This is a genomic window from Sphingomonas sp. Leaf30 (assembly GCF_001422525.1).
Classification (GTDB): domain Bacteria; phylum Pseudomonadota; class Alphaproteobacteria; order Sphingomonadales; family Sphingomonadaceae; genus Sphingomonas; species Sphingomonas aerolata.
Genome location: NZ_LMKZ01000001.1, coordinates 520,965 through 576,363, shown reverse-complemented (window position 1 = coordinate 576,363; position 55,399 = coordinate 520,965). Strand labels below are relative to the sequence as shown.

Sequence of the window (55,399 nt, the reverse complement as noted above, 5' to 3'; positions counted from 1 at the left end):
ATTCGACGTCGGGGCAGCTGACGCGGATGATGTCGACGCCCGCCTCTTCGCAGCGGCGGATCTGGTCGACCGTCGCCTTGATGTCGTCGGTCGGCGTGTTGGTCATCGTCTGCACGGTGACGGGCGCATCGCCGCCGACGGGGACGTTGCCGACCATGATCTGGCGGCTCGTACGGCGGGTGATATCGCGCCAGGGACGAAGGGACATGAAGATTCCTCGTGGGTTCACCGCCGTATATAGCGGCTGGACGCGGCGAGCGAAACAACGCTGGCACATGCCGCCGCACGGCCATAGGTTGCCGCATCTCAGCGGAGCCCGATCGATGACCCTGTCCCTCTACGATGCGACGATCCCCTCCAACCTCCAGGTCCTGCGCGCGCTCGACGCGCTGCTCGACAAGGCGGAAGCCTTCGCCGCCCAGCGCGGGATCGACCCCGCCACGCTGATCGACGCGAAGCTCGCCGACGACATGCTCCCCTTCGGCTATCAGGTGAAGTCGTGCGTCGCGCATTCGGCGGGCGGCGTGCAGGGCGTCCGCGACGGCGTCTTCTCCCCCGACCGCAGCGCCTGGCCGACCGATTTCGCTGGGCTCCACGCCGCGGTGCAGGGCGCGATCGCGACGCTCGAGGCCTATGACCCGGCCGAGTTCGACACGCTGGCCACCGCCGCGACGAAGTTCGAATTCGGCAGCTATGTCATGCCCTTCACCGGCGCCAACTTCCTTTTGTCCTTCTCGCAGCCCAATTTCTACTTCCACGCCAGTATCGCCTACGCGATCCTGCGCGCCCAGGGCGTCCCGCTCGGCAAACGCGACTTCCTCGGCGTCCCCCGCATGGCCGCCTGACCGGGCCGGGCCGGGCGGGCCCGCGCCGGTGTGACGGGGCAGCGCGTGCTTGCAGCCCCGTCACCCGCCGCCTAGGGCGCTGCGATGACCCGGCATTACGGCATGGACTGGCTGCGGATCGGCGCCTTCGCCCTGCTGATCCTTTACCATATCGCGATGGTCTTCGTGCCGTGGAACTTCCATGTGAAGTCGCTGCATGTCGAGGACTGGGTCCGGCTGCCGATGCTCGCCACCAATGCGTGGCGGCTGACGTTGCTGTTCGTCGTCTCGGGCTATGCCAGCCGCGCGCTGCTCCGCCGGTCGAGCGGCCCGGTCCGCTTCTTCGCGACGCGCTGCTACCGGCTGCTCGTACCGCTCGCCTTCGGCATCCTCGTCATCGTCCCCCCGCAACCCTGGGTCGAACTCGTCACCCGGCACGGCTATGCGGGCAGCTACTGGACCTTCTGGACGCACGACGCCTTCCGCTTCGCCCCGCTCGACGGGCTCTGGCTCCCGGCGTGGAACCACCTCTGGTTCGTCGTCTATCTCTTTGTCTACACGACGGTCCTGACGCTAGGCGTTGCGCTGGTCCGGGGCCCGCGCAGCCTGCGCAGCCACCAGAATGTCCGCAGCCGCGGCGCGCAGCGGCTCTTCGACCGCGTCTTCGGCGGCTGGCTGGTGCTGCTCCTCCCGCTCGCCTGGCTCATCTTCGTCCATGGCTGGTGGTTCCAGATGGCGGCCGAGAGCCAGGCGCTGCTCGGCGACTGGATCGCGCACATCACCTATTTCCCCGCCTTCCTGTTCGGCTTCGGCCTCGCGCGCTCCGAACCCGCGATCGCCGCGATCGCGCGGCTGTGGAAGGTCGGCGCCGGCCTCGCGCTCCTCGGCTATGCGACGATCCTCGGCATAGAGCTCGGCTGGCCCGCCGGGGTTGCGAAGCCGCACTGGCTCTATACCGCCTACGGCATCGCGCATGCCCTTGAACAATGGGGCGGAATCGTCGCGCTGATCGGGCTCGCCGAACGCCATCTCAACCGCGACCATCGCTGGCGGCCGATGCTGACCGAGGCGGTGTTCCCCTTCTACCTGATCCACCAGACGATCATCGTCCTCGTCATGTACGCGCTGCTCCCCGCCGGCCTTCCCGGCTGGGCGGAGTTCGCGGTGCTGCTGGTCGCGACCGTCGCCGGCTGCTTCGCCTTCTACCGGATCGGCCGCAGGGTCGCGCCCTTGCGCCCGCTGATCGGGCTGCGTCTCCACCTTCGTCCCACCCCGCCAACCTTGTGAAAGCCCCCATGCCCCAACCCAACTGGACCCTCGTCATCCACGGCGGCGCGGGCAAGCTCGACCGCGAGATGCTCTCCGCCGAGCAAGATTCGGGCGCGCGCGCCGGCCTGTCTCGCGCGCTCGACGCCGGCTCCGCGGTGCTTTCGGGCGGCGGCGCCGCGCTCGACGCGGTCGAGGCGGCGGTCCGCGTGCTCGAGGATGATCCGCACTTCAATTCGGGCCGCGGCGCGGTCTTCACGCATGAGGGCGGGATCGAGCTCGACGCCGCGATCATGGACGGCCGCACGCGCGCCGCGGGCGCCGTCGCCGCCGCCACCGCGACTCGCAGCCCGGTCGGCCTCGCGCGCGCGATCCTCGACGACGGCCGCCACGTCTTTCTCGCAAGTACGGGCGCCGACGCGTTTTCGCGCGAGCACGGCCTCGAACAGGCGGATCAGGACTGGTTCGCCACCGACGAGCGCCGCCGCCAGTTCGCCGAGCTTCAGGCGAGCGGCGACATGTTCGACGTCGACATGAAATACGGCACCGTCGGCGCGGTCGCCTGCGACACGCACGGCCATGTCGCCGCCGCCACCTCGACCGGCGGCGTCACCGGCAAGCGCTGGGGCCGGATCGGTGATTCGCCCGTCATTGGTGCTGGCACCTTCGCCGACGATCGTGCCTGCGCGGTGTCGTGCACCGGCTCGGGCGAGTTCTTCCTGCGCGTCGGCGTCGGGCATGAGATCGCCGCGCGCGTCCGCCTGACCGGCGAACCGCTCCAGGCCGCGACCGAGGCGGTCCTCGCCGAAGTCCGCGCGCTCGGCGGCACCGGCGGCGCGATCGTCGTCGCCCCCGATGGCAGCATGGCCTGGTCGTTCACCACGCCGGGCATGTACCGCGGTACCGCATCCGCAAAGGGCGCGCGCAGCGTCGCCATCTACGCTAGTGAGCAGCCATGATTCGCAAGCCCCTGACCGCGCTCGGCCTGCTCGCCGCGACCGCGCTGACCGCCGCCCCCGCCACCGCTTATTGGGAATATGGGCATGAGACGGTCGCGCAGATCGCCTATGCCAATGTCGCGCCGCGCACGAAGGTCGCGATCCGCCGCATCCTCGCGCAGCAGGCGCTGCTCGACACCCCCGAATGCCCCGCCGGCACGATCGAACAGGCAAGCGTCTGGGCGGACTGCATAAAGCCGCTCAAGACAGCCGACGGCAAGTCGCGCTTCGGCTTCGCCTACAGCTGGCATTACCAGAATGTCGATGTCTGCGCGCCGTTCGACCTGACGCCTGCCTGCAAGGACGGCGACTGCGTTTCCGCGCAGATCGACCGCGACGTGAGACTGCTCCGCGACCGCAAGACCTCGCCGCACGACCGCGTCCAGGCGCTCGCCTTCCTCATCCACTTCGTCGGCGACCTCCACCAGCCGCTCCACGCGGGCGATCGCCATGACAAGGGCGGCAACGACGTGAAGACCGATTACGGCATCTACGCCCCCGCCCGGCTCAATCTCCACTCGGTCTGGGACGGCACGCTCGCCGAGCGCGCAATCTCCGCGCCCCCCTCGCTCGTCCGCCGCTACCCCGCCGCCGAACGCGCGCGCATCGCCGCGGGCACCGTCGCCGACTGGAGCCGCGAAAGCTGGCAGGTCGCGCACGACGTCACCTATGCCTCCGCGCTCGGCAGCGACGCCTGCGCCCCCGTCCCCCCGCGCGTGAAACTCGACGAAGCCACGATCGCCCGCATCGCCCCCGTCTCCCGCGAAGAAGTCCGCAAAGGCGGCCTCCGCCTGGCAAAACTCCTAGACAAAGCCCTGACCTAAAACCCCTCTCCCCCCGGGGGAGAGGGAGGGGCCCATGCGCCCTTGCGCATGGGAGGGTGAGGGCACGAGGCTGGAAGACTCGCCCCCAAGCCCCCGCCGTCATTCCCGCGAAGGCGGGAACCCAGACCGGCTACCCTCGCGAGTAGACCCGACCGTCAGTCCGTCTGGATCCCCGCCTCCGCGGGGATGACGAAGGACGGGGCAAGGCTCCTCACGAGCCCGCCCCCAGTCCTCAGTTCAGCACGATCGTGACCGCCCGGCGATTCTCCGCCCAGGCCGCATCGTCCGACCCCTGCGCCACCGGCCGCTCCGAGCCATAGCTGATCGTCGTCATCCGCGACGCCGACACGCCGCGTGCCGCGAGGTAGTTCTTCGCCGAATTGGCCCGCCGGTCGCCCAGCGCCAGGTTATACTCACGCGTCCCGCGCTCGTCGCAATGCCCCTCGATCGTGATCCGGACATTGGGGTTGCGCGCCAGCCACTCGGCCTGGCTGTCGAGGATCGCGCGCGCGGTCGGATCGATATCGTACATGTCGAGCGCGAAATTGACCGTGTTGCTCTGTACCGAGCGGCGGAAATCGGCGTCCGACCCGGGCACGATCGCGCCGTTGGCGCCGCCATTGGCCAGCCCGCCGGTCGGGTCGACGCCCGCCGACGAATCGACGGGGGCGGGCGGCAGGGTCTCGGGGCGCTTCTTGGCGCAGCCCGCGACGGCGATCAGCGCGGTCGCGCACAGCAGCGTTGTCGTAAACTTGGCCATCACATCTTCTCCCGTGGTCGGAACATATTCCAACATAGATTACATAATCGGTCTAGGGCCGCAGCGGGCCCCAGGCTGGATCCGACCCGTCGAGCGGGGTCGGAATCTTGCGCTCGTTGACGCCCGTCAGGTCGACGGACCACAGGTCCGCCTTGCCGCCGCCGCCGCGTCCCGAGCGGAAGAAGTTGATCACGCGGCCGTTCGGCGACCAGCTCGGCCCCTCGTCCTGCCAGTCGTTGGTCAGCAGCTTCTCGCCCCCGCCGCTCGGGCTCATGATCCCGATCCGGAACCCCCCGCCGAGCTTGGTGAACGCGATCAGGTCGCCGCGCGGGCTCCATACCGGCGTCGCATAGCGCCCGCCGCCAAAGCTGATCCGCTGCTGGTTCGATCCGTCGGCGTTCATGACATAGATCTGCTGCCCGCCCGACCGGTCGCTCTCGAACACGATTTTCGATCCGTCGGGCGAATAGCTGCCGCCGGTATCGATGCCGGGCGAATTGGTCAGCCGCTGCGGCGCGCCGCCCTGGCTCGACACGCGGTACACGTCGGTATTGCCGCCCTGCGCCATCGAGAACAGGATGTTGCGGCCATCGGGCGAGAAGCGCGGCGCAAAGGTCAGGCTGGCATTCTGCACCACCAGCCGCTGCCGCCCGGTGCCGATGTCATAGACATAGATCGCAGGCCGGTTGTTCACATAGCTCATATACACGATCGACTGCTGGTTCGGCGCGAAGCGCGGCGTCAGCACGATCGACTGGCCGTTGGTCAGAAACCGGTGGTTGGCACCATCCTGGTCCATGATCGCCAGCCGCTTGATCCGGCGGTTTTTGGGTCCGGTTTCCGAGACATAGACGACGCGACTGTCGAAATAGGCGCCCTCGCCGGTCAGTCGCGTATAGACCATGTCCGCGCATTTATGCCCGGCACGCCGCCAGTCGGACGGCGGCACGACGAACCCCTGCCGGGTCAGCTCGGCGCGCGACGACACGTCGTACAGATAGCAGCCGACGGTCAGGTTCCCGTCGCCATTCGCGCGGATGAAGCCCTGCACCAGCGCCTGCGCACCCGTGCTGCCCCAGTAATCGAACCCCGGTGCGGTAACCTCGGGAAAGCCGATCGCGCGCAGCTGCCCGGGGGCGAGCGGCGTGAACAGACCCGAATTGCGCAAGTCGTTGGTGACGATCTCGGCCAGTTGCCGGCCGAGCACGTCGGTCGACCCCGCCGGCGTCGACACCACCGCGGACGTCGGCATCACCGGCACCGCGATCGGCATCGGCGCGGAGATCCCGCCCGTCACGTCGACCACCAGCCCGCCGGACTGATCCTCCGCCGCCGCCGGCGTGCCCGCCTGCGGAACGGGCGCCGGCGCATCCTGCGCACTGGCCGCACCGCCGGCAACGAGTGCCATCAACCCGACCGAAGCAAGCACCGCCCTCACCCCAGACCCCACCCCGGCGAAGGCCGGGGCCCAGCTGGGGGACGCTCCCGCAAGCACGGTGCGCGCCGTTACGAAAACCTCTCCACCTGGGCCCCGGCCTTCGCCGGGGAGGAGGCTGGAGATCATGGCGGGCCGGCGGGGGGACAGCGATCGGAACATAACGGACATCCTCATCCGGGAAGCTTGTAACGCAGGCTGAAATTGCTCCAGCCATTCTGCACGTCATACAGGTCGTCGGGCAAACCGCGCAGCGGCGAACAGCCCGTGAAGGTCGCGATCGCGAGATCGTCGACGCGGTCGACATAGCGGCGATTCTCGTCGTCGACGCCCGCATGCCCGGTGATCGTCGGCCGCGACTTCAGCGTCCCGTCGCGGTTGAGCTTCAGGTTGATCGTCACGCGGATCCGCTCCGCGCCCGGCCCCGGCGTCACCTGCCGGTTCGCGCAGGGCTGCACCTGCCGCAGGATCGCCGAGCCGATATTGGCCGCCGCCTGCGCGCCGAGCTTGGCCGCCTTGGGCGCTTCCGACTTGCTCGGCGACGGATCCGCCGACAGGCCTTTCAGGAAATTATCGCCCAGCCGCGAGCCCCGCGGCCGCGCCGCCTTCGCGTCCGCAGTCGATCCGCTGCCCTTGGTTGCCGAAGGCTTGGCGGGCTTTGCCGAGGACGCCGCACTCTTGGCGGGCGCCGCGTTCGACTTGGCCGCGCTCTTCGCCGGTGCCGCCTTGGCAGGCGATGGCTTGGCCGCCGGTTTCGCGGGCGCAGGCTTGGATTTCGCCGGGCTCGGCTTGGCCGGCGCAGGCTTGGCCGCCGGCTTCGGGACTGGCGCAGGCTTCGCCACCGGCTTGGGCGGCGCGGGCCTGGGCTTGGCCACCGGCTTGGGCTCGGGCTTCGGCTCGGGCTTGGGCGCCGGTTTGGGGGGCGCAGGTTTGGGCGCAGGCTTGGGTGGGGCCGGCTGCGGCGCAGGCGGCACCGGATCCGGCTGCGGCGCGGGCTCGGCCTCCTGCGGCGCGGGCGGTGCCGCATCCTCGGGCGTGCCCTCGTCGGGCGCGACCGATTCGGCGGGCGTCTCCGCCGATTGCGGCGCGGTCGCCTCAAGCGCCACGTCGGGCACCAGGCTGATGTCGATCGGCTGCTGGACGGGCTTGGGCGGCTCGGGCGTGTCGAGAAACCCGACCGACAACAGCGCGAACAGCACGACATGCCCGACCAGCGCGACGCCGAACCCGATCTTTTCGGAGCGATCCATCACCAAGGGCCCATCACCGCCGCGACATCAGTTGGGGGTGCCCTCGACCGTCACCAGCGCGACGCGGTTCAGCCCGGCGCGGTTGAGCTCGCCCATCACGCGCATCACCCGGCCGTAGTCGAGCTTGCGGTCCGCGCGCAACAGCACCTGCGGCTCGTTGCCGACCGCCCGGCTCGCCGCGATCGAGGCGAGCCGCACCGGCAGCGCGTCCTCGCCGATCTGGTCCTGGTCGATGAACACCGCACCCGTCGCATCCATCGAGATCTCGACGGGTTTCTGCTCCTGGTCCAGGGCCTTGGCACGCGCATCGGGCAGGTTCACCGGCACGCCCGCGGTCATCAGCGGTGCGGTCACCATGAAGATGATCAGCAGCACCAGCATCACGTCGACCATCGGCGTGACGTTGATGTCCGCCATCGGCGCGCGCCTTCCGCGACCGCGACCCGAAGGAAGGTTCATCGCCATCTACGCGCCTCCCGTGCGCAGCACCGGCCGGCCGCTCATCGCGCGCCGTCCAGCTGCCGCGACAGCGTCGCGTGGAAGCCGTCGGCGAAGCGGTTGAGGCTCGCCTCGATCCGGTTGATGCCGTGGCTGAAGCGGTTGTACGCGATCACCGCCGGGATGGCCGCGAACAGGCCGATCGCGGTCGCGAACAGCGCTTCCGCGATTCCCGGCGCGACGACCGCGAGCGAGGTGTTCTGCGCCGCCGCGATGCTCGTGAAGCTGCGCATGATGCCCCAGACGGTGCCGAACAGTCCGACGAACGGCGCCACCGATCCGACCGTCGCCAGCACGTTCAGCCGGTCCGACAGCGTGTCGATCTCGTGCGCGACCGCCGCGCCCATCGTCGTGGCGAGCCGCTCGCGCGTCCCGGCCTTGTCGATCGTGCCGCCCGCGGTCGACCGCCGCCACTCGGTCACCCCGGCCGCGAACACGCGCGCCGACGGCAGGTCGGTCTCGCTCTCGGCCTTGTAGAACACGTCGATGTCCTCGGCCTTCCAGAAGTCGCGCTCGAACCGCACCAGTCCCTTGCGCGTCTTGCCCAGCCGCCGCCAGAACGCGACGATCAGCGCCCAGGTCCAGACGCTGGCGAGCAGCAGCCCGATCATCACGCCCTTCACGACCAGATCGGCCTGTAGGAACAAGTGGATCGGCGACAATGTCGCGCTATCCATAGTCAGAACCGGATTCATGCTTCCCCCTGCCAGACAAGGCGTTCGTAGATGTTAGTCCATGCGCGCGGCTGGCGACGCGGCCGGCCGTTGGGGGCGATCAGCGCCGCCACCACGTCCGCCTCGGCCAAGACAAGCCCGCCGCACATGACTCGTTGATGAATGGCGACGCTGGCCGCGCGGACCTGCGTGATCCGTGAGACGATCACCAGCGCATCGTCGAGCCGCGCGGGCGCGGCATAGCGGATGGCGAGGCTTGCGATCGCATAGGAGCCCTCGCCCGCCTCGAACGCCGCGCGCTGGTCGATCCCGCCGACGCGCAGCATGTCCGACCGCGCGCGCTCCAAGTAGCGAAGGTAATTGGCATGATAGACGACGCCCGACAGGTCGGTGTCCTCGAAGTACACGCGCAGCGCGAACCGGTGCTCGCGCCCCGCAAAGCGCCCTCCCGCCGGTTGATCCTGCTCTGCGTCAGCCATTCCGGGGGCTGTTAACCCAAGCATCGCCGCGAAGAAAGCATTCGCGTCGCCCGGCCCGCGGTTTCGCACCCGCGCAGGCGGATACGCCTCGTCTTATTGCAGGACGCCCGGATCGACCTGCAGCTGCGGACGCGGCGCGGCGGGAAGCGGCGGCTGCGTGACGGGCCGGAGCTGCGCCTGCAACCCCGGCGTGGCGGGCGCGGCGGACGGCAGCGGTGCCACGCCGGAACCGCCGACCGGCACAGCGCCGTTGCTCGCAAAGATCACGCGCTGTGCCGGAAGCGGCTGCACCGCGGTGCCGCGCCAGGCGTCGAACGCACGGTAGAAATCGGTGAAGGGCTGCTCCAGCATCGGCAGCCGCGTCGCCGCAAAGCTCGCCAGCATCGGCCCCGGCACGCTCGCGCCCTCCGCCAGCACGCGCCCCGCCGCCTGACAGAACGCATCGCGCGACGGCGACTGCGAGAAGAAATTGTACAGCCGCGTCATCGAATCGTCGTAGCGATCCTGCCAGTCGCCGCCGCCCGCGCGATATTCCGCAGAATAGGTCGCCTCGGCCTTGGCCAGCACCGGCTTCTGCGCGGCAAGCATCGCGTTGTAGCCCGCGACGATCACCGCCTCGTCAGGTCCGCGGCACGCCAGCGCTGCGACGTTCAGCGCGGCGCGCAGGTGCCAGATCTTCGCGGATTCGGTCAGGTTGCGGTTCGGCGTCGGATAGGTACCGTCGGCGAGCACCGCGGGGATCTTCATCCCTGGAAACGCACCCTTGGGCAGCGGGGCCGCGACCGGCACCGGCGCGACCGGCGCCGGTGCGGGCGCCGCGACCTCGACCGGCTTCCGCGCGCACCCGGCGAGCAGGGCTGCGGTCACCGCAATCATCGCAAACTGACGCTTCATCGACTCAAGTCCTCGCTGTCCCCCGACCGAGACAGACCTGCCGCGATAAGGTTAACAGGGTATAAAACGCGTACGCGACTGCAACCCTAATGCGACGAACGGCACGATCGCAGCGTGTTAGGCCGGCGAAGGATCAGGCCGCGCGCGCCTCGAGCGCCGCCGCGGCCTGTGCCATCAGCTCGGCGATGATGTCCGCGACCGGCTCTTCCTTGGTGACCATGCCGACCGACTGGCCCGCCATCACCGACCCATGCTCGACATCGCCGTCGACTACCGCGCGGCGCAGCGCGCCTGCCCAGTAATGTTCGATCTGCAACTGCGCCTCGCCCATCGCCACGCGCCCCTCGTCGAGATGCCCCGCAACCTCGCGCTGCTTGGCCGAGAACAGCTCGCCCGCCGCATTCTTCAGCGCGCGGACCGGAATGACGGGAAGCCGCGCGTCGAGCTGGACGCTGGCGATCGCATCGCGCGCCGAGGCGCGGATGAACGCCTTCTTGAAATTGGCATGCGCGATCGATTCGGTCCCGCAGACGAACCGCGTGCCGAGCTGGACGCCCGCCGCCCCCATGTCGAGATAGCCCGCAATCGCCTCGCCGCGACCGATCCCACCCGCGACGAACACCGGCACCAGCTCGGCGATCTCGGGCAGCATCTCCTGCGCCAACACGCTCGTCGACACCGGGCCGATATGCCCGCCAGCCTCCATGCCCTCGATCACCAGCGCATCGACGCCGCTGCGGATCAGCTTCTTGGCCAGCGCCAGCGTCGGCGCGAAACAGATGACCTTGGCGCCGCCCGCCTTGATCGCCTCGAGGCTGCCCTTGGGCGGCAATCCGCCCGCCAGGACGACATGGCCGACCTTGTGCCGCGTGCACACCGCGATCAGCTCGACCAGGTCGGGATGCATCGTGATCAGGTTCACGCCGAACGGCTTGTCGGTCATCGCCTGAGTCGCGGCGATCTCGGCATCGAGCAACGCGGGCGTCATCGCGCCGCACGCGATCACTCCGAACCCGCCCGCATTCGAAATTGCGGAGACGAGGTTGCGCTCGCTCACCCACGACATCGCCCCGCCAAGGATCGCGACCTCGGACCCGAGGAATGCGGCGCCGCGCGCCATGCGACGCTGAAGCCGGTCGCTGCCGATGGTCATTACAAAACTCCCGTTCGTGGCGAGCGAAGTCGAGAAACCCCGCGCAGTATCCGTGACATATTTCCCGACAATGCTCGAAACGAACGGACGGTGTCCGTCAAGCCGCATCCTCGGCATCAAGCCCGTAAGCCGTATGCAGCACACGCACCGCCAGCTCGGTATAATCCTCTTCGATCAGCACGCTGACCTTGATCTCCGACGTCGCGATCGCCTGGATGTTGATGCCGCGCTCGCCGAGCGTGGTGAACATCGTCGAGGCGACGCCCGCATGGCTGCGCATCCCGACGCCGACCACGGACACCTTGGCGACGCGCGTGTCGTGGACCAGGCTCGCGAAACCGATCGCGTCCTTCGCCTTGTCGAGCACGTCGAGCGTCCGCGCCAGATCCGCCGAGGGCACGGTGAACGTCACGTCGGTCGACCCGGTCGAATGCGCGACGTTCTGGACGATCATGTCGACGTTGATCCCCGCATCGGCGAGCGGCGCGAAGATCGCCGCGACCGATCCCGGGCGATCGCTGACCTGCGTCAGCGTGATCTTCGCCTCGTTCTTGTCATGCGCGATGCCGGTGATGAGCTGGCGTTCCATATCGTCGATTTCCTCTTCGCCCACGATCAGCGTGCCGCGGTGTCCGTCACTGGTATCGCCATCCTCGAACGAGGACAGCACGCGCACGCGCACATTCTCTTTCATTGCCAGGCCCACCGACCGCGTCTGCAGCACCTTGGCGCCGACGCTGGCGAGTTCCAGCATCTCCTCATACGTCACCTTGCCGAGCTTGCGCGCACGCGGCACGATCCTCGGATCGGTCGTGTAGACGCCGTCGACATCGGTATAGATGTCGCAGCGATCGGCCTTCATCGCCGCCGCCATCGCGACCGCCGACGTGTCCGACCCGCCGCGTCCCAGCGTGGTGACGCGCTGGCCTTCCGCCACGCCCTGGAACCCCGGGATCACCGCGACGACGCCGTCCGCCAGACTCGCATCGAGCGCGACCGTGTCGATCTCGCCGATCCGGGCCGAGCCATGCGCGTCCGACGTGTTGATCGGCAGCTGCCACCCCAGCCACGACCGCGCCTTGCATCCCGCGGCCTGGAGCGCGATCGCGAGCAGCCCGCTCGTGATCTGCTCGCCCGCCGAGACGACGACGTCATATTCCTTCGCATCGTACAGCGACGACGCCTCGCGACAGAAGCCGACCAGCCGGTCGGTCTCGCCCGCCATTGCAGAGACGACGACCGCGACCTCGTTGCCCGCATCGACCTCGCGCTTCACGCGCGCCGCGACGTTGCGGATACGTTCGATCCCGGCCATCGACGTCCCGCCGAATTTCATCACGATACGGGCCATGGGCAGCGTAAATCCCTTTGGGTCGAAGCGGCGGCCCTGATAGGTAGCGCGCATGATACTGGCAAGTGACCGCAACGAAAGCGCAACAATCGATCCCCGGGAGGCCGCGCATTTCGGCACGATGGCGGCCGACTGGTGGAACCCCAAGGGCTCATCCGCGCCGCTCCACCAGCTCAATCCGCCCCGCCTGCGCTACATCCGCGACCGGGTCGACACGCACTGGCACGGTGACGGCACGGGCTTCACCCCGCTCGCCGGCCGGACCGCGCTCGACGTCGGCTGCGGCGCGGGGCTGCTCTGCGAACCGCTCGCGCGGCTCGGCGCCAGCGTGACCGGGATCGACGCCGCGCCCGAAAATATCGCAGCGGCAGAAATACATGCGGCGCAGAGCGGGCTCGCGATCGACTATCGCGCAAGCGGCGTCGAAGGGCTCGACGGCCAGTTCGACCTCGTCACCAGCCTCGAGGTGATCGAGCATGTCAGCGACCCTGCCGGCTTTGTCCGCGGCCTCGCGCGCGTACTGGCCGACAATGGCCTCCTGATCCTGTCGACCCCCAACCGCACGCCGCTGTCGCGGCTCGCGATGATCACGATCGCGGAAGGCACCGGCCGCATCCCGCGCGGCACGCACGACTGGAACAAGTTCCTCACCCCCGAAGAACTGACCGCACTGCTGCGCGACGCCGGCCTCCACGTCGTCCACACGCAAGGCCTCGGCTTCTCGCCGGCGACCGGCTTCACGCTCAGCGATTCGACCAGCCTCGACTATTTCCTGACCGCAGTAAAAGCCTGACCCTTGCCCCGCCCGGCACCACCCCGGCGGGCACGACCAACCCAGTCGGCAAAACCACCCCGGCGGGCGCTACCATCTCAGCAGGCGCTACCACCCCGGCGAAGGCCGGGGCCCAGTTGGGAAAGCCTGAGTAACGGAACGCGACCCTCAGCCATGACCGTCCCCCAACTGGGCCCCGGCCTCCGCCGGGGTGGAACCAAAGACTGCCGGGGTGGAACCAAAGACTGCCGGGGTGGAACCAAATAATGGAGCATAGCCCTCGCCACCCCTGTTCACCCGCGAAGGCGGGTGTCCAGTCTGGGCACCCGCCTTCGCGGGTGAACATCCTGTGGCTGACAGCCCTGGCGACGCTCTACATCGCGCTCGCCCTCCTCCGCCCCGTCGACCACGACGAAAGCCAGTATGTCGCTGCGGCCGTCCTCACCGCGCACGGCCTGCTCCCCTATCGCGACTTCGCCTATCTCCAGACCCCGCTCCAGCCCTTCCTCCTCGCACCTGTAGCGCTGATCGCCGGCGCCTGGACCTGGCCCGCGCTCCGCCTCACCAACGCGCTGCTCGGCCTCGCGAGCGTCGCGTTCGTCCACGCCGCTGCGCGCCGCACCGGCGCCGGCCCCGTTACCGCACGCCTCTGCGCCGCCTTGTTCGCGACCACCGACATCCTGCTCTTCAGCATCGGCACTGCGCGCAACGATGCGCTTCCCGCCGCCTGCCTCGCCGCCGCGCTCTGGCTGATCCTCCGCGAAGACCGGACCCGCGCCGGCGCGCTGACAATCGGCCTTCTGCTCGCCGCCGCGGTCGCCGCGAAGATCTCCTACGCCTTCCCCGCCGCCGCCTATGGCCTCTACGCGCTGGTCCATCCCCGCCACCGCGTCTGGCTGGTCGCGCTCGGCGCGCTCCCGGTCGTCGCGTTGGTCGGCTGGACCTTCGCGCTGTCGTCCGAAGGCTTCCTGTTCGGCACGCTGCATTTTCCCGCCCAGGCGCCCGCGGAATATTACGCGGCACGGCCCTGGAAGCTGTCTCTTGCCGCCAAGGCGCTCGATACGCTGAAGTTCCTCGCGCTCGGTGCCGCGCTTCCCGCCCTCGTCCTCGTCGCGCGCGCCGCGATCCGTCGTCGTCGCGTCACCCTGCCCGACCTGCTCGTCCTCGCCGGGCTGGTCGCCGCGCTGCTCCCGGTGCCGACCTGGCGGCAATATCTGCTGCCGATGCTGCCTCCGCTGTTCGTCGCGCTCGCCGCCGTCTGGACCGCGCAGCCGCCGACCCGCGCAACCACCCGGATCATGACGGTCTTCGCGCTGCTCGGCCTCGCGCCCACGCTCTCAGCGCTCGTCGAGCCAGGCCGCCTTTCGCTCGTCACCGCCATGCGCGAAGCCGCCACGCTGAGACGGACGCTCGACGCGCGCCGGATCACCGGCCCGATCGTCACGCTGTCGCCGCAGATCCTGCCCGCCGTCGGCCGCCTGCCCGATCCCCGCTTCGCCGCCGGCCCCTTCTACTTCCGCAGCCGCACCCTGCTCGACCCCGCGGCCGAGGCCCGGCTCCACCTCGTCGCGCGCGATCGCCTGCGCCTCGCCCCCGGCACCGTCATCCTCACCGGTGGCGAATCCGCCGCGACCGCGGGCGATTCGCAACTCGACGCCGCGCTCGAAAAAGCGGCATCCGGACCGGTCGCCGTCCCCGGCACCCGCTTCCGGCTGTCGGTCACGCCGCCAGCCGCCCCCGTCGCGCCGCGATCAGCCCGGCATAATAATCCACCAGTTCCACCGCATGCGCATGATCCGAGCGGACCTGCGCCGACGCCACGACCGCCGCGCGCCTGAGCATCCCGCGGTCGCGCGCGAACAGCCGCGCGATCGCCGCCGCCGCCGCGGTCGCATCGCGCGCGGTATAGAGCTCGCTGGCATGCCGGTCCGCAATCTCGGCGCACCCGCCCGTATCGGGCACGATCAGCGGCAGCCCCGACGCCATCGCCTCCGACGCGACCAGCCCGAACGGCTCGGCCTCCGACCCGTGGATCAGCGCGTCGCAGCTCGCCATGATCGCGGCCAGCCGCTCGCGGTCATAGACCGGCGCGAACATCCGGATATGCGGCGATCCGCCGATCCGCCGTGCGATCGCCTTGCTCTGGCTGCCCGTGCCGAACAGGATCAGCCCGATCGGCAGGTCGGTACCCGCGCGCGCGACCGCGTCGACGACCAGCGGCCAGCGCTTCTCGCCGTGATGCCGGCCCAGCCCGATCAGCAGCATCGCGTCCGCGGGCAACCCGCATTGCTGCAACAGCCGCCCCCGCAGCGCTTCGTCGCGCAGGCGTGGCGAGAAATGACCGCGCTCGATCCCCAGCGGCATCGCCGCGTCGATCCGCACGCCGCGCGCGCGCAAGCGTTTCTCCAGCGCGGGTCCGTTGGTGACGACCGTATCGAACCGCGTCAGGAACCGGTTCATGTACCGGCTGTACCAGCCGAACGCGCGCTCGATCCGGTCGTGGCTGGCAAACCCTGCGAACCAGCGCTGCGCATAGGCGGCGATATTGTCGTTGTGCATGAAGAAGGATTTCAGCGCGCGCTGCTGCCCGTCGGGCCCCGTCCAGTCGCCGACGAACCATGCGGGCCGCCACGGCGAACAGCATTCGACCACATCCGGATCGAGGTCGTCGAGCACCCGGTGGATCGCCGCACGGTCCCAGAACAGCCCGTAATTGCGGTCGAACGGCATCCCCGGCGACTTGAGGTAGATCACGCGCCCGCCACCCGGCCGCTCCTCGACGCGGTCCTCGCGGCCCGGCGCGACGACGATCAGCTCGTGCCCCAGATCGGCAAGGATCCCCATCTTCCGATCGATATAGGTGCGCACCCCACCGCCCGTCGGCGAGTAGAATTCGTTGACGTCGACGATCCGCATCTCAGCCCGCCCGCCCCCTCACTTGCCGTCCAGCGGGCCGAACCCGCCCAGCCCGCGCAGATATTGCGCGCGGATCGTGACATGCGTGAGTCCGGGCCCGACCTCGACGATCGCCTGGTCGACCTTGGGTCGCGATCGGCCGAGCCGGTCGCCCTTCACGAAGCCCGCGCCGTCCGACCAGACACTGAACTTGGCCCGGCCGTCACGGTCATGCGTGAACAGCAGCGCGTAGCGGCCCGGGTGCGGCATGCGGATGCACAAGGCAGTCGGACCGGTCGCGGGGGCCGGCACGCTGATCCGGCGAAACGTCTTGCCCGCCGCGATCAGGTCGCGGTCGCCGCGCAGGAAATCGGCCTCGTCGGGCGGATAGAGCTCGAGCATCAGATTGCCCTTGCGATCCTTCAGTCCGACGATCGTCGCCGCGATCGCCGGCCCTTCGTCACGCTCGCACGCCTGCGCGTCGCTCCCGAGCATCGGCTCCTGGACTGCCACCCGACCGCCGGCCCATGCCGGGGCGGCGCCCGCGATCAGCCCCGCCAGCATCATCCCCGCCCCAAGCAATCGGTTCACGCACGCGTCCTCATCGCGATCGCATGCCCGCTGAATATGACAATCAGAATGACGTGGACGAGCAGCGTCAGCGCGGCGGTGAACGCGACGAGCTCGGACAGCGCCTGGTCCTGCCCGATCAGCAGGATCGCGAAATTGGCGAACAGCAGGTCCTTGTTCGGCACCAACGGCAGCCGCGACACCAGCAGCCGCCCCGCCGCGAGGAACAGCCACATCGCGATCGACACGCCGGGCAGCGCGAAATGCCAGGCGAGCGCGATCAACAGCGATCCGCACATCAGCCGGATGCAGTGGATCATGAACACCCACCACAAGGTCGCACGCGGCAGCGAGAAGACGCGCCGCGAGAAGATCAGGAACGGCAGCGAGATCGCAAAGGTGATCGCCGCCGACCCCAGCACCGTCTTGAACAGGTCGGGCGGCAACAGGTCGCGGCTCAGCGGCAGCGCGATCGCCACCATCGCCAGCGTGATCGCGTTGCCCGCGATCGCCGACAGGATCGTCACGTCCTTCACCGCACCGAACGGCGACGCCACCATCCGCGCCTTCGCGCGCGCCCAGGCATAGAAATAGGCGTCGCCCGAATAGCCGAACACCACCTCGTTCGCGATCCGCTTCTTGATCAGCGCGACCAGCCCCGCGACCGGTATCCCCCACAACCGGCGGAAGATCACGTAATCCCCCGTCGGCGGCGACATGTAGAGCAGCGCGAAACACAGATAGAATCGCGGATCGGACGGCACCGACCGCGAGAGTCCGGCCAGCCCGTGCGCGAACAGCTCGCGCGCGAGCCCCGCGATCATCGCCAGCGTCAGCACCGCACCGATGATCGCCGGCCACCGGCTGCGAAAGGTCTTCAGCGGTTCGAGCCCGACGATATCAGCTCCCGCCTGCACCACCCCGGCCGCGGAACGACCCGGCGGGTTCCCGGCCGTCAGCGCGGAGCCCGTCATACGCGTACGCATCGAACGATCCTCGTCCTGTACCGCGCACCCGGCCTTTCCGGGCATGCCATCACGCCGCGCCAATAGCCGCCCCGCCGCCGGCTTGCACGTGAAGATCGAGTCATCCGTCCCCGAACCCGCGCGGTTCGCCGCCGCTTACCCTCTCGCCATCGCGCCCCGACCGCGCCATCTGTGCGCGATGCCCGGCGCTGACCACATCCTCACCTATGCAGACGACCTGTCCGGCGGCGGCGTCGAGCGCGCGCAGCTGCGGCTCGCGCGCGGCTGGCTCGCGGCGGGGCGTCGCGTCACGCTGGTGATCGGCGACCCGACCGGCCCGCTCGCCGCCGAGCTGCCCGACGGGCTCGAGGTCGTCCCCGGCACCGCGCGCACATTGCCCGGCCTCGTCCGCCGCACGGCCCCCGACATCGTCTTCTGCCCCGGCAACCATTATACCGGGATCGCCGCCTGGATCCGGCTCAGGCTCGGCCGCGCCTGTCCGCCGATCGTCGCCAAGATGTCGAATGCGCCCGACCGCGGCGACCATGGCCGCCTCCTCCACGCCGCGCACCGCGTCTGGCTCGCGCGTCACGGCCGGTTCCTCGACCATCTCGTCGCGATGACCCCCGCCACCGCGGTCCAGGCCGCCGCTGTAACGCGCATGCCGGGGCGGGTCAGCGTCATTCCCAACCCGCCGGCACTCGCAGCGCCGGGCGTGACGCTCCCCGTGCTGCCGTCGCGGTTCATCCTCGGCGTCGGCCGGCTCGAACCGCAGAAGCGCTGGGACCGGCTGCTCGCCGCAGTCGCCGCACTTGCCGATCGCGACATCGCGCTCGTCATCCTCGGCGAGGGCGCATGTCGCGGTGCGCTCACGGCGCAGGCGACCGCACTCGGCCTCGCCGCCCGCGTGCACCTGCCCGGCCATGTCGCCGATCCGCTCCCGGCAATGGCCCGCGCACAGGTCGTCGCGCTGACCTCGGACTTCGAAGGCGTGCCGGGGGTCCTGCGCGAGGCGCTGTCGGTCGGCACGCCTGTCATCGCGACCGATTCGAGCCATGCGATTGCCGAGATCGTCGACACCCCCGCACGCGGCACGATCGTCGCGCGCGACGACGGCCCCGCACTCGTCGCCGCACTCGACGCCTGGCTCACCTCCGGTACGCCGCGACCGGCACCCGTTCCGCAACCCGGCAGCGACTCGGCGCAGCGCTATCTCGCGCTGTTCGACACGCTCGTCAATCCGCGGCCTTCTCGTCCTCGCGGTCAGACCGGCGCTCAAGCGCGGTCTTGAGCATCGCGGTCATCGGATCGGCAAGCGCGAGGCCAAGGATCCCGAACAGCGCGCTCGCGAGGATCTGCGCCCCCAGCGTCAGCGCGGGCGGCAGGTCGACGGTGCGCTTGGCGACCATCGGCACGATCACATAGCCGTCGATCGTCTGCACCACGAAATAGGTGCCGATCGCCCAGTACCCGGTGTCGACGCCCGCGCTGAAGCCGACCGCGACCATCAGCACGCCGGTGACGATCGCACCGATATTGGGGATGAAGGCGAGGATGCCCGCGATGATCCCGAGCAGCATCGCCATCGGCACGCCGCCCACGGCCAGCGCGATCCCCGTCGCGACGCCCTCGACCGCCATGCCGAGCAACCGCCCGGCGAGCAACCGCCGCATCGTCTCGCCCATCGTCACCATCGTCCGGGCGAATTCGTCGCGCAGGTCGGTCGGCACCATCCACTGCACGCCGCGCGCATAGGTGCCCGGGTCCATCGCGATGAACAGCCCGAGGACGAGGATCATGAACAGGCTGGTCAGCGCGCCGATCGCGGTGCCGACCCACGATGTCACGCGCCCGACCGACCCCAGCGCCTGCTTGGCGATCCCGCTCACGTCCGACACGCCCGGCATCAGCCCCTGCGACGCCAGATAGCCCGTGAACCGGTTCGCCTGCAGCTCGAGCGTCGAGCGCAGCTGCGTGACCTGTTCGGTCACCTGCACGCCGGTCAGCACGAACGTGCCGATCATGAACACCAGCACCAGCACGACGACGATCAGCAGCCGCCATCCGCGGCTGATCGGCAGCACGCGCCCGAGCAACCGGACGCCGCCGTCGAGCAGCGACGCGAACACCACCGCGGCGAAGATCAGCAGCAACGGCTGCACCAGCACGATCGCCAGCGCGATCAGGCAGGCGAGCCCCAGCCAGATCGTCGCGCGCCGCACTTCGGTGCGCAGCGCCGGGTCGCGCATCTCGACCGGGCTGGCCTCGTCGACGCGCTTGGTCGCGCCGCTATCGTCGGCCATCTCAGTTCGCCGATACAGGGTGCAGCGACGTGCCCGCGCGATCCGACCGGAGCGATCCCCACCAGGTCAGCGGGTTGTAGGTCGCATCGCCGTCGAGGCTGAAGGTGATGAACTCCGCGCGCCCGCCCAGATTCTCGTACGGCACCGGTCCGCCAAGGCCGAGCTGCGTCAGCGCGAAGCGGCTGTCCGCGGACCGGTCGCGGTTGTCGCCCATCAGGAAGACATGAGCCGCCGGGATCGTGATCGGCCCGTAATCGTCGCCCGGGCTCCAGCCCATCTCGATCGTGTCGAACCGCCGGCCATTGGGCAGCGTCTCGGTGATCGTCGGCAGGCGACAGATCATCGCGCCGTCCGCCCGCGTCTCGCGCGCGCCGGGATATTCGTCCTCGCTGCACGGGCTGTTGGTGTCGACCGGGATCAGCGTGTCGTGGACGGGGCCGCGCTTCACCGGCACGCCGTTCAGGATCACCGTCCCGCCGCGCACTTCCAGCCGGTCGCCCGGCAGGCCGATCACGCGCTTGATATAGTCGTTCTGCGTCCCCGGCGGCGTCACGATCACCACGTCGCCGCGCGTCGGCAGCGACCCGAACAGCCGCCCCTTGATGAAGGGGATCTGCACGCTCCAGCTGTCTTCCTGCTGGCGAAGCACGACGCTCTTGAAGATCGCGACCGGGTTTGGGATCGTCGGCGACACGAACGACCAGCCATAGGCGAATTTGGTGACGACCAGCCGGTCGCCGATCCGCAACCCCGGCAGCATCGATTCGCTCGGGATGTAGAAGGGCTTGGCGATGAAGCTGTGGAAGCCGAGCACCACCAGCACCAGCCAGAATATGCCCTTCACTTCGCCCCACCAGTCGGTCCCGCGCCGCGCGGGTGCCGTCGTTATGGTGGGAGGGGAACCGTCGTTGCCCGGGGGCGGGACGGGTGTGGCGCCGACCCGCGATGCTGCCGGATTCTCGAGCGACTCTTTGCCGTCCAACGCCGCTTCCTTCATCGATCTTTATCCGCGGATAACAGGGGTATCGCTTCGATTATCACAAAGGCCTGCGCCCAGGGATGATCGTCCGTCATGGTCAGGTGCACGCGTGCGGCGTGGCCTTCGGGGGTCAACGCGTCAAGCCTCGCCTTGGCCCCGCCGGTCAGGGCCAGCGTCGGCGCACCGCTCGCGGCGTTGACGACGCCGATGTCCTTCATGAACACGCCCGCGCGAAACCCGGTGCCGACCGCCTTCGAAAACGCCTCTTTCGCCGCGAACCGCTTGGCGAGCGTCCCCGCCTTGGTAAACGGCCGCCGCGCCGCCTTGGCCAGCTCCACCTCGGTAAACACCCGCTGCTCGAACCGCTCGCCGAACCGGTCGACCGACGCCTGGATCCGCTCGATATTGCACAGGTCCGACCCCAGCCCGATGATCATCGCGACGCCTGGAGTCGGAAGGCAAGATATGTTCTCGCGAAGGTGCGAAGGCGCGAAGCGAGCGGGAGACGCGAGCCCGGGGCGGTCTTCAGACTCTTCGCGCCTTCGCGCCTTCGCGTGAACCCCATCTGCACGCTACCGCGCCGCATCCATAGCCTCGCGCATCCGCCGCACCGCCTCGCCAAGCCCGACGAACAGCGCCTCGCCCACCAGGAAATGCCCGATATTCAGCTCGCGCACCTGCCGGATCGCCGCGATCGGCGCGACATTGTCATAGGTGAGCCCGTGCCCCGCATGCACCTCGATGCCGTTCTTCGCCGCCAGCGCCGCCGCATCCTCCAGCCGCCGCAGCTCGACGCTGCGCGGATCGCCCGACAGGTCGGCGTAACGCCCCGTGTGCAGCTCGACGACCGGCACCTTCAGCCGCACCGCCGCCTCGATCTGCCGCGCATCGGGCTCGATGAACAGCGACACGCGGATTCCCGCCCCCGCCAGCGCGTCGACCAGCCGTGCCATCCGGTCATAATGCCCCGCGACGTCGAGCCCGCCCTCGGTGGTCAGCTCCTCGCGCTTTTCGGGCACGATGCACGCCGCATGCGGCCGGTGGCGCAGTGCGATGCCGAGCATCTCGTCGGTCGCCGCCATCTCCAGGTTGAGCGGGATGGTCAACTCGGTCGACAGCCGCGCGATGTCGTCGTCGGTGATGTGCCGGCGATCCTCACGCAGATGCGCCGTGATCCCGTCCGCCCCCGCCGCCGCCGCGACCAGCGCCGCGCGAACCGGATCGGGATAGCCCGCCCCGCGCGCATTCCGCACCGTCGCGACGTGATCGATGTTGACGCCCAGGCGCAGATGCGCGGTGCCGGGGGGGCTCATGCTGCCGCCCTGCTGCCGGGCTTGATCGCCGGAATCGCCGCGAGTTCGGGGGGCAGCGCATCCGCCGCATAGGTCGGCACGTCGAGCCGGATCAGCGGGAAGAACGGCACGCCAAGGTCCGCCGCGCCGTTCGACCGGTCGACCAGCGCCGCCGCCGCGACCGTCTCGCCGCCCGCGCGCCCGATCGCCGCGATCGCCTCCTTCGACGACAGCCCGGTGGTCACCACGTCCTCCATCATCAGCACGCGCTGCCCCGGCGCCAGCCGGAAGCCGCGGCGCAGCTCGAACACGCCGTCGGGCCGCTCGAGGAACATCGCCTCGACGCCCAGCGCGCGCGCCATCTCATGACCACAGATCACCCCGCCCATCGCCGGCGACACCACCGCGCTGATCGACGCGCGCAAGTCCTCCGGGATGCGCGCGACCAGCGCCTCCGCCAGCCGCGCGCCACGCCTCGGGTCCATCAGCACGCGGGCACATTGCAGATAGCGCGAGCTGCGCAGGCCCGAGGACAGGATGAAATGCCCCTCGAGCAGCGCCTCGGCAGCGCGGAATTCGGCGAGCACGTCGTCTTCGGTCATCGCGGGTCATCGCTCCAATGAAATCTGTCGCGCTGTACGATCGCGGCAAAGTCCACGCAATGACAACCGCCACCGCCCCCGCCACCGCCACCGCGCCGGCCGCCATACGCCCCGAAAGACTTGCCGGCCCGTGCAACAAATTCAACAAAGCCCGCACCGGGGTTGAGGCTCGCCCCGCCGCCGCCTATAGCCGAATGTCAAAATGATAAGCAGACATCCGCGCGTCCGTGATACGGGTTCGCACCAAACCGGGGTCAAGAAAAACGATGCGCATACTGGGGATGAGAGGATTGGCGATCGCAGCGGGGCTCGCACTGGCGAGTCTTGGCGGCGTCGCCGGGCAGGCTGCACCGGCTTCGCAGGCCGCCGCGACCGCGCCTGACACCGGCGCCGCGGGCGCTGCACCACAGGCCGCGGCCGGCCCGGCCGGGGTGTCGAACACCGCACCCACCAGCGCTGCCGCCCCGGCGACCGCGAATCCGTCCAGCCCGGCGCTCGCTGAGGATGGCGGCTATGCGATGGCCCCGACCCCCGGCGTGGGTCAGCCCACCCCCGGCACCGTCGGCCTCCAGCCACAGGTCACCAAGAACGGCGTCTTCGCGCACTGGATGCACAATGCGATCCTGATGCCGACGATCACAGCGGTCTCGCTGCTGGTGCTCGCTTTGCTCTTCTGGGTGGTGTTCCGCTATCGCCGCGCCGCCAATCCGGTGCCGTCGAAGACCAGCCACAACACCGTGATCGAGATCATCTGGACGCTCGCCCCGGTGATCATCCTCGTGCTGATCGCGGTCCCGTCGATCGGCCTGCTCTCCGCCCAGTTCAAGCCGGCGCCCGCGGGCGCGGTGACGATCAAGGCGATCGGCAACCAGTGGTACTGGACCTACCAGTATCCGGATAACGGCGGCTTCGAAGTCACCGCGAACATGCTGAAGGAGGCCAAGGACGTCGGCGCGGGCGAACGCGCGCGCACCGATGCCGACGGCCCGCGCCTGCTCGCGACCGACAACCGCATCGTCCTGCCGGTCGGCGTGCCGATCCGCCTCATCACGACCGCGAACGACGTGATCCACAGCTGGGCGGTCCCCGCCTTCTGGATCAAGCTCGACGCGATCCCCGGCCGCCTGAACGAGACGAGCTTCACGATCGACAAGCCCGGCCTCTATTTCGGCCAGTGCTCCGAGCTATGCGGTGCGCGTCACGCGTTTATGCCGATCGCGGTCCAGGCCGTCTCGCCCGCGCAGTTCGCGGCATGGGTCCGGGCCAAGGGCGGCACGATGCCGACCCCGGGCCAGGCCTCCGACAAGGTCATTCCACAGCCCGGCGCCGACGGCTCCGCGGCCAAGGTCGAGGAGGCGGCGGAAACCGCCAACGCCACCGGCCCGGTCGAAAACGTGACCACCGCAGCGCCCGCCACCACGCAGGGTGCCACCTCCAACCCGGCCGGCGCCGGCAACGCGGGACTCTAAGATGACCGACACCGCTCTCAACCCGTCGGCATTCGTCGCCCATGATGCGCACGCGCATCATCACGATGCCGATCACAAGCCCGGTTTCTTCGCGCGTTGGTTCATGTCGACCAACCACAAGGACATCGGCACGCTCTACCTGATCTTCGCGATCGTCGCGGGGATCATCGGCGGCTCGGTCTCGGGCCTCATGCGCGCCGAGCTCGCAGAGCCCGGCATCCAGTATCTTCAGGGCTGGGCCGGCATGCTCCATGGCGGCAGCGCCAGCCTCGACGAATCGCTCCACCTCTGGAACGTTCTGATCACCGCGCACGGCCTGATCATGGTGTTCTTCATGGTCATGCCGGCGATGGTCGGCGGGTTCGGCAACTGGTTCGTGCCGATCATGATCGGTGCGCCCGACATGGCGTTCCCGCGCATGAACAACGTGTCGTTCTGGCTGCTGATCCCCGCCTTCACGCTGCTGCTCGCCTCGCCCTTCTTCGGCGGCGCAGGTAACGGCTGGACGCTCTACGCTCCGCTCTCGACCTATGGCGAGCCCGGGCCGTCGACCGACATGGCGATCCTCGCGCTCCATCTCGCGGGTGCCTCGTCGATCCTCGGCGCGATCAACTTCATCACCACCATCTTCAACATGCGCGCGCCGGGCATGACGCTGCACAAGATGCCGCTGTTCGTGTGGTCGATGCTCGTCACCGCGTTCCTGCTGCTGCTCGCGCTCCCGGTCCTCGCGGCCGCGATCACGATGCTGCTGACCGATCGCAACTTCGGCACGACGTTCTTCGATCCGGCCGGCGGCGGCGATCCCGTCCTCTACCAGCATCTGTTCTGGTTCTTCGGCCATCCCGAAGTCTACATCATGATCCTGCCGGGCTTCGGCATCGTCAGCCAGATCATCTCGACGTTCAGCCGCAAGCCCGTCTTCGGCTATCTCGGCATGGCCTATGCCATGGTCGCGATCGGCGTGGTCGGCTTCGTCGTCTGGGCGCACCACATGTTCACCACCGGCCTGTCGGTGAACACCAAGATGTACTTCACCGCCGCGACGATGGTCATCGCGGTCCCCACCGGCATCAAGATCTTCTCGTGGATCGCGACGATGTGGGGCGGCTCGATGAGCTTCAAGACGCCGATGGTCTGGTCGATCGGCTTCATCTTCATGTTCACCGTCGGCGGCGTGACCGGCGTCGTGCTCGCCAACGGCGGCATCGACGACTACATGCAGGACACCTATTACGTGGTGGCGCATTTCCACTACGTGCTCAGCCTTGGCGCGGTGTTCTCGCTGTTCGCGGGCTTCTATTACTGGTTCCCGAAAATGTCGGGCAAGATGTACAACGAGTTCCTCGGCCAGCTTCACTTCTGGGTGTTCTTCATCGGCGTGAACGTCATGTTCTTCCCGATGCACTTCCTCGGCCTCCAGGGCATGCCGCGCCGTTACCCGGATTATCCCGACGCCTACGCACATTGGAACTATGTCGCGACGGTCGGCTACATGATCATGGCCGCGGGCATGGCGATCTTCTTCGTCAACCTGATCTGGTCGCTGATCGCGGGCAAGAAGGCGGCGGACAATCCCTGGGGCGAAGGCGCCACGACGCTCGAATGGACGATCTCCTCGCCCCCGCCCTATCACCAGTTCGAGACCCTGCCGAAGATCGACTGAGGGCGGATCAGGGCCATCAGGCCCCCGCCCGGCCGGCGCGGCAACGCCGCGTCCGACGACACGGGACTTGCTCCCGTGTCGGGGCCAGCCAGAAAACGCCTCGGGGCAACCCGGGGCGTTTTTTCATATCCGCCGTCCTCCCCCAAACCGTCATCCTGACGGACGTCAGGACCCAGAGCCCGGCCGGACAGCGCTCATTCGAAAATTGTCCCACCCCGGCACGCCCCGAAATCCCCCGCTAGCCAAATCCCGCTCGGGTCCCCAAACACGGCGCATGCCGACGCTCCAGCACCTCGCCGTCTCGATTCTCGGCCTGACCCTCGCCGGCGGCACCGCGATCGCACTCACCGGCGCCCGCCCCGTGACCGCGACCCAGGACCCCGCCGCACCCCGCACCGCTCCGAAGGCCCGCCCCGCGGCACCCGCCCCGAAACCCGCCGCCCCGGATCCCGCCGCCTACACCGTCAAGCGCATCCTCCAGATCCCCGGGCCCATGCGTCAGGGCGACCATTACTGGGACGAGACCGGCGCCCCCCAGGGGCCCGTCGTCGTCACCGTCGACCTCGCCGCGCAGACCGTCTCGGTCTTCCGCGCGGGCTATGAGATCGGCACCGCGGTCATCATCTACGGCGCGGACGAGAAGCCGACCCCGCTCGGCGTCTTCCCGATCACGCAGAAGGACGCGGATCACGTCTCCAACCTCTACAATGCGCCGATGCCGTACATGCTGCGGCTGACCAATGACGGCATCTCGATCCATGGCAGCGATGTCGGCGACGGCTATGCCACGCATGGCTGTATCGGCGTGCCCAGGGCGTTCGCGAAGCGGATCTTCGACGCGGTGAAGCTCGGCGACCGCGTGATCGTCACCGATGGCGAGCGACTCGACCTCGGCCAGCCGATCACCGCCGCCTGATCGGCGTTCGCCACCATACCGGGGTTTCGATTTCCCGAGCAGAACCATCGCTTTCCCCGAACGGCAGGGTCGCGTATAGGCCTGCGCAACCATGACCACTGCGACGCCCCTGCTTCCCCCCGCCGAATGGCGCGACTTTCTGGCGCTGACCAAACCCCGGGTGATGACGCTCGTCGTGTTCACCGGGCTGTGCGGCATGCTCGCCGCGCCCGTCGGCATCCATCCCGTGATCGGCTTCACCGCGATCCTGTGCATCGCGCTCGGCGCGGGTGCGGCGGGGGCGCTCAACCAATGGTATGAATCCGATATCGACGCGGTGATGCGCCGCACGCAGAAGCGCCCGCTCCCCGCCGGCCGGATGGACCGTCAGGCCGCGCTGCATTTCGGCGTCGGGCTCGCCAGCTTCTCGGTCCTGCTGATGGGGCTCGCGGTCAACCTCGCCGCGGCCGCGATCCTGACCGTCTCGATCCTGTTCTACGTCCTCGTCTACACCGTCTGGCTCAAGCGCCGCACGCCGCAGAACATCGTCATCGGCGGTGCGGCCGGCGCCTTCCCGCCGCTGATCGGCTGGGCGGCGGCGACCGGCGACGTCGCGCTGCTCCCGCTCTTGCTGTTCGGGCTCGTCTTTCTGTGGACGCCGCCGCATTTCTGGGCGCTCGCGCTCTTCGTGAAGACCGATTACGCCAATGCAGGCGTGCCGATGCTCCCCGTCGTCGCGGGCGAGCGCGTCACCCGGACCCAGATCGGCCTCTACACCATTCCGATGGCGCTTGCCGCGGTGCTCCCCTGGCCGCTCGGCCTGGTCGGCAATTTTTACGGCATCGTCGCGACCGTCCTGACCGGGATCTTCGCCTGGCTCGTGGTCGTCGTCGCGACGCGCACGACCGGCACCGATGACGCGATGAAGCCCGAGCGGCGCTTGTTCAAATATTCGATCCTGTATCTCTTTGCGATGTTCGGCGCGCTCGTCGTCGATAGGTGGCTGGCATGAACGACGACAAGACCCGCGAAGACCTGATCCGCCGCCGCCAGATGGGCCGGGCCAAGGTGATGGCGCTGCTGCTCGGCGCGTTCGTCATCCTCGTCTTCGCCATCTCGATCGCCAAGATCCAGGCGGGGATGCCGCACTGATGCGGGTCGAGCGCACCACGCGAACCGCCCTGCTCGCGGTGCTCGGCATCTGCTTCATGACCGGGCTCGCCTTTGCCAGCGTGCCGCTCTACCGCCTGTTCTGCCAAGTCACCGGCCTCAACGGCACGACGCAGCGCGGGCTCGTCGCGCCGGGCGGGACCGATCGCCAGATTCGCGTCGATTTCGACGCCAATGTGAACCCGAAGCTGCCGTGGAAGTTCGCGCCCGAAAACCCGTCGGACACGATCGCGGTCGGCGCGCGGGACATGGCGTTCTTCACCGCGACCAACACCTCGGACCGGCCGATTACCGGGACCGCTACGTTCAACGTAACGCCCGCGCAGGCCGGCAAATATTTCACCAAGATCCAGTGCTTCTGCTTCACCGAGCAGACGCTCAAGCCCGGCGAGACCGCGCGGATGCCGGTGATCTTCTTCGTCGATCCGAAGATCCTCAAGGATCCCGACGCGGCGGATATCCAGACGATCACGCTCAGCTACACGTTTTACCCGGTGGATTCCGCGAAAAACGCAAGCTAGGACAGTCGTAAAGAACATAGGGGAGTACCATGGCCGGCGCCAAGAACCACGATTATCACATCCTGCCGCCCAGCGTCTGGCCGCTGGTCGGGTCGATGTCCGCACTCGTGATGGCGGTTGGCGGCGTCATGTGGATGCATGGCGGCCATGTCGACAAGCCCAATGGCGGCGGCTGGATCTTCTTCATCGGCCTCGCCGGGCTGCTCTTCACTTTCTACAGCTGGTGGGCGCAGGTCATCGCCGAGGCGCGCGCGGGCGATCACACCCCCGTCGTCCAGCTCCACTTCCGCTACGGCATGATCCTGTTCATCGCCTCCGAAGTCATGTTCTTCGTCGGCTGGTTCTGGGCGTTCTTCGACTTCTCGCTCTTCCCGACCGCGATGAGCATCGTCGACGGCCAGGTCGAACGCGCCGCCGAAGGTGCGGCTGCGGTCGCCGCGCAGTGGCCGCCCAAGGGCCTCACCGTCATCAATCCGTTCGAGCTCCCGCTGCTCAACACGCTGATCCTGCTGACGTCCGGCACCACCGTCACCTGGGCGCACCACGCGCTGATCCACAACCAGCGCGGTGGCGAGAAGACCGGGCTGTGGGGCATGATCGGCGTCGGCAACCGCGACGGCGTGCTCAAGGGTCTGTGGCTGACCGTCATCCTCGGCGCGCTGTTCAGCGCGATCCAGGCCTACGAGTACATGCACGCGCCCTTCCCGTTCAAGGGGATCAACTATGGCGCCGCGTTCTTCATGGCGACCGGGTTCCACGGCTTCCACGTCCTCATCGGCACGATCTTCCTGATCGTCTGCCTCGTCCGCGCCTATAAGGGCGACTTCACCCCCCGCCAGCATTTCGGCTTCGAGGCCGCGGCCTGGTACTGGCATTTCGTCGACGTCGTCTGGCTGTTCCTGTTCGTCACCGTCTATGTCTGGGGCGGCTGGGGCGCCCCCGTCCACGGCGGTTGAGCGTTCACGCCACCATCCCTGCCTACCACCCCGGTAGGCACCACCCCGATAGGCCCCACCCCGGCGAAGGCCGGGGCCCAGTTGGGAAGGCCGCGGTAACGACGCGCTACCCTGCGTTAGCAACGTCCCCCAACTGGACCCCGGCCTCCGCCGGGGAGGTGGCCCTTGCCGGTAAGGCGATGCCGCAAGCGATATGCAGCACCCGCCCCCTGTTCTCCCGCAAAGGCGGGAGCCCAGCCTGGCTCCCCGCCCCCGCGGGGAGCCACACCGGGCAAGGCGACCGCGCATGACCCCCGACCCCTACCCCCTCGCCTCCGCCCCCCCGATCGCCCAGGTCGCGCTCAAGGGCCTCTGCCCGCGCTGCGGCAAGCCCACCCTCTTCGCCAGATGGGCCGAATTCGCCGACCGCTGCTCCAATTGCGGCCTCGACTTCAGCAAGTTCAACGTCGGCGACGGTCCCGCCGCGTTCCTGACACTGATCCTCGGCGCGATCGTCGTCGCGCTCGCGATCACGCTCGAGCTGACGCTGCACCCGCCGCTCTGGGTGCACATGCTGGTCTGGATCCCGTTCACCGCCGCGGGCGTCATCCTGTCGCTCCGCGCCGCCAAGGGTGCGCTCATGTCCGCCGAATATCGCAACGCCGCGCGCGAGGGTCGCAGCCAGCCGTGACGACCACCCGACGTTTCCCCGTCCTCCCGACGCTGCTCGTCGCGGTCGCGGTCGCGGCGATGATCGCGCTCGGCCTGTGGCAGCTGCTCGACCGCCTCCCCAAAAAGGAGGCGTTCCTCGCCCAGCTCGCCGCCAACCCCGCGCGTCCGCCGATGGCGTTCCCGAGTTTCCCCGACGAGACCCTGCTCTTCCGCCGCGCGACGGGCGTCTGCCTCGAGCCGACCGCGATCCGCCTCGCCGGCGCGGGCAAGGCGGGCTTCCGCGTCATCGCCGACTGCCGCACTGGCGCCGAGGGCCCCGGCATGATCGTCCAGCTCGGCACGACGCGCGATCCGAAGCTCAAGCCCCAATGGCCCGGCGGCGCAGTTTCGGGCTATATCACCCACGCCCCCGACGGCCGCTCGCTGATCGGTTCGCTGTTCGACCCGACCCCGGCGCGGCTGATGCTGGTCGCCGACACGCCGCCCGCCGGCCTCGCCCCCAATGGCAGGCCCGACATCGCCTCGGTCCCGAACAACCATCTCGCCTATGCCGGCCAGTGGTTCTTCTTTGCCGCCATCGCCGCGATCATTTATGTCCTGGCACTGGCCAAGCGCGGCAAACTTGTGTCGAAAGCTGCGTCCCGCTAACCGGCTTGGCCATGCGTTACATCAGCACCCGCGGCTCGGCCCCCGTCCTCGATTTCGAAGCGGCGACGCTCGCCGGTCTCGCATCCGATGGCGGCCTCTATCTTCCCGAGACATGGCCGACGATGACCCGCGACGAGATCGCAGCACTCGCCGGCCTCTCTTATGTCGACACCGCGGTCGCCGTCATGGCGCCGTTCGTCGGCGACGCGATGACCCGCGACGAGCTGAAGGCGCTCTGCGACCAGGCCTATGGCCGCTTCTCACACGCTGCGGTCGTCCCGCTGGTCCAGCTCGACCACGACCAGTGGCTGCTCGAACTCTTCCACGGCCCGACGCTCGCGTTCAAGGACGTCGCGCTCCAGCTGCTCGGCCTCTTCTTCGAACGCTTCCTCGCCGGTACCACCAAGCGCCTGACGATCGTCGGCGCGACCAGCGGCGACACCGGCTCGGCCGCGATCGACGCGGTCGCGGGGCGCGAGGGCATCGACATCTTCATGCTCCACCCCGCCGGCCGCATCTCGGACGTCCAGCGCCGCCAGATGACGACGGTGCTCAGCCCCAATGTCTACAACATCGCCATCGAAGGCAGCTTCGACGACGCGCAGGCGCTCGTGAAGGCGATGTTCAACGACCCCGGCTTCTCCGACCGGTTCGCGCTCTCCGCGGTGAACTCGATCAACTGGGCCCGGCTGATGGCGCAGGTCGTGTACTTCTTCTACGCCGCGGTCCGCCTCGGCGCGCCCGACCGCGCGGTCGCCTTCTCCGTGCCCACGGGCAATTTCGGCGACGTCTTCGCGGGCTATGTCGCCGCCCGCATGGGCCTTCCCGTCGCGCGGCTGATCGTCGCGACCAACGTCAACGACATCCTCCACCGCGCGCTCAGCAGCGGCGACTATTCGAAGACCGGCGTCGAACAGACCCCGACCCCGTCGATGGACATCCAGGTCAGCTCGAACTTCGAACGCCTGTTGTTCGACCTCGGCGCCCGCGACGGCACAGCACTCGCCGCGCAGATGGCAGGCTTCGAATCCTCGGGCGCGATGCGGCTGACCAACGCGCAGTCGCAAGGGGCGGCGGCGCTGTTCCAGAGCGACCGTGTCGATCTCGACGACATGACGCTCGCGATGCGCTGGGCACACGAGCATGCCGGCCAGGTGATCGACCCGCACACCGCGATCGGCCTCGCCGCCGCGCTGCGCACCGAGGTGCCGCCCGGCACGCCGATCGTCACGCTCGCCACCGCGCATCCCGCCAAGTTCCGCGACGCGGTCGAGCGCGCGACCGGCGTCCGCCCTTCGCTCCCCGCACGTGTCGGCGACCTGTTCCAGCGCGAGGAACGCTACGTCACCTTGCCTGCCACCTTCGACGCGATCACCGCCTATATCGCCGACCGCGCAAAGCCGTCGGCATGAAGACGCTCGACACCCTCATCGGCGAACCCTGGGCCGATTACGGCCTGATCGACTCGGGCCACGGCAAGAAGCTCGAACGCTATGGCCGCTTCCGCTTCATCCGCCCCGAACCACAGGCGATGTGGGCCCCCGCCTCGACCGACTGGAAGGCGCAAGGGGAATTCGTCCCCGGCTCGGACGAGGATGGCGGCGGCCGCTGGGAATTTTCGGAACCCGTGCCCCGCGAGGGCTGGACGCTCAAGTGGAACGAGGTGTCCTACACCGCGCAGACCACCCCCTTCCGCCATCTCGGCTTCTTCCCCGACATGGCGCCGGTGTGGAGCTGGATGCGCGAGCGCGTCGCCGGGCTCGACAGTCCGGAATGCATGAACCTGTTCGGCTATACCGGCGTCGGCACGCTCGCGATGGCGACCAAGGGCGTCCGCATGGTCCATGTCGATGCGTCGAAGAAGTCGGTCGAGGCGGCCAAGGCCAATGCGCGGCTGTCGGGCATGGCCGACGCGCCGATCCGCTGGATGACCGACGACGCCGCCAAGTTCGTCGCGCGCGAAGTGCGGCGCGGCCGTCGCTATGACGGCATCCTGCTCGATCCCCCCAAATATGGCCGCGGTCCCGAGGGCGAGGTCTGGCGGCTCGAGGAGGATCTCCCCCGCCTCATCGCCGACTGCCGCAAGCTGCTCGACGAGAATTCGCGCTTCCTGTTCCTCACCGTCTACGCGGTCCGCATGTCCGCGCTCGCGATCGGCGAACTGCTCAACCAGGTCTTCGCCGACCTGCCCGGCAAGGTCGAAGCCGGCGAACTCGGCGTCCGCGAGGAAACCCGCGGCCTCACCCTCCCCACCGCCATCTGGGCCCGCTGGTCCCGCGACTGAAGCTGGACCAGCCTCACCGTTCGTGCTGAGCGAAGTCGAAGCACCTGCCCCAACCCCAACCTACTCCATCCCCGCCCGCATCGCCGCCCCCGCCACGAACGGTGCCCCCGCCACCAGCACCAGGCTCACCGCGCCGAGCAGCTTGAACGCCCCCGCCCCGCCGCCCGGATCAAGCGCCCCCGCGCCAAAGATCAGCAACGGCACCGCGAGCGGCAGCATCACCAGCCCCGCCACCGCACTCCCGCCGCGCAACCCCGCGACCAGCGCCCCCGTCGCGACCGCGAGCGCGGCGAGCCCCGGCGTCCCGATCGCCAGCCCGATCTCGACCCGCACCAGCGTCGCCCCCGACAGATCGAGCAACCCCGCCGCGATCACCGCCGCCAGCATCAGCGGCGGCGCGAACGCCACCCAGTGCGCGACGACCTTGCAGGCCGCGACCAGCGCCAGCGACACCCCGCGCACCCGCAACTGATCGAGCACCCCGCTCTCCAGATCGGGCCCCACCAGCCGCTCGACCGGCAGCAAGGCCGCGAGCAACGCCGCCGCCCAGATCACCCCGCCCCCGACCCGCGCGAGCACCGCCGCATCGGGCCCGATCGCGAACGGAAACAGCACCGCGACCAGCAGGAAGAACGCGACGACCAGCGCCGCCCCGCCCCCCGCATAGCCGCGCCGCACGTCGCGCAAGGTCAGCGCCAGCATCACGCCGCCTCCTCACCCGCCAGGTTGATCGTCTGCGCCCCCGGGATCGCGAGCGGCAGATGCGTCGCGGCAAGGACGATCCCGCCCGCGTCCCGGTGCCGCGCGATCAGCGCCTCGAGCCGCCCGAGCGACGCCGCATCGAGCCCGTTGCCCGGCTCGTCGAGCAGCCAGATCGGCGCGCCCGACGCGACCACGCGCGCCATCGCCACCCGCCGCCGCTGCCCGGTCGACAGCATCCGCACCGGCACCCCCGCCAGTGCCGCGAGCCCGACCGCGTCGAGCGCCTGCGCCACCGCCGCCGCGTCCGCCCCGTCGAGCGCCGCCCAGAATGCCAGCCCCTCGCGCACCGTGCGCTCCGCATCCAGCGCCGCCGCCTCGGCGAGCAGCGCGATGCGCCCGGTCGCCGTGGCCTCACCCGCGGCGGGCGGCAACAGCCCCGCGGCGATCCGGATCAGGCTCGATTTGCCGACGCCGTTCGGCCCCGCGACGACCGCAGCCTCGCCCGCCGCCAGCGCGAACGACACGTCGTCGAACAGCCGCCGTCCGCCGCGGTCGCAGGCGACACGGCGAAACGCCAGGCTCACGCCGCGGCGTCTTCCAGCGCATGCATGTCGTCGTCGCTCAGCCCGAAATGATGCCCGATCTCGTGGATCGTGACATGCGCGACCAGATCGTCGAGCCGCACCCCCGTCTCGATCCATTCCTCGAGGATCGCCCGCCTGTACAGCGTGATGCGGTCGGGCATCGCGCCACTATCCATCGACGATTTCTCGCCCAGCGGCCGCCCCTGATACACCCCCGACAGGTCGAGCGGATGCTCGATGCCGAGCTCTGCCAGCGTCTCCTCGTCGGCGAATTCCTCGATGGCGAAGACCACGTCGCCCAGATGCACGCGAAATTCGGCGGGCAGCCGCGCGATCGTCGCGCGCCCGATCGCCTCGATCGCAGCCGCATCGGGCGCGAGCCCCTGCGTATCACCATGGATTGTCGCTTGCCCGCTCATGGCTCCAGCCATACGCGTTGGCGATCCATAGCTGCAAGGGTACGCGAATGATCGAGGCACTGAACGAGACCGAGCGGGCCGAGGCGCTCGATGGGCTCGACGAGTGGGATTATGACGATGGTCGCGACGCGATCACGCGGACGATCGTGTTCGCCGATTTCGTCGAGGCATTCGGCTTCATGACCCAGGTCGCGCTGATCGCCGAGCGCGCCAACCATCATCCCGAATGGAAGAATGTCTGGAACCGCGTCGAGATCCTGCTGACCACCCACGACGCCGGCGGCCTCTCCCCCCGCGACATCGAAATGGCCGAAGCGATCGACGCCATCGTCGGCGACTCTTGACGATCCTCCCGTCATCCTGACGAAAGTCAGGACCCAGAGCCCCAAACGGCAACGCCCGTGACTCTGGGTCCCGGATCAAACCCGGGATGACGGAAGGCCCCCTACCGCTTCACACTCCGCCGCATCCGCTTGCGCAGCGACCCCGGCATCCAGCGCGCGGCGAATGCCATGCGGTGCGCGGTCTTGCCGACATAGGTGTGGACCGCATTGCCGTGCACCGCCGCCCAGGCCGCGTCGGCGACTGCCTCGACCCCGGTCAGCTCGAGCCCCGCGCCCGTCACCGTTTCGCGAATCGACCGGTTCGATCCCCCCGCGGTCGTGTTCAGCAGCGGCGTGTCGATGAAGCTCGGCACGATCGCGCGCACCTTGATCCCGTCGCCCGCCCATTCGCCGTCGAGCGCCTCGGTGATCGCGCGCACCCCGAACTTGGTCGCCGAATAGGGCGCCAGCCCCGACGAGCCATAGATTGCCGACGCCGATGCGGTGTTGAGCAGGCACGATCCCGGCGTCCGCTTCAGATAGCCATGACCGATCTTCGCGCCGTTCAGCACGCCGACCAGATTGACCCCGACCACCCGGTCGATCTCGGCGAAATCGGTCGTCGCGAGCGGCCCGCCAGAGCCGATCCCGGCATTGTTGAACAGCACGTCGAGCCGCCCGCCCGTCACGGTCGTGAACGCGTCGAGCGACGCCACCCACGCGTCGCGGTCGCGTACGTCCATCACATAGGTCGACGCCCCCTCGGGCAGCAGCGCCGCGGTCTCCGCCAGCCCCGCGGCGCTGACGTCGGCCAGCCCGATCCGCCAGCCCTTGCGCGCGAACAGCAAAGCGGTCGCGCGGCCGATCCCCGATCCGCCGCCGGTGATGAATATGCTCTGCTGGCTCATGGCCGATCCTCTCCGTTTGATTTTGCGGTATGTTTCCCGCATCCTGCGCCCAGATGCCAGATCAATCTCCAGCGCTCGCTTTCGAACGCGTCACCAAGGCTTACGGCGCGACGATCGCGGTCGATGCGGTCTCGCTCGACATCGCGGGCGGCAGCTTCGTCGCGCTCGTCGGCACCTCCGGATCGGGCAAGTCGACCCTCCTCAAGACGATCAACCGCCTGGTCGAGCCGAGCGAAGGCCGCGTCCTGCTCGACGGCACCGACGTCACGGACGGCCCCGCACCCGCACTGCGCCGCCGGGTCGGCTATGTCTTCCAGAATATCGGCCTGTTCCCGCACATGACGATCGCCGAGAACATCGCGATCGGGCTGCGCATCGCCGGCCGCGGCGACGAGGCCGATGTCGGCGCGCTGCTCGATCTCGTCGACCTGCCGCGCGGCATCGCCGGGCGCCTGCCCGACGCGCTGTCGGGCGGCCAGCGCCAGCGCGTCGGCATCGCCCGCGCGCTCGCACCCGGGGCAAAGCTGCTGCTCCTCGACGAGGCGTTCGGCGCGCTCGATCCCGTCACCCGCGACGCACTCGGCACGCGCATCCGCGAGCTTCACGACCGGCTGGGCCTCACCACCATCCTCGTCACGCACGACATGGCGGAGGCGTTGCTGCTCGCCGACCGCGTGCTCGTCATGAAGGCCGGGCGGATCGTCGCCGATGCGACCCCCGCAGCCCTCGTCGCGGGTGAGGGCGGCGACGACGCCCAGGCACTGGTCCAGGTCCCGCGCGCGCAGGCCGACCGCCTCCGGGCGCTCGTCGCATGAGTGCGTTCCTCGACGCGCTGACCCGCGTGCCGCCGCTGCTCGCCAGCCACGTCCTGCTGTCCGCGGCGGCGCTGCTGCTCGGCATCGCGATCAGCCTGCCGCTCGCGATCTGGTCCGCGCGCAACGCCGCGGTCGCGCGCGTCGCATTGGGCTTTGCCAGCCTCGTCCAGACGGTCCCCAGCCTCGCGCTGCTTGCGCTCTTCTATCCGCTGCTGCTCAGCCTCTCCGCGCTGGTCGGCGGCGGGATCCCGGCGCTGGGCTTCCTCCCCTCGCTGATCGCGCTCACGCTCTATGCGCTGCTGCCGATCCTGCGCAACGCGGTCGCGGGGCTGCAGGGGCTCGATCCCGCGGTGTCGCAGGCCGCCGACGCGGTCGGCATGACCCCCGCGCAGAAGCTCCGCCTCGTCGAGGCTCCGCTCGCCGCCCCCGTCGTCGTCGCCGGCATCCGCACCGCCGCGGTCTGGACGATCGGCGCGGCAACGCTGTCGACCACGGTCGGCCAGCCGAGTCTGGGCGACCTGATCTTCGCCGGGCTTCAGACGCAGAACTGGGCGCTGGTGCTTGCCGGCTGCGTCAGCGCGGCGGCGCTCGCGCTCGCGGTCGACGCACTGATCGGCGGGATCGAACAGGGCATCCGCGCGCGCCGCCGCTGGCTGTGGATCGCGAGTGCCGCGCTGCTGGTCGCCGGCACCGCGCTCGCCACCGCGCCGCTCTGGCCCCGCGGCGGCGGCGACCGGACGGTCGTCGTCGGCGCGAAGAACTTCTCCGAGCAATATATCCTCGCGCGGCTGATCGGCGACCGGCTGACGCGCGCGGGCTACACCGTCACCTACCGCGACGGGCTGGGCTCCGCGCTCGTCTTCGGTGCGCTCTCAGGCGGCGATATCGACGTCTATGTCGATTATGCCGGCACGATCTGGGCCAACGAGATGAAGCGCAGCGACCTGCCCGAGCGCACCGCGATGGTCGCCGATATCGGCGCTTGGGCGAAGAGCACGCACGGCGTCGGCCTGGTCGGCACGCTCGGGTTCGAGAACGCCTATGCCTTTGCGATGAAGGCGGACGTGGCGCGCCGCCAGCGCATCGCGAGCCTCGACGATCTGGTGAAGGCCGCGCCCGGCCTGACGCTCGGCAGCGACCTCGAATTCCTCGAACGCCCCGAATGGGCGGCGGTGAAACGCGCCTATCCGCTCCGCTTCGCGCGCACCACGCCGTACAGCCCGACCTTCATGTACCGCGCACTGCAGAGCGGGAAGGCGGACGTCATCTCCGCCTTTTCCTCGGACGGCCGGATCGCCGCGGACAAGCTGACCGTGCTCACCGACCCGCGCCACGCGATTCCGGGCTATGACGCGATCCTGATGGTCGCCCCCGCGCGCGCGAACGACGCGCGCTTCACCGCCGCACTCCGCCCGCTTATCGGCCGCATCCCGGTCGAGGCGATGCGCACCGCCAACTACCAGGTCGACCGCGACACCGACAAACAGACCCCCGAAGCCGCCGCCCGCTGGCTCGCGACCAGGATCGGCCTGTAATCACATTCCGTCATCCTACCCCCCTCCCGTCATCCTGACGAAAGTCAGGACCCAGGGCCCAGCAGCGCCGCCCTCCGCGGCTCTGGGTCCTGACGTTCGTCAGGATGACGGGGCGGATGACGGCCTCAGAAAAACAACTTCCGCAAACTCAGCCGCACCGTCCGCCCCGGCGGATCCAGATAATCCGGCTGATAGGTATTCGGCACCGCCCCGCTCGCATCGGTCACCCGCTGACGCGTGTTGAACACATTGTCGACCGACAGCGTGACGCGCATCCCGCGCAGCCACGGCCGCGCCTTCACCCATTCGAGCCGCTGCCCCAGATCCGCGAACAGCCGCACGTTTGCGGTCGCCAGCCCGCCGAAATTGAGCGTCTCGGGCGCCGCCGCGGTCCCGCCATCGACCCGGGTGCCTGCCGCGTAATTCGCCGACAGCCGCGCGCCCAGACCATTGTTGCTATAGCCCGCCTGCGCCTCCAGGCTGTGCCGCGCCGACCCGCCATTATTGCCGATCGCATCGCCGTCGAGCAGGTTCAGGCTCGGCCCGCCCTCCGCGACCAGCACGCGGTCGGTAAAGCGCCAGGTGTGATACAGCGCGAACTGGACACGCCCGCCGCCCTGCCCGCGCCCGCCACGCCCGAAGCCGCCGCCCCCGCCGCCCGGACCACTGCCGCCCGGACCGCCACGTCCTTCACCCGGCCCGGCGCCTTCGCCCCGCGGTCCTTCACCCCGCGCGCCTTCACCCCGCGGCCGCCCGCCGCCCGGCGGCTGCATCCCGGCAAACGGATTGGGCCCCGTCCCCGCGCGAAACGCCTCGAGCTCGCGCTGGATCTTCGACTTCAGCGGCGCGGAGAAATTGATCCCCCAGCGCAGTTCGGAGCGTTCGCTGCGCGCGAAATTGATCGGCCGCCGGTCGACCTGCAACAGCGCCCCCGTCGCATCGCGGACGAACCGGTCGGGGAACGCCGCCTCGATCGCCGCGGTCGCGGCCGGAAAGGCGGCGATCGGATTGTCGGTCCGGCTGTCGACATAATTGGCGGTCAGCGTCACCTCGCGCCCCGCCCAGGGCTTCACCGTCAGCCCAAGCTTGGTCACGCGGTTATTGTCCGCGCTCAGCCCGGGATTGCCGCCGCTGATCGTCGTCACCGTCGCGGTCGTGCCCTGGACATAATCGAACACGCGGACATTGGGCGTCGTGATCGACGGATTGCCCAGCTGCTGCGCGGTCGGCGCCTGGTCGGTGTCGGTCACCGACGCGATCAGCCGCACCGCCGGGATCGGCGCCCAGTTCGCGCCATAGCCGAGCGTGGTCAGCGTGCCGAAATCCGACAAATGATCCTGCGCCAGGTTGAAGTTCGCCGACAGCGTGCCGAGGAACGGCAGCACGTCCTTCGACCGGCTCGCGATCGGCAGGTCGACATTGACCTGGCCGTTGACCGTGTCGCGCGCCACCTGTCCGCGCTGCGCGAACCCGCCGCGATCCGACCGGCTGTCGAAATCGGCGGTCTCCGCGCCCAGCTTGAGCGTCGTCGACACGTCGCCCGCGGGCAGCGCGAACAGCCGGCCATTGGCGACCGCGTCGATCCCGCCGATGCTCTGCGTCGCATAGGCGCGATTGCCCGCCGCCGCGCCGATATCCGCCGCGGTCAGCGCGCCCAGCGGCACCGCGGTCGGATCGCCCGCCGCCAGCCGCGCATTGAACGCACCCGCATCGACGCCGGTATCGGTGAAGGTCTGCGTGTCGCTGCGATCGTAATTGCCCGTCACCGTCCAGCGCCACGTGCCGGCATCGCCGTTCAGCGTCGTCCCCAGATGCGCCGCGATCGACGACGCGCGCTGCGCCAGCGGCAGGAAGCCCGGATCATCGAGCGCGCGGTTGATCCCGCTCCCGTCCGCCAGCGTCAGCGCCGCCACGGGCAGACCGTTCAGGCTGCGGCTGTCGGTCGATTCGAGCCGCCCGTTGATCGTCGCGCCGACATTGCCGAAGATGTTGCGCGCATAGACGCTGTTCGCGGTGAAGGTGCTCGTCTGGCCCTGCAGCGTGCGGAACGGCGTCGGATCGACGACCGTGCCGCCCGCTCCCACCGCCCCGCTGCCGTTGCCCCCCGCGATCGGCACGATGTCGCGCTCCGCCTCGGTCAGCGCCGAACTCGACGTATATTCGGCGTGGAGGTTGACCCGCCGGTCGCGTGCGATCGTCAACAGGTCGAGCTTGGCCTGCGGCGTGTTCGTCCCCCCCTCGGTCGGCATCCGATCGATCGCCTCGGCGGTCACCGCGCGAAAACGGCGGCGCAGCACGAAGTTCACGACCTTCTGGTCCGCGCGATAGCCATATTTCAGCGCGACCTCCTCGGGCAGGATCTCGACGCGCTGGATCGCCTCGGTCGGGATGTCGCGGATTTCGGAAAAGCTCGAGATGCGCCGCCCGTTGAGCAGCACCACCGGCGCGCCCCCGCTGCCGCGCCCGCTCGTCGTCTGCGGGCTGAGTTCGGCGAGCAGGTCGGACACCGAGCTGACGCCGTAGGAGCGGATGTCCGCCTGGCCCAAAGTCTGATCGGGCGGAATGTCGCCGACCACCGATCCGGGCAGCTTGCGCGATCCGGTAACGACGATCTCCTCGCCCTCGACGCTATCCTCCGGCTCGGCGGCGGCGCCGTCCGTCTGCGCGCCCTCTGTCGCCGGCGCCGGCGCAGGCGCCTGTTGCGCCGCCGCCATCGCCGGCAGGCTCACCGCCAGCATCAAACCCAGTGTACGCATAACCCTGACATCCCATCGACCTGACCCCGGCACCTAGGGGCCAATTGTCGCAGGATTATGCCGCTTCACCGCGCCGCGTCGGTCGGTCCGGCCATGACTCCGGCGGCCCCGACGGCAGGCGGCGTCCCGATCAGCTCCATCCGCGTCGTCGTCGCGCCCAGATCGATCCCCGCCTCGCGGAACTGGCGCAACAGCGTGAACAGCAGCGCGCTGCGCACCGGATAGGCATCGCGCGGGCTCGCGACATAGGCAAAGCAGTTGAGCTTCGCGCGGCCGCCATCGACCGAATCGATGAACACCTTCACCTCGGGATCGTCGAGCACCTCGCTCTGGTCGGCAAAGGCGGTGAACAGCATCGTCCGCACCGCGTCGAGATCGCTTTCGATCGGCACCGAGAATTGCAGCTGGATCCGCCCGATCGGCGCGGCCAGCGTCATGTTCTGGATCGTCTTGGTGATCAGCTCCGAATTGGGGACGATCAGCGTCGATCGGTCCGCGACCTGGATCTCGGTCGACCGCACGTTGATCCGCTTCACATCGCCCTCCTGGTTGCCGATCCGCACCCAGTCGCCGATCTTCACCGGCCGCTCGGCGAGCAGGATTAGCCCCGACACGAAATTCTGCGTGATCGCCTGCAGGCCGAAGCCGATGCCCACCGACAGCGCGCCGAGCACCACCGCCAGCTTCTCCATCCCGATCCCGAGCGCGGCGAGCGCCCACAGCACCGCGGCGATGATCCCCGCATAGCGCGCGACCATCGTCACCGAATTCTGTGCGCCCGCATCCATCGCGGTCGTCGGCAGGTAACTGTTGACCAGCCAGTGCTGCAGCCCCCGCATGATCGCCAGCGCAACGAACAGCACCGCGATCGACCGCAGCACCGCGCCCGGCGATATCGTGATCTCGCCGACCGTAATCCCGCCCGCAAGCGTCCCGAACAGCTCGAACACCGACGTCACGCCCGCCCCGAACGGCGCCATCACCGCGCCGAACGCCAGCATGATCAGCATCAGCCGCAGCACCGCCGACAGCAGGACGCCGATCTGGTCGACCGTCCGGTTGCCGACCCCGAACCCGCTGTTCGCGCTGCGGCCGATCCGGTTGCTGCTCGACAGCGCGGCGCGGCAGGCGTCGTCGGTGAAGGTCATCATCAGGTACAAAGTCGCGCCGACGATCGCCCCCCACACCATCCACTGCGCGGTCTTCAGCGCGAAATTGACGTATCCGGTCAGCGTCGCGACGAACGCGACCAGCACCGCCAGCCACACGACCAGCGCGACGATCGCGAGCAGGCTGTTGCGGGCGGGTTTCTCGGGATCGGGCTGTGCCGCCGCCCTCAGTCGCCCGAGCGCGACCAGCACGCCGGCGATCAGCGCCAGGTGGAGCAGCGCGATCAGCGCGTTCGCCGCGGTCGACGCCGCCGCACTCGCGCCGACCAGCGCGTTGGCGGTGATCAGCAGCTGGCCGAAGAACACCAACCCCGCCGCTGCCCAGGTGAAGGGGCGCAGCGTCTGCGCCGCGCTGTCGCCGATCGGCAACAGCCGCCAGCTCGGCTGCGCGCGCAACAGCAACGCGCCGCCCAACGCCGACAGGAAGGCCGCAAAGAACGACAATCCGACAAAACGCGTCGCGATCTGGTCGAACGCGGGCGACAGCAAGGCGGACCAGCGCAGCGACTGAACGAACGCCAGCGCGGCGAATCCGGGCAACATCGTGCCGATCACCACCAGCCACAGCGCATAGGCGGACCGCCGGATCCGCCCCCCCGGCGCATGATCGGTCGCATAGCCGCGCCCCAGCCGGTGGAGCGCACCGCGCACCGGCACGAGCAGCACCAGTGCGGCGAGCAGCCCGGTCAGCGCGATCATCGCCGCCTGCATGTCGAACCGCTGCACGAACTGGCGCGCGCCGGTCGCCGCGAACCGGTTCAGCCGCGCGGTGTCACGCGGCAGGTGATCGACGATCGCGGTCCACAGCGTCGGCGACAGTGGCGACGCGCTGCGCTCGGACAATTGCTGGCCCAGCTCCTCCGCCTCGGCCGCACCGATATCGTCGATCTGCTGCTTGGCCTCGACCCCGATCAGCCGCGCGCGCTTGATCGCCGAATCGATCGCCGACTGGCTCTGCGCGAGCAATCGGCGCTGCTGGCGGATCTCGGGCGCCTCGACGACACCCGGCGTCGCCGCGCCCAGCTCGGTCACCCGCGCCTGGACCAGCGCCATTTCGGGCGTCAGCACCCGCACCGCCTCCGCCGCGGTCGCCTGCACCGCCTCCGCCCGCGTCCGCAACGCCTGCCGCGCCGCATCGTCACGCGCCTCGACCGCCGCATCGTCGACCGCCTGCAACTCTGCCGACGCCCGCGTCAGCCCCGCCGCCACCGACGCCACCTTCGCCTCGTCCTGCGCGACGGCAGGCAGAGCGGACACGAGCAGCAGCAACGCGGCGAAATAGCGGGGAACGATCATCCGCCCGGCTCTACAGCGTCACAGCCAAAAACGGGAGAGCCCGCCGCCCTAGTTCCCCGGCGAAGGCCGGGGCCCAGTTGGGAAGGCTGAAGTAACGACGCGCCGCGCTAGCCCAGCCCCGTCCCCCAACTGGACCCCGGCCTCCGCCGGGGTGGCGCACAATGCGTGCGGCGGTAGCCCCACCCCGCCACAAACCAAACCACCCCGGCGAAGGCCGGGGCCCAGGTGGGAAGGCTTGAGTAACGACGCGCAGCGCTAGCCAGCCACGTCCCCCAACTGGACCCCGGCCTCCGCCGGGGAGGTGGCCCCCCATGTTCTCCCGCGAAGGCGGGAGCCCAGTCTGGGTCCCCGCCTTCGCGGGGACACAAGGCCCACCCTCACGAAAACCCAAACGCCTATTCCAGCTCCAAAATCACCTGATCCACCGCCAGGCTGTCGCCCGCCGCGGCCGACACCGCCTTCACCACGCCCGTCTTCTCCGCGCGCAGGATATTCTCCATCTTCATCGCCTCGACCACCGCGAGCGCCTGCCCCGCCTCGACCCGGTCGCCCGCCGCCACGTCGAGCCGCACCAGCAGCCCCGGCATCGGGCAGATCAGGAATTTCGACAGATCGGGCGCGACCTTCTCGATCAGGTGCGCGGCATAGGGCGCGACCCGCGCGGGCAGCACGCGCGCGACATGGCTCGCGCCGCGCGTCGTCAGCCTGAACCCCGCGCGCGCCCTGGCGATGCGGATCGTGAGATGCTCGTCGCCCTCGACCATCACCATTCGGTCCCCCGGCGTATATTCGAGCGACAAATCGAGCTCGACGCCATCGACCAAAATCCCGTCGGTCGACACGCACACGTCGTGGTCGGTCCCGCCGATCGCGACAACCCAGTCCGCAGGCGGACGCAACCGCCGCCCGAGCTGCCCGTCGATCCGCCGCGCGCGGTCGGCCTCCGCGGTCGCGGCAAAGGCGGCGACGGCGGCAAGCGTCGTCAGCAACGCCGCATCCGCAGGCGCGCCGTGGAAGCCGTCGGGATATTCCTCGGCGATGAACCCGGTCGTCAGCGCGCCCGACTGGAAGCGCGGATGCTGCATGATCGCCGACAGGAAATCGATGTTGTTCCCCGGCCCCTCCAGCTCGAACGCGTCGAGCGCCGCGATCTGCGCCGCGACCGCCCCCTCGCGCGTCGGCGCCCAGGTGATCAGCTTGGCGATCATCGGGTCATAGAACATGCTGACCTCGCCCCCCTCGCGCACGCCGTCATCGACACGGACGCGGGGTTCGGCGGAGTCGACACCGTTCGTGCTGAACGAAGTCGAAGCACCCTCGCTCAGGGCGAACGGAAGGGGCGGATTATACCGAACCAGCCGCCCGATGCTCGGCAGGAACCCGCGATACGGATCCTCCGCATAGACCCGGTTCTCGATCGACCAGCCGTTCAGCTTCACGTCGTCCTGTGCGAACCCGAGCGGCTCGCCCGCCGCGACCCGGATCATCAGCTCGACCAGATCGAGCCCGGTAATCTCCTCGGTCACCGGATGCTCGACCTGGAGTCGCGTGTTCATCTCGAGGAAGTAGAACCCCTCGCCGCTCGTATCCGCGCCCGACACGATCAGCTCGACCGTCCCCGCCGAATAATAGCCGACCGCGCGCGCCAGCGCGACCGCCTGCTCGCCCATCGCCTTGCGCATCTTGGGCGTCACGAACGGCGACGGCGCCTCCTCGACAACCTTCTGGTGCCGCCGCTGGATCGAGCATTCGCGCTCGTTGAGATAGACGATGTTGCCATGCTGGTCGCCGATCAGCTGGATCTCGATATGCCGCGGGCTTTCGATGAACTTCTCGATGAACACGCGGTCGTCGCCGAACGATGCCAGCCCCTCGCGCTTGGTCGCCTCGAAGCCTTCGCGGACGTCCTGCTCGCTATAGGCCAGCCGCATGCCCTTGCCGCCGCCGCCCGCCGACGCCTTCATCATCACCGGATAGCCGATGTCACCCGCGATCCGCACCGCCTCGTCGGTGTCCGCGATCTCGCCCAGATAGCCCGGCACGACATTGACGCCCGCCGCCTTGGCGAGCTTCTTCGATTCGATCTTGTCGCCCATCGCCGCGATCGCAGCCGGCGGCGGCCCGACGAACGCGATCCCCGCCTCGGCGCACGCCCGCGCGAAGCTCTCGCGCTCGGACAGGAAGCCATAGCCCGGATGGATACAGTCCGCGCCCGTCTCCTTGGCCGCCAGCAGGATCAGTTCGGCCTTGAGATAGCTCTCCGCCGCGGGCGCTGGCCCCAGCCGCACGCTCTCGTCCGCCATCAGCACGTGCGGGCTGCGCACGTCGGCGTCGGAATAGACCGCGACGGTCTTGATCCCCATCGCCTTGGCGGTGCGCATCACGCGGCATGCGATCTCGCCGCGATTGGCGACCAGGATTTTCTTGAACATCTCTCGCCCTAAACTGTGCCGTCTCCCCGGCTTGGCGCCGGGTGCGGACGTGTATTTACTGGTACCAGATCATCGATTTGAGCTGCGCGGTCCGTGCCTTGGTCAGGCCGGTGCGGCAGCCGGCGACCGTCATCGCCTGCGCCGATCCGCCGGCATATTGCCCGCCCTCGATCACGCATTGCGTATCGCGGAACTTCAGCCACGCGCGCTGGCTTTCGAGCAGCGATCCCGCAAACCCGAAGCCACCGCCACGCGACGTGTCCTGCGCATCGCGCCGCTTCATATAGGCATAGGTCCGCTTCCACTGCGCGGTCATCGCCGCATCCGCCTGCGCATAGCCGGTGCCCGCGGACCGGGTCATCTGCGCCTGCGCCTGCATCGGCGCGGCGGCGATCAAAATTGCGATCAGCAGCATGTCTTGGCCTCGCGCATCGGCTCCGGCCCGACCATCGGCGTCATGCCGAGCTTCGCCAGCAACGCCGCATCCGCGCTGTCGCCCGCATTGCCCGTCGTCAGCAGCGTGTCGCCGGTGAAGATCGAATTCGCCCCCGCCATGAAGCACAGCGCCTGGGTCGCCTCGGACATGCTCTCGCGCCCCGCCGACAGCCGCACCATGCTCAGCGGCATCGTGATCCGCGCCACCGCGACGGTCCGCACGAATTCGATATCGTCGATCTTCGCGAGCGGCGTGTCGGCGAGCATGTTGCCGAGCACCGTCCCCTTGACCGGCACCAGCGCATTCACCGGCACGCTCTCGGGATGCCGCGGCAGCGTGGCGAGCGCGTGGACGAAGCCGACGCGATCGCTGCGCGTCTCGCCCATCCCGACGATCCCGCCGCAGCACACCGAAATCCCCGCATCGCGCACGTTGGCCAGCGTCTCCAGCCGGTCCTCGAAGGTCCGCGTGGTGATGACGTTGCCGTAATTCTCCGGCGAGGTGTCGATATTGTGGTTGTAGTAATCGAGCCCCGCATCGGCGAGCTGCTTGGCCTGCTCCGCGTCGAGCATGCCGAGCGTCATGCAAGTCTCCAGCCCCATCGCGCGCACGCCCTCGACCATCGCGACGACCTTCGGCATGTCGCGCGGCTTCGGGTTGCGCCACGCCGCGCCCATGCAGAAACGCTGCGATCCCGCCGCCTTGGCGTGCGCCGCGTCGGCGAGGACGGCATCGACGTCCATCAGCTTTTCCGCCTTCAGCTGCGTATCCGCGCTCGCCGACTGCGAACAATAGCCGCAATCCTCGGGGCACCCGCCGGTCTTGATCGACAGCAAAGTGCACAGCTGCACCTCGCTCACCGCATGATGCGCCCGGTGCACGGTCTGCGCGCGGTACATGAGTGCGTCGAACGGCAGGTCGAACAACGCCGCGATCTCCGCCCGCGTCCAGTCGGTCCTTGTGCCGTTCCCCGGCGAAGGCCGGGGTCCAGTTGGAGAGGTCGACGTAACGGAGGACTGTACGTCGTCACGACCGGCGCCCAACTGGGCCCCGGCCTTCGCCGGGGAAGTAACTTCGAGACTGTTCAGCATTATTCTGCGGCTTCCTCTTGCGGGCCCATATTATGGCCGAGGAGCTTCAACACGTCCTCGGCGGCCTGGATCAGGTTGGTGCCGGGTCCGAAGATCGCCTGGACCCCGGCATCACGCAGCGCCTGATAGTCCTGTGCAGGAATAACGCCACCCGCGATCACCTTGATATCCGCGCGTCCCGCCTCGCGCAGGTGGCCGATCAGCTCGGGGATCAGCGTCTTGTGCCCCGCCGCGAGGCTCGACGCGCCGACCACGTCGACGTCCTTGGCCAGCGCCAGCGCGGCGACCTCCGCCGGGGTCTGGAACAGCGCCCCCGGCACGATCTCGAAGCCCAGGTCGCCGAACATCGACGAGACGAGGTTCGCGCCGCGGTCATGCCCGTCCTGCCCCATCTTGGCGACCAGCATGCGCGGCTTGCGCCCCAGCCGCCGCTCGGTCGCCGCGACCCCGTCGGTCAGCCGCGTCCAGCGCGCATCATCCTCATACGCGCCGCCATAGACGCCCGACACCGGCGTCGGCTGCGTGCCATAGCGCCCGAACACGTCCTCCATCGCCGACGAAATCTCGCCCAAGGTCGCCCGCGCCCGCGCGCACTCGACCGCGAGCGCGAGCAGGTTCTCGGACCCCTTCGCCCCCTCGCGCAGTGCATCCAGCGCCGCCCGGCACGCATCCTCGTCCCGCGTCGCCTTGACGCGCGCGATCCGCTCGACCTGACCGGCGCGCACCGCGACATTGTCCACGTCGAGGATCTCGATCGCGTCCTGCTCGGCCAGCTTGTACTTGTTCACCCCGACGATCACGTCCTCGCCGCGATCGACCCGCGCCTGGCGTCCCGCCGCGGCCTCCTCGATCATCGCCTTGGGCCAGCCCGCCGCGACCGCCTTCGCCATCCCGCCCTCGGCCTGGATCCGCTCGATCAGCGTCCATGCGCCATCGACGAGGCTCTGCGTCAGGCTCTCGATATAGTAACTGCCGCCGAGCGGATCGACGACCTTGGTCATCCCCGTCTCTTCCTGCAGCACGATCTGCGTGTTGCGCGCGATCCGCGCGGAAAAGTCGGTCGGCAGCGCGATCGCCTCGTCGAGCGCGTTGGTGTGGAGCGACTGCGTGCCCCCCAGCATCGCCGCCATCGCCTCGATCGTCGTGCGCATGACGTTGTTGTACGGGTCCTGCTCGGTCAGCGACACGCCGCTCGTCTGGCAATGCGTGCGCAGCATCTTCGAGCGCTCGTCCTGCGCGCCCAGCTCCGTCATCGCGCGGTGCCACAGCACGCGCGCCGCACGCAGCTTGGCGATCTCCATGAAAAAGTTCATGCCGATCGCGAAGAAGAACGACAGCCGGCCGGCGAACTTATCGATGTCGAGCCCGGACGCGACGCCGTATTTCACATATTCCATGCCGTCGGCGATCGTGAAGGCGAGCTCGTGGAGCTGCGTCGCCCCCGCCTCCTGCATGTGATAGCCGCTGATCGAGATGCTGTTGAACTTGGGCATCTCGCGGCTGGTGTAGCCGAAGATGTCCGAAATGATCCGCATGCTCGGCTCGGGCGGGTAGATATAGGTGTTGCGGACCATGAACTCCTTGAGGATGTCGTTCTGGATGGTCCCGTCGAGCAGGTGCCGGGGCACGCCCTGCTCCTCGCCCGCGACGATGAAGAAGGCGAGGATCGGGATCACCGCGCCGTTCATCGTCATGCTGACCGACATCTTGTCGAGCGGAATCCCGTCGAACAGGATCTTCATATCCTCGACGCTGTCGATCGCGACACCGGCCTTGCCGACATCGCCCGTCACGCGCGGATGGTCGCTGTCATAGCCGCGATGCGTCGCCAGATCGAACGCGACGGAGAGCCCCTTCTGCCCCGCGGCAAGATTCCGCCTGTAGAACGCGTTCGACGCCTCCGCGGTCGAGAACCCCGCATATTGCCGGATCGTCCACGGCCGCCCCGCATACATCGACGCCCGCACCCCGCGCGTGAACGGCGCGAACCCGGGGAGGCCGGGGTCGGCGGTCACGTCCGCCGCGGTATAGAGCGGCTTGACGTCGATCCCCTCCGGGGTCGCCCAGGTCAGGTCGGCGCCCTTCACCTCTTTCGCGGCAGCGGCCTCCCACTCGACAAGCGTCGGATTTGGTTTGTGCGTATCATTCATACTTAAAACACCACCCCGGCGAAGGCCGGGGCCCAGTTGGAAAGGTCGAAATAATTGAGCGCAGCTCCAGCCAATCCGCCGCTGCCCAACTGGGCCCCGGCCTCCGCCGGGGTGGTGCGACAAACGGGTGCCATGGCCCCATGAACACCGGCCTGCCCGTCTGAACGGATGGAACTCGTCGCGCCAGTCATGCCCAAAACACCACCCCGGCGAAGGCCGGGGCCCAGGTGGAAAGGTCGAAATAATTGAGCGCAGCACCGGCCAATCCACCGCTACCCAACTGGGCCCCGGCCTCCGCCGGGGAACGAGAAGCGCGCGTCGTCACGTCCCCGTGAACACCGGCTTGCGCTTCGTCAGGAACGCGATCCCGCCCTCCATCGAATCCGCAGACCCGCGCGCCGCACGCTGGTTGACCGCCTCGGCCTCCATCGCGCCCGCATAATCGCTCGCATAGGCAGCCGTGATCGCGCGCCGCATCAGCCCCAATGCCACCGTCGGCATCGCCGCCAGCCGCTCCGCCAGCGCGAACGCCTCCGCGTCGAGCGCGTCGTCCGCGACGACCTTGTGCACCATCCCCCAGTCGAGCGCCTTGGCCGCGGGCACCCGCTCGCCCAGCATCATCATCTCGGTCGCCCGTGCGCGCCCGATCAGCCGCGGCAGCATCCACGACGCGCCGCCATCGGGCACCAGCCCGATATTGACGAACGCCTGGAGGAAATACGCGCTCTCGCTGGCGACGCAGAAATCCGCGGCAAGAGCGAGGCTGCACCCGATCCCCGCCGCCGGCCCGCGCACCGCGCTCACCACCGGCACGCCCAGATCGGCGATCGCCGCCATCGCCGGATTATAGCTGCCCGTCAGCGCCTGATAGGTCGCCGCACCCGGATCATCCGACCCCAGCGCCCCGCCACCGACATCCGCCCCCGAACAGAACGCGCGCCCCGCACCCGCGATCAGCACCGCCCGCGCACCATCGAGCGAGGCGACCGCGGCGGCGATCTCCTCGAACATCGCCGGCGGCGCCGCATTCAGCCGGTCGGGCCGGTTGAGCGTCAGCATCAGCACGTCGCCACGCCGCTCGCTCAGGATATGCTCATAGGCGGTCATGCCAGTCTCCCCCATCGATTACGCCCCAGTCGGCAAGCCCCACCCCGTCCGTTCGCCCTGAGCGAAGTCGAAGGGCACGCCCCACCCCCGCCGTTCGCCCTGAGCGAAGTCGAAGGGCCTGGGTCCCACGCGCTTCGACCACGCCCAGCACCAACGGACGAAGGATGCAGGGTCAATGATCCTCCCCCGGCGTCTCCATCAGCTCCACGAGCATGCCGCCAAAGTCCTTCGGGTGGACGAACACGATCGGCGTGCCATGCGCGCCGATCCGCGGTTCGCCGAGCACCGTCGCCCCCTTCGCCTTCAGCTCCACGACCGCGGCCGCGATATCGGGCACCTCGAAACACACATGATGCTGCCCCCCCGCCGGGTTCTTGCGCAGGAACCCCGCGATCGGCGAGCTGTCGTCATACGGCTCGATCAGCTCGATCTGCGTATTGGGCGCATCGATGAAGCACACTTTCACACCCTGCGCAGGCAGATCGATCGGCTCCCCGATCACAGTCGCGCCGAGCAGCACCCGGTACGTCTCGACCGACTTCGCGATCGACGGCGTCGCGACCCCGACATGGTTGAGGCGGCCGAGAGTCATTGCGCATCCTCCGCCGCGGGCGGCGCAGGCGGCGGCGGCGGCACGACGCCCAGCGTATAGCCGCACACCCCCAGCACCTGCCGGACCATCGCATCGCTCGGCGGCGCGACGAAATTGGCCTGCACCGCAAAGCCTGCGCCGTTGGTCGCCTCGACCCGCAGCGTCTTCGATTTCACCAGGAACGTCGTCAGCCGCGTGATCGCCACGGGATCGGTGATGTACGTCCCCGTCCCCGGAAACTGCCAGTTATAGGTAAAGGCCGGCCCGCCATCGAAGCGCACCGCGACCGGCTTGTCCGCGCCCTGCCCCAGCGACTGCGGCTGGATGAACTGGATCGACACGATCGACTCGGTGCCGACGTCGCACTTCACGACGAACCGCGACAGCCCGTCATTGCCCGTGACCGAGGTGGAGATGCTCCGCACCCCCGCCGCATTGGTCCGGTCGGCGAGCTTCCATGCGGGCGTTGCTGCGCTTGTCGCAGCCGCGGCTTGGAGAAGCAGAAGCGCGATCATTGCTCGATCCTCGGGGTCGGTCGTATCCCGGACCGCATTTCCTCGAACGTTTCCAGGCGGATCAGTCGTCCATTGATCTGGATGACCGAGTCGACCACGCGTCGCACCTGCCCGTTGGTCGCGGCAAGTTCCTCGTTCAACCGCTCGACCTTGCTGCGGAGCAGGATGACGGATTCGATCGTCCGCATCGCGTCGCCGATCATGCTCATGCGACACGCTCCGCGTCGAGCAGGCCGGCGTCGCGCAGCCTGGCGTCGATATCGGCGCGCAGACGCTGCTGCCCCTCGATCGCCGCATCGAGCGCGGCGTGCATCGCCGGGAGCGCCTCGTCGAGTTCATGGATCAACAGCTTGAAGCGGTCGTCCTCGGTCATGTCGCCCTCGACGACATAGCGCGAGGTCGCCTCGCGAACGACATGCCCCACGGACATGCCGTTGCTCGCCGCAAACGCGTCGAGCGCCGCCTTGTGATCGGGGGTGGTCAGAAACGTCACGCGTTCGGTCTGCATGTCACGACTCCTTCGCATGACATGATAATGTGCTTGGCATGACCCAACAAGCCGCCCCCTCAGAGCGGGATGTTGTCATGCTTCTTCCACGGATTCTCGATGCTCTTGCCGCGCAGCTTTCGCAGCCCCAGCGCGATCCGCCGCCGTGTCGAATGCGGCTGGATCACCTCGTCGATGAAGCCCTTGCTCGCCGCGACGAACGGGTTGGCGAAGCGCGCCTCATACTCCGCGGTCCGCTCCGCGATCTCCTCGGGCGTCTTGCCGCGGAAGATGATCTCGACCGCGCCCTTCGCGCCCATCACCGCGATCTCCGCGGTCGGCCACGCATAGTTCAGGTCGCCGCGCAGATGCTTCGACGCCATCACGTCATACGCGCCGCCATAGGCCTTGCGCGTGATCACGGTGATCTTCGGCACGGTCGCCTCGCCGTACGCGAACAGCAGTTTCGCGCCGTGCTTGATGATCCCGTTATGCTCCTGCGCGGTGCCGGGCAGGAAGCCGGGGACGTCGACGAACGTCACGATCGGGATCTCGAACGCGTCGCAGAAGCGCACGAACCGCGCCGCCTTTTTCGAGCTGTTGATGTCGAGCACGCCCGCGAGCACCATCGGCTGGTTCGCGACGAAGCCGACGGTCCGCCCTTCGATCCGCCCGAAGCCGGTGATGATGTTGGCCGCATGCGCCGGCTGCGTCTCGAAGAAATCGCCCTCGTCGACGACCTTCCGGATCAGCTCGTGCATGTCATAGGGCTGGTTCGCCGACGCCGGGATCAGCGTGTCGAGGCTCTCCTCGATCCGGTCCCACTCATCCGCGGTCGGCCGCTCGGGCACGCCGGTGCGGTTCGATTCGGGCAGGAAGTCGAAGAAGTCGCGCGCCGCGAGCAGTGCCTCGATGTCGTTCTCGAACGCATTGTCCGCGACCGACGTCTTGGTCGTGTGCGTCACCGCACCGCCCAGCGCCTCCTGCGTCACCACCTCGTTCGTCACCGTCTTGACCACGTCGGGGCCGGTCACGAACATGTAGCTCGAATCCTTCACCATGAAGATGAAGTCGGTCATCGCCGGGCTGTACACCGCACCGCCCGCGCACGGGCCCATGATCAGCGAGAGCTGCGGCACGACGCCGCTCGCCAGCACGTTGCGCTGGAACACCTCGGCATAGCCGCCAAGGCTGGCCACGCCCTCCTGGATGCGCGCGCCGCCGCTGTCGTTCAGCCCGATGATCGGCGCGCCGACCTTCATCGCGCTGTCCATCACCTTGCAGATCTTCTGCGCGTGGCGTTCGCTGAGCGACCCGCCGAATACCGTGAAATCCTGGCTGAACACGAAGACGAGGCGGCCGTTGATCGTGCCCGATCCCGTGACCACGCCGTCGCCGGGGATCACCTGGTCCTGCATGCCGAAATCGACGCAGTTATGCTCGACATACATGTCGAGCTCCTCGAACGATCCCTCGTCCAGCAGCACGTCAAGGCGCTCCCTTGCGGTGAGCTTTCCCTTGGCGTGCTGCGCTCCGATCCGCTTGATACCCCCGCCCACTCTTGCGGCTTCGCGGCGTCGTTCAAGCTCTTCGATCGTCGATGACATCGTCTCTCCGTCCTGCTGGGGGCTTTCACAGAGCGGGACGCAATGCGCAAATGCAATGTTGCAAACTTGTGCCCCCCATGTTTGCAAACTATGCCAGCAGCATGACCACACCCCCACGCCGCCTCTTCGTCGGACACCGGCTGCGCGACCTTCGCGGCACGCTCGGGATCAGCCAGGCGGCGATGGCGGTCCGGATCGGCATCTCGGTCAGCTATCTCTCGCAGATCGAGAATGGCGACCGCCCGGTCAGCGAAGCCGTGCTCGTCACGCTCGCACGCGAATTCCCCGCCGACTGGGGCAGCATCGACGCCGCCGACGACACCGCGCTGCTCGTCGCGACACTCGAGGCCGTCACCGACACCAGCGTCGCGGCGCCGACTCTGGACGAAAGCGCGATCCGCCGCGCGGTGAAGCACCAGCCCTTGCTCGCCCAGCGCCTCGTCGCGATGCACGACGCCTATCGCCGCGCGCAGGAGCAGTTGCGCGCGCTCGACGACCGTCTCGTCGCCGGATCGGGCGCGCCCGGGCTGCTCCCCTGGGAGGATGTCCGCGACTGGTTTCACGCCGCGGGCAATTATGTCGACACGCTCGATCGCCGCGCGGAGGAAATCGGCGAGACGCTCGGCAGCGACCGGATCACCGCGCTCGAGGCGCGGCTCGCGGCGCGCGGCGTCTCGGTGACAATCTCGGGCGCACTCGCCGCGCCGTTACGCGACTATGACGGCGCGACGCTGCGGCTCGACGGATCGCAGCCCGGCGAGACCACGCTCTTCTCGCTCGCGCATCAGGTCGCGCGCGGCGAGTTCGCCGATCTGATCGCCGACATCGTCGCCGCCTCCGACATGGCATCGGAAACCGCGCGCGCGCTGCTGACCGCGGGGCTCACCAATTACGCCGCGGGCGCGATCGTCATGCCCTATACCCGCTTCCGTGCCGAGGCACGCAGCGTCCGCCACGATATCGACCGGCTGCGGCGGATCTTCGGCACCAGCTTCGAACAGACCTGCCACCGGCTCTCGACGCTCCAGCGCCCCGGCGCGCTCGGCATCCCGTTCTTCTTCTGCCGCGTCGACATGGCGGGCAACATCACCAAGCGCCACTCCGCCACCCGCCTCCAGTTCGCGCGCTTCGGTGGCGCCTGTCCCTTGTGGATCGTCCACGAGGCGGTCGCGATTCCCGACCGCATCCTCACGCAATTGCTCGAGACCAGCGACGGCATCCGCTACGTCTCGATGGCCAAGGGGCTGGTGAAACCGTCCGAGACCTATACCCGGCCCGCGCGCCGCTATGCGGTGGCGCTGGGCTGCGAGGAAGCGAACGCGTCCGAATTCATCTACGCCGACGCGCTCGGCACCGGCGGCATCGCCACCCCGATCGGCGCCTCCTGCCGCATCTGCCTGCGCCCCGACTGCGACCAGCGCGCGTTTCCCC

The 55,399-nt window shown here is 68.9% G+C and carries 56 protein-coding genes (1 of these 56 running past the window's edge); 22 read left to right on the top strand and 34 right to left on the bottom strand.

All coding sequences use genetic code 11. The features are described 5' to 3' along the window. Positions 1 to 208 carry the 5' portion of a flavodoxin-dependent (E)-4-hydroxy-3-methylbut-2-enyl-diphosphate synthase gene (gene ispG / locus ASE89_RS02770; RefSeq protein ID WP_031440350.1) on the bottom strand. The gene continues 932 nt to the left of window position 1, outside the view, so only the first 208 of its 1,140 coding nucleotides appear in the window; it begins with the start codon at positions 206 to 208; its stop codon lies beyond the left edge, outside the window. A gap of 115 nt (positions 209 to 323) precedes the next feature. On the opposite strand from ispG, the gene ASE89_RS02765 reads away from it, so the two are divergent. The 4 genes from ASE89_RS02765 (at position 324) to ASE89_RS02750 (ending at position 3,912) form a co-directional block, all read left to right on the top strand. Then, positions 324 to 845 (top strand): DUF1993 domain-containing protein, encoded by a 522-nt coding sequence (locus tag ASE89_RS02765; protein WP_056673782.1) that lies wholly within the window; start codon positions 324 to 326, stop codon positions 843 to 845. An 84-nt stretch (positions 846 to 929) separates the two neighbouring features. Continuing rightward, positions 930 to 2,111, top strand: coding sequence for an acyltransferase family protein (locus ASE89_RS02760; RefSeq protein WP_056673779.1), 1,182 nt, complete (start codon positions 930 to 932; stop codon positions 2,109 to 2,111). Between the two features lie 8 nt (positions 2,112 to 2,119). After that, positions 2,120 to 3,049 carry an isoaspartyl peptidase/L-asparaginase family protein gene (locus tag ASE89_RS02755; protein ID WP_056673776.1) on the top strand — a complete coding sequence of 310 codons (930 nt, stop codon included), beginning with the start codon at positions 2,120 to 2,122 and terminating at the stop codon, positions 3,047 to 3,049. Continuing rightward, positions 3,046 to 3,912, top strand: a complete 867-nt coding sequence (locus ASE89_RS02750) for a S1/P1 nuclease (RefSeq protein ID WP_056673773.1) — start codon at positions 3,046 to 3,048, stop codon at positions 3,910 to 3,912. The genes ASE89_RS02755 and ASE89_RS02750 overlap by 4 nt, the downstream gene beginning before the upstream one ends. Before the next feature lie 232 nt (positions 3,913 to 4,144). Here the strand turns inward: ASE89_RS02750 and pal are convergent, their stop codons facing one another. The 9 genes from pal to ASE89_RS02705 form a co-directional block, all read right to left on the bottom strand. Beyond that, positions 4,145 to 4,672 (bottom strand): peptidoglycan-associated lipoprotein Pal, encoded by a 528-nt coding sequence (gene pal / locus ASE89_RS02745; protein WP_031395926.1) that lies wholly within the window; start codon positions 4,670 to 4,672, stop codon positions 4,145 to 4,147. 52 nt (positions 4,673 to 4,724) lie between these two features. After that, on the bottom strand, positions 4,725 to 6,080 hold the full coding sequence (gene tolB, locus ASE89_RS02740; protein WP_056673770.1) for a Tol-Pal system beta propeller repeat protein TolB: 1,356 nt from the start codon (positions 6,078 to 6,080) through the stop codon (positions 4,725 to 4,727). 200 nt (positions 6,081 to 6,280) lie between these two features. Continuing rightward, on the bottom strand, positions 6,281 to 7,357 hold the full coding sequence (locus ASE89_RS02735) for a hypothetical protein (protein ID WP_056673765.1): 1,077 nt from the start codon (positions 7,355 to 7,357) through the stop codon (positions 6,281 to 6,283). Positions 7,358 to 7,384: 27 nt separating this feature from the next. Next, complete coding sequence (gene tolR, locus ASE89_RS02730; RefSeq protein WP_037531582.1) at positions 7,385 to 7,822, bottom strand: protein TolR; 438 nt, start codon at positions 7,820 to 7,822, stop codon at positions 7,385 to 7,387. A gap of 35 nt (positions 7,823 to 7,857) precedes the next feature. Next, positions 7,858 to 8,550, bottom strand: coding sequence for a protein TolQ (gene tolQ, locus ASE89_RS02725; protein WP_031440027.1), 693 nt, complete (start codon positions 8,548 to 8,550; stop codon positions 7,858 to 7,860). Next, positions 8,547 to 9,008 carry a YbgC/FadM family acyl-CoA thioesterase gene (locus ASE89_RS02720; protein ID WP_056673762.1) on the bottom strand — a complete coding sequence of 154 codons (462 nt, stop codon included), beginning with the start codon at positions 9,006 to 9,008 and terminating at the stop codon, positions 8,547 to 8,549. The genes tolQ and ASE89_RS02720 overlap by 4 nt, the downstream gene beginning before the upstream one ends. 93 nt (positions 9,009 to 9,101) lie before the next feature. Then, positions 9,102 to 9,902, bottom strand: a complete 801-nt coding sequence (locus ASE89_RS02715) for a hypothetical protein (protein ID WP_082451197.1) — start codon at positions 9,900 to 9,902, stop codon at positions 9,102 to 9,104. A gap of 133 nt (positions 9,903 to 10,035) precedes the next feature. Next, positions 10,036 to 11,055, bottom strand: a complete 1,020-nt coding sequence (locus ASE89_RS02710) for an NAD(P)H-dependent flavin oxidoreductase (RefSeq protein WP_031440024.1) — start codon at positions 11,053 to 11,055, stop codon at positions 10,036 to 10,038. Positions 11,056 to 11,152: 97 nt separating this feature from the next. Continuing rightward, positions 11,153 to 12,406 carry an aspartate kinase gene (locus tag ASE89_RS02705; protein WP_031440023.1) on the bottom strand — a complete coding sequence of 418 codons (1,254 nt, stop codon included), beginning with the start codon at positions 12,404 to 12,406 and terminating at the stop codon, positions 11,153 to 11,155. A 52-nt stretch (positions 12,407 to 12,458) separates the two neighbouring features. Between ASE89_RS02705 and ubiG the strand changes: the two genes are divergently transcribed. Beyond that, on the top strand, positions 12,459 to 13,199 hold the full coding sequence (ubiG, locus tag ASE89_RS02700) for a bifunctional 2-polyprenyl-6-hydroxyphenol methylase/3-demethylubiquinol 3-O-methyltransferase UbiG (RefSeq protein ID WP_082451196.1): 741 nt from the start codon (positions 12,459 to 12,461) through the stop codon (positions 13,197 to 13,199). 245 nt (positions 13,200 to 13,444) lie between these two features. Further along, positions 13,445 to 15,016, top strand: coding sequence for a glycosyltransferase family 39 protein (locus ASE89_RS02695; protein ID WP_201781520.1), 1,572 nt, complete (start codon positions 13,445 to 13,447; stop codon positions 15,014 to 15,016). Here the strand turns inward: ASE89_RS02695 and ASE89_RS02690 are convergent. The 3 genes from ASE89_RS02690 to ASE89_RS02680 are packed head-to-tail and all read right to left on the bottom strand — an operon-like array spanning position 14,898 to position 17,629. After that, positions 14,898 to 16,094, bottom strand: a complete 1,197-nt coding sequence (locus ASE89_RS02690) for a glycosyltransferase (protein ID WP_031440539.1) — start codon at positions 16,092 to 16,094, stop codon at positions 14,898 to 14,900. The genes ASE89_RS02695 and ASE89_RS02690 overlap by 119 nt on opposite strands. Before the next feature lie 18 nt (positions 16,095 to 16,112). Then, the gene (locus ASE89_RS02685) at positions 16,113 to 16,640 is read right to left on the bottom strand and encodes a DUF2141 domain-containing protein (protein ID WP_056673759.1); all 528 of its coding nucleotides are present in this window, start codon (positions 16,638 to 16,640) and stop codon (positions 16,113 to 16,115) included. A gap of 20 nt (positions 16,641 to 16,660) precedes the next feature. After that, a complete protein-coding gene (locus ASE89_RS02680; RefSeq protein ID WP_236701593.1) occupies positions 16,661 to 17,629 on the bottom strand; it encodes a hypothetical protein in 969 nt (322 codons plus the stop codon). An 88-nt stretch (positions 17,630 to 17,717) separates the two neighbouring features. Between ASE89_RS02680 and ASE89_RS02675 the strand changes: the two genes are divergently transcribed. Continuing rightward, positions 17,718 to 18,899 (top strand): glycosyltransferase, encoded by a 1,182-nt coding sequence (locus tag ASE89_RS02675; protein WP_330219035.1) that lies wholly within the window; start codon positions 17,718 to 17,720, stop codon positions 18,897 to 18,899. Here the strand turns inward: ASE89_RS02675 and ASE89_RS02670 are convergent. The 5 genes from ASE89_RS02670 to pyrE form a co-directional block, all read right to left on the bottom strand. After that, positions 18,844 to 19,911, bottom strand: coding sequence for an AI-2E family transporter (locus tag ASE89_RS02670; protein ID WP_037530691.1), 1,068 nt, complete (start codon positions 19,909 to 19,911; stop codon positions 18,844 to 18,846). The two genes, ASE89_RS02675 and ASE89_RS02670, sit on opposite strands and share 56 nt — an antisense overlap. A 1-nt stretch (position 19,912) precedes the next feature. Beyond that, positions 19,913 to 20,908 carry a signal peptidase I gene (gene lepB / locus ASE89_RS02665; RefSeq protein ID WP_056673757.1) on the bottom strand — a complete coding sequence of 332 codons (996 nt, stop codon included), beginning with the start codon at positions 20,906 to 20,908 and terminating at the stop codon, positions 19,913 to 19,915. Next, a complete protein-coding gene (acpS, locus tag ASE89_RS02660) occupies positions 20,905 to 21,327 on the bottom strand; it encodes a holo-ACP synthase (RefSeq protein WP_031396115.1) in 423 nt (140 codons plus the stop codon). Before acpS ends, lepB begins: the two co-directional genes overlap by 4 nt. 135 nt (positions 21,328 to 21,462) lie before the next feature. Next, positions 21,463 to 22,203 (bottom strand): pyridoxine 5'-phosphate synthase, encoded by a 741-nt coding sequence (locus tag ASE89_RS02655; protein WP_056673754.1) that lies wholly within the window; start codon positions 22,201 to 22,203, stop codon positions 21,463 to 21,465. Next, complete coding sequence (pyrE, locus tag ASE89_RS02650) at positions 22,200 to 22,784, bottom strand: orotate phosphoribosyltransferase (protein WP_056673750.1); 585 nt, start codon at positions 22,782 to 22,784, stop codon at positions 22,200 to 22,202. The genes ASE89_RS02655 and pyrE overlap by 4 nt, the downstream gene beginning before the upstream one ends. Positions 22,785 to 23,065: 281 nt before the next feature. Here pyrE and coxB point away from each other — a divergent pair, with 281 nt between their 5' ends. The 11 genes from coxB (at position 23,066) to ASE89_RS02600 (ending at position 33,044) form a co-directional block, all read left to right on the top strand. After that, on the top strand, positions 23,066 to 24,253 hold the full coding sequence (gene coxB, locus ASE89_RS02645) for a cytochrome c oxidase subunit II (protein ID WP_373929223.1): 1,188 nt from the start codon (positions 23,066 to 23,068) through the stop codon (positions 24,251 to 24,253). Position 24,254: 1 nt separating this feature from the next. Then, positions 24,255 to 25,919, top strand: a complete 1,665-nt coding sequence (gene ctaD / locus ASE89_RS02640; RefSeq protein ID WP_031393246.1) for a cytochrome c oxidase subunit I — start codon at positions 24,255 to 24,257, stop codon at positions 25,917 to 25,919. Between the two features lie 274 nt (positions 25,920 to 26,193). Further along, positions 26,194 to 26,835: a L,D-transpeptidase family protein gene (locus ASE89_RS02635; protein ID WP_082451195.1), complete on the top strand. Its 642-nt coding sequence runs from the start codon at positions 26,194 to 26,196 to the stop codon at positions 26,833 to 26,835. Between the two features lie 91 nt (positions 26,836 to 26,926). Further along, positions 26,927 to 27,826 (top strand): heme o synthase, encoded by a 900-nt coding sequence (locus ASE89_RS02630; protein WP_037530876.1) that lies wholly within the window; start codon positions 26,927 to 26,929, stop codon positions 27,824 to 27,826. Next, positions 27,823 to 27,966, top strand: coding sequence for a hypothetical protein (locus tag ASE89_RS20695; protein WP_166746380.1), 144 nt, complete (start codon positions 27,823 to 27,825; stop codon positions 27,964 to 27,966). Before ASE89_RS02630 ends, ASE89_RS20695 begins: the two co-directional genes overlap by 4 nt. Beyond that, entirely contained in the window at positions 27,966 to 28,505 is a 540-nt protein-coding gene (locus ASE89_RS02625; protein WP_031441785.1) for a cytochrome c oxidase assembly protein, read from the top strand. The genes ASE89_RS20695 and ASE89_RS02625 overlap by 1 nt, the downstream gene beginning before the upstream one ends. Before the next feature lie 29 nt (positions 28,506 to 28,534). Beyond that, entirely contained in the window at positions 28,535 to 29,461 is a 927-nt protein-coding gene (locus ASE89_RS02620; protein ID WP_031441784.1) for a cytochrome c oxidase subunit 3, read from the top strand. A gap of 286 nt (positions 29,462 to 29,747) precedes the next feature. Continuing rightward, a complete protein-coding gene (locus ASE89_RS02615) occupies positions 29,748 to 30,131 on the top strand; it encodes a DUF983 domain-containing protein (RefSeq protein WP_031441783.1) in 384 nt (127 codons plus the stop codon). Further along, positions 30,128 to 30,760 (top strand): SURF1 family cytochrome oxidase biogenesis protein, encoded by a 633-nt coding sequence (locus tag ASE89_RS02610; RefSeq protein ID WP_269082940.1) that lies wholly within the window; start codon positions 30,128 to 30,130, stop codon positions 30,758 to 30,760. The genes ASE89_RS02615 and ASE89_RS02610 overlap by 4 nt, the downstream gene beginning before the upstream one ends. 11 nt (positions 30,761 to 30,771) lie before the next feature. After that, positions 30,772 to 32,172, top strand: coding sequence for a threonine synthase (gene thrC / locus ASE89_RS02605; RefSeq protein ID WP_056673744.1), 1,401 nt, complete (start codon positions 30,772 to 30,774; stop codon positions 32,170 to 32,172). After that, positions 32,169 to 33,044 (top strand): class I SAM-dependent methyltransferase, encoded by an 876-nt coding sequence (locus tag ASE89_RS02600; protein ID WP_056017567.1) that lies wholly within the window; start codon positions 32,169 to 32,171, stop codon positions 33,042 to 33,044. Before thrC ends, ASE89_RS02600 begins: the two co-directional genes overlap by 4 nt. 60 nt (positions 33,045 to 33,104) lie before the next feature. Here ASE89_RS02600 and ASE89_RS02595 read toward each other — a convergent pair whose 3' ends face one another. Genes ASE89_RS02595 through ASE89_RS02585 form a run of 3 tightly spaced genes read right to left on the bottom strand, consistent with a single transcriptional unit; the run spans position 33,105 to position 34,749 of the window. Next, entirely contained in the window at positions 33,105 to 33,746 is a 642-nt protein-coding gene (locus ASE89_RS02595) for a heme exporter protein CcmB (protein ID WP_056673741.1), read from the bottom strand. Then, positions 33,746 to 34,330: a heme ABC exporter ATP-binding protein CcmA gene (gene ccmA, locus ASE89_RS02590; RefSeq protein WP_056407011.1), complete on the bottom strand. Its 585-nt coding sequence runs from the start codon at positions 34,328 to 34,330 to the stop codon at positions 33,746 to 33,748. The genes ASE89_RS02595 and ccmA overlap by 1 nt, the downstream gene beginning before the upstream one ends. Continuing rightward, complete coding sequence (locus tag ASE89_RS02585) at positions 34,327 to 34,749, bottom strand: metallopeptidase family protein (RefSeq protein WP_234387565.1); 423 nt, start codon at positions 34,747 to 34,749, stop codon at positions 34,327 to 34,329. The genes ccmA and ASE89_RS02585 overlap by 4 nt, the downstream gene beginning before the upstream one ends. A gap of 47 nt (positions 34,750 to 34,796) precedes the next feature. Between ASE89_RS02585 and ASE89_RS02580 the strand changes: the two genes are divergently transcribed. Continuing rightward, positions 34,797 to 35,093 carry a 4a-hydroxytetrahydrobiopterin dehydratase gene (locus ASE89_RS02580; RefSeq protein WP_031394518.1) on the top strand — a complete coding sequence of 99 codons (297 nt, stop codon included), beginning with the start codon at positions 34,797 to 34,799 and terminating at the stop codon, positions 35,091 to 35,093. Between the two features lie 101 nt (positions 35,094 to 35,194). Here ASE89_RS02580 and ASE89_RS02575 read toward each other — a convergent pair whose 3' ends face one another. Further along, entirely contained in the window at positions 35,195 to 35,980 is a 786-nt protein-coding gene (locus tag ASE89_RS02575; protein WP_056673738.1) for an SDR family oxidoreductase, read from the bottom strand. Between the two features lie 53 nt (positions 35,981 to 36,033). Here ASE89_RS02575 and ASE89_RS02570 point away from each other — a divergent pair, with 53 nt between their 5' ends. Both ASE89_RS02570 and ASE89_RS02565 read left to right on the top strand, forming a co-directional pair. Then, positions 36,034 to 36,795 (top strand): ABC transporter ATP-binding protein, encoded by a 762-nt coding sequence (locus tag ASE89_RS02570; RefSeq protein WP_056675195.1) that lies wholly within the window; start codon positions 36,034 to 36,036, stop codon positions 36,793 to 36,795. Next, positions 36,792 to 38,330 carry an ABC transporter permease/substrate-binding protein gene (locus ASE89_RS02565; protein ID WP_056673736.1) on the top strand — a complete coding sequence of 513 codons (1,539 nt, stop codon included), beginning with the start codon at positions 36,792 to 36,794 and terminating at the stop codon, positions 38,328 to 38,330. The genes ASE89_RS02570 and ASE89_RS02565 overlap by 4 nt, the downstream gene beginning before the upstream one ends. A gap of 125 nt (positions 38,331 to 38,455) precedes the next feature. Here the strand turns inward: ASE89_RS02565 and ASE89_RS02560 are convergent, their stop codons facing one another. The 12 genes from ASE89_RS02560 to ASE89_RS02505 form a co-directional block, all read right to left on the bottom strand. After that, positions 38,456 to 41,086: a TonB-dependent receptor plug domain-containing protein gene (locus tag ASE89_RS02560; RefSeq protein WP_056673733.1), complete on the bottom strand. Its 2,631-nt coding sequence runs from the start codon at positions 41,084 to 41,086 to the stop codon at positions 38,456 to 38,458. Between the two features lie 65 nt (positions 41,087 to 41,151). Beyond that, positions 41,152 to 43,551, bottom strand: coding sequence for a DUF3772 domain-containing protein (locus ASE89_RS02555; RefSeq protein WP_056673729.1), 2,400 nt, complete (start codon positions 43,549 to 43,551; stop codon positions 41,152 to 41,154). 395 nt (positions 43,552 to 43,946) lie between these two features. Continuing rightward, entirely contained in the window at positions 43,947 to 45,983 is a 2,037-nt protein-coding gene (locus tag ASE89_RS02550) for an acetyl-CoA carboxylase biotin carboxylase subunit (RefSeq protein ID WP_056673726.1), read from the bottom strand. A gap of 55 nt (positions 45,984 to 46,038) precedes the next feature. After that, positions 46,039 to 46,398 (bottom strand): lysozyme inhibitor LprI family protein, encoded by a 360-nt coding sequence (locus ASE89_RS02545; RefSeq protein WP_056673723.1) that lies wholly within the window; start codon positions 46,396 to 46,398, stop codon positions 46,039 to 46,041. Then, entirely contained in the window at positions 46,389 to 47,510 is a 1,122-nt protein-coding gene (gene bioB / locus ASE89_RS02540) for a biotin synthase BioB (protein WP_082451194.1), read from the bottom strand. Before bioB ends, ASE89_RS02545 begins: the two co-directional genes overlap by 10 nt. Then, a complete protein-coding gene (scpA, locus tag ASE89_RS02535) occupies positions 47,510 to 49,660 on the bottom strand; it encodes a methylmalonyl-CoA mutase (protein WP_056673720.1) in 2,151 nt (716 codons plus the stop codon). Before scpA ends, bioB begins: the two co-directional genes overlap by 1 nt. A gap of 321 nt (positions 49,661 to 49,981) precedes the next feature. Then, positions 49,982 to 50,767, bottom strand: coding sequence for an enoyl-CoA hydratase-related protein (locus tag ASE89_RS02530; RefSeq protein ID WP_031396133.1), 786 nt, complete (start codon positions 50,765 to 50,767; stop codon positions 49,982 to 49,984). A 172-nt stretch (positions 50,768 to 50,939) separates the two neighbouring features. Beyond that, on the bottom strand, positions 50,940 to 51,359 hold the full coding sequence (gene mce / locus ASE89_RS02525) for a methylmalonyl-CoA epimerase (protein WP_056673718.1): 420 nt from the start codon (positions 51,357 to 51,359) through the stop codon (positions 50,940 to 50,942). After that, positions 51,356 to 51,874, bottom strand: coding sequence for a hypothetical protein (locus ASE89_RS02520; RefSeq protein WP_056673716.1), 519 nt, complete (start codon positions 51,872 to 51,874; stop codon positions 51,356 to 51,358). The genes mce and ASE89_RS02520 overlap by 4 nt, the downstream gene beginning before the upstream one ends. Further along, positions 51,871 to 52,083 (bottom strand): hypothetical protein, encoded by a 213-nt coding sequence (locus ASE89_RS02515; RefSeq protein WP_037530777.1) that lies wholly within the window; start codon positions 52,081 to 52,083, stop codon positions 51,871 to 51,873. The genes ASE89_RS02520 and ASE89_RS02515 overlap by 4 nt, the downstream gene beginning before the upstream one ends. Continuing rightward, complete coding sequence (locus ASE89_RS02510) at positions 52,080 to 52,382, bottom strand: hypothetical protein (RefSeq protein WP_056673713.1); 303 nt, start codon at positions 52,380 to 52,382, stop codon at positions 52,080 to 52,082. The genes ASE89_RS02515 and ASE89_RS02510 overlap by 4 nt, the downstream gene beginning before the upstream one ends. Before the next feature lie 59 nt (positions 52,383 to 52,441). Next, positions 52,442 to 53,968 (bottom strand): acyl-CoA carboxylase subunit beta, encoded by a 1,527-nt coding sequence (locus ASE89_RS02505; protein ID WP_056673710.1) that lies wholly within the window; start codon positions 53,966 to 53,968, stop codon positions 52,442 to 52,444. 101 nt (positions 53,969 to 54,069) lie between these two features. Here ASE89_RS02505 and ASE89_RS02500 point away from each other — a divergent pair. Then, a partial coding sequence (locus ASE89_RS02500; RefSeq protein WP_156363307.1) for a helix-turn-helix domain-containing protein occupies positions 54,070 to 55,399 on the top strand: 1,330 nt, incomplete at its 3' end.

What these genes read in the sequence shown, in the direction of transcription:
- acpS (WP_031396115.1), bottom strand. Translation starts at nt 21,327, where the DNA reads ATGATCATCGGGCTGGGGTCGGACCTGTGCAATATCGAGCGGATCCAG.
- ASE89_RS02585 (WP_234387565.1), bottom strand. Translation starts at nt 34,749, where the DNA reads ATGAGCGGGCAAGCGACAATCCATGGTGATACGCAGGGGCTCGCGCCC.
- ASE89_RS02760 (WP_056673779.1), top strand. Translation starts at nt 930, where the DNA reads ATGACCCGGCATTACGGCATGGACTGGCTGCGGATCGGCGCCTTCGCC.
- ASE89_RS02595 (WP_056673741.1), bottom strand. Translation starts at nt 33,746, where the DNA reads ATGCTGGCGCTGACCTTGCGCGACGTGCGGCGCGGCTATGCGGGGGGC.
- ASE89_RS02515 (WP_037530777.1), bottom strand. Translation starts at nt 52,083, where the DNA reads ATGAGCATGATCGGCGACGCGATGCGGACGATCGAATCCGTCATCCTG.
- ASE89_RS02505 (WP_056673710.1), bottom strand. Translation starts at nt 53,968, where the DNA reads ATGTCATCGACGATCGAAGAGCTTGAACGACGCCGCGAAGCCGCAAGA.
- pyrE (WP_056673750.1), bottom strand. Translation starts at nt 22,784, where the DNA reads ATGACCGAAGACGACGTGCTCGCCGAATTCCGCGCTGCCGAGGCGCTG.
- ASE89_RS02580 (WP_031394518.1), top strand. Translation starts at nt 34,797, where the DNA reads ATGATCGAGGCACTGAACGAGACCGAGCGGGCCGAGGCGCTCGATGGG.
- ASE89_RS02530 (WP_031396133.1), bottom strand. Translation starts at nt 50,767, where the DNA reads ATGACCGCCTATGAGCATATCCTGAGCGAGCGGCGTGGCGACGTGCTG.
- bioB (WP_082451194.1), bottom strand. Translation starts at nt 47,510, where the DNA reads ATGCTGAACAGTCTCGAAGTTACTTCCCCGGCGAAGGCCGGGGCCCAG.
- ASE89_RS02560 (WP_056673733.1), bottom strand. Translation starts at nt 41,086, where the DNA reads ATGCGTACACTGGGTTTGATGCTGGCGGTGAGCCTGCCGGCGATGGCG.
- ASE89_RS02615 (WP_031441783.1), top strand. Translation starts at nt 29,748, where the DNA reads ATGACCCCCGACCCCTACCCCCTCGCCTCCGCCCCCCCGATCGCCCAG.
- ASE89_RS02765 (WP_056673782.1), top strand. Translation starts at nt 324, where the DNA reads ATGACCCTGTCCCTCTACGATGCGACGATCCCCTCCAACCTCCAGGTC.
- thrC (WP_056673744.1), top strand. Translation starts at nt 30,772, where the DNA reads ATGCGTTACATCAGCACCCGCGGCTCGGCCCCCGTCCTCGATTTCGAA.
- ASE89_RS02600 (WP_056017567.1), top strand. Translation starts at nt 32,169, where the DNA reads ATGAAGACGCTCGACACCCTCATCGGCGAACCCTGGGCCGATTACGGC.
- scpA (WP_056673720.1), bottom strand. Translation starts at nt 49,660, where the DNA reads ATGAATGATACGCACAAACCAAATCCGACGCTTGTCGAGTGGGAGGCC.
- ASE89_RS02510 (WP_056673713.1), bottom strand. Translation starts at nt 52,382, where the DNA reads ATGCAGACCGAACGCGTGACGTTTCTGACCACCCCCGATCACAAGGCG.
- ASE89_RS02570 (WP_056675195.1), top strand. Translation starts at nt 36,034, where the DNA reads ATGCCAGATCAATCTCCAGCGCTCGCTTTCGAACGCGTCACCAAGGCT.
- ASE89_RS20695 (WP_166746380.1), top strand. Translation starts at nt 27,823, where the DNA reads ATGAACGACGACAAGACCCGCGAAGACCTGATCCGCCGCCGCCAGATG.
- ASE89_RS02750 (WP_056673773.1), top strand. Translation starts at nt 3,046, where the DNA reads ATGATTCGCAAGCCCCTGACCGCGCTCGGCCTGCTCGCCGCGACCGCG.
- ASE89_RS02670 (WP_037530691.1), bottom strand. Translation starts at nt 19,911, where the DNA reads ATGGCCGACGATAGCGGCGCGACCAAGCGCGTCGACGAGGCCAGCCCG.
- ASE89_RS02720 (WP_056673762.1), bottom strand. Translation starts at nt 9,008, where the DNA reads ATGGCTGACGCAGAGCAGGATCAACCGGCGGGAGGGCGCTTTGCGGGG.
- ASE89_RS02625 (WP_031441785.1), top strand. Translation starts at nt 27,966, where the DNA reads ATGCGGGTCGAGCGCACCACGCGAACCGCCCTGCTCGCGGTGCTCGGC.
- ASE89_RS02705 (WP_031440023.1), bottom strand. Translation starts at nt 12,406, where the DNA reads ATGGCCCGTATCGTGATGAAATTCGGCGGGACGTCGATGGCCGGGATC.
- tolB (WP_056673770.1), bottom strand. Translation starts at nt 6,080, where the DNA reads ATGGCACTCGTTGCCGGCGGTGCGGCCAGTGCGCAGGATGCGCCGGCG.
- ASE89_RS02655 (WP_056673754.1), bottom strand. Translation starts at nt 22,203, where the DNA reads ATGAGCCCCCCCGGCACCGCGCATCTGCGCCTGGGCGTCAACATCGAT.
- ASE89_RS02735 (WP_056673765.1), bottom strand. Translation starts at nt 7,357, where the DNA reads ATGGATCGCTCCGAAAAGATCGGGTTCGGCGTCGCGCTGGTCGGGCAT.
- ASE89_RS02755 (WP_056673776.1), top strand. Translation starts at nt 2,120, where the DNA reads ATGCCCCAACCCAACTGGACCCTCGTCATCCACGGCGGCGCGGGCAAG.
- ASE89_RS02680 (WP_236701593.1), bottom strand. Translation starts at nt 17,629, where the DNA reads ATGCGTACGCGTATGACGGGCTCCGCGCTGACGGCCGGGAACCCGCCG.
- ubiG (WP_082451196.1), top strand. Translation starts at nt 12,459, where the DNA reads ATGATACTGGCAAGTGACCGCAACGAAAGCGCAACAATCGATCCCCGG.
- pal (WP_031395926.1), bottom strand. Translation starts at nt 4,672, where the DNA reads ATGGCCAAGTTTACGACAACGCTGCTGTGCGCGACCGCGCTGATCGCC.
- ASE89_RS02630 (WP_037530876.1), top strand. Translation starts at nt 26,927, where the DNA reads ATGACCACTGCGACGCCCCTGCTTCCCCCCGCCGAATGGCGCGACTTT.
- coxB (WP_373929223.1), top strand. Translation starts at nt 23,066, where the DNA reads ATGAGAGGATTGGCGATCGCAGCGGGGCTCGCACTGGCGAGTCTTGGC.
- ASE89_RS02635 (WP_082451195.1), top strand. Translation starts at nt 26,194, where the DNA reads ATGCCGACGCTCCAGCACCTCGCCGTCTCGATTCTCGGCCTGACCCTC.
- ASE89_RS02520 (WP_056673716.1), bottom strand. Translation starts at nt 51,874, where the DNA reads ATGATCGCGCTTCTGCTTCTCCAAGCCGCGGCTGCGACAAGCGCAGCA.
- mce (WP_056673718.1), bottom strand. Translation starts at nt 51,359, where the DNA reads ATGACTCTCGGCCGCCTCAACCATGTCGGGGTCGCGACGCCGTCGATC.
- lepB (WP_056673757.1), bottom strand. Translation starts at nt 20,908, where the DNA reads ATGAAGGAAGCGGCGTTGGACGGCAAAGAGTCGCTCGAGAATCCGGCA.
- ctaD (WP_031393246.1), top strand. Translation starts at nt 24,255, where the DNA reads ATGACCGACACCGCTCTCAACCCGTCGGCATTCGTCGCCCATGATGCG.
- ASE89_RS02565 (WP_056673736.1), top strand. Translation starts at nt 36,792, where the DNA reads ATGAGTGCGTTCCTCGACGCGCTGACCCGCGTGCCGCCGCTGCTCGCC.
- ASE89_RS02710 (WP_031440024.1), bottom strand. Translation starts at nt 11,055, where the DNA reads ATGACCATCGGCAGCGACCGGCTTCAGCGTCGCATGGCGCGCGGCGCC.
- ASE89_RS02620 (WP_031441784.1), top strand. Translation starts at nt 28,535, where the DNA reads ATGGCCGGCGCCAAGAACCACGATTATCACATCCTGCCGCCCAGCGTC.
- ASE89_RS02575 (WP_056673738.1), bottom strand. Translation starts at nt 35,980, where the DNA reads ATGAGCCAGCAGAGCATATTCATCACCGGCGGCGGATCGGGGATCGGC.
- ASE89_RS02695 (WP_201781520.1), top strand. Translation starts at nt 13,445, where the DNA reads ATGGAGCATAGCCCTCGCCACCCCTGTTCACCCGCGAAGGCGGGTGTC.
- ASE89_RS02685 (WP_056673759.1), bottom strand. Translation starts at nt 16,640, where the DNA reads ATGATGCTGGCGGGGCTGATCGCGGGCGCCGCCCCGGCATGGGCCGGC.
- ASE89_RS02545 (WP_056673723.1), bottom strand. Translation starts at nt 46,398, where the DNA reads ATGCTGCTGATCGCAATTTTGATCGCCGCCGCGCCGATGCAGGCGCAG.
- ASE89_RS02555 (WP_056673729.1), bottom strand. Translation starts at nt 43,551, where the DNA reads ATGATCGTTCCCCGCTATTTCGCCGCGTTGCTGCTGCTCGTGTCCGCT.
- tolR (WP_037531582.1), bottom strand. Translation starts at nt 7,822, where the DNA reads ATGGCGATGAACCTTCCTTCGGGTCGCGGTCGCGGAAGGCGCGCGCCG.
- ASE89_RS02715 (WP_082451197.1), bottom strand. Translation starts at nt 9,902, where the DNA reads ATGAAGCGTCAGTTTGCGATGATTGCGGTGACCGCAGCCCTGCTCGCC.
- ASE89_RS02550 (WP_056673726.1), bottom strand. Translation starts at nt 45,983, where the DNA reads ATGTTCAAGAAAATCCTGGTCGCCAATCGCGGCGAGATCGCATGCCGC.
- ASE89_RS02690 (WP_031440539.1), bottom strand. Translation starts at nt 16,094, where the DNA reads ATGCGGATCGTCGACGTCAACGAATTCTACTCGCCGACGGGCGGTGGG.
- tolQ (WP_031440027.1), bottom strand. Translation starts at nt 8,550, where the DNA reads ATGAATCCGGTTCTGACTATGGATAGCGCGACATTGTCGCCGATCCAC.